The organism is Methylobacterium sp. 275MFSha3.1 (assembly GCF_900108435.1).
Lineage (GTDB): Bacteria > Pseudomonadota > Alphaproteobacteria > Rhizobiales > Beijerinckiaceae > Methylobacterium.
Map to the genome: position 1 here is coordinate 1 of NZ_FNWP01000029.1, position 56,973 is coordinate 56,973.

Annotated in this window: 51 protein-coding genes and 2 pseudogenes; 27 read left to right on the top strand and 26 right to left on the bottom strand. The window is 65.9% G+C overall.

Annotated elements, in window-relative coordinates:
- From BLW78_RS26210 to BLW78_RS26230, 4 genes are all read left to right on the top strand, one after another.
- A partial coding sequence (locus BLW78_RS26210) for an integrase core domain-containing protein (protein ID WP_139307750.1) occupies positions 1-292 on the top strand: 292 nt, incomplete at its 5' end.
- 828 nt (positions 293-1,120) lie between these two features.
- Positions 1,121-2,821: a methyl-accepting chemotaxis protein gene (locus BLW78_RS26220; protein WP_091683046.1), complete on the top strand. Its 1,701-nt coding sequence runs from the start codon at positions 1,121-1,123 to the stop codon at positions 2,819-2,821.
- A gap of 594 nt (positions 2,822-3,415) precedes the next feature.
- Complete coding sequence (locus BLW78_RS26225; RefSeq protein ID WP_170855254.1) at positions 3,416-4,486, top strand: GGDEF domain-containing protein; 1,071 nt, start codon at positions 3,416-3,418, stop codon at positions 4,484-4,486.
- A gap of 226 nt (positions 4,487-4,712) precedes the next feature.
- Complete coding sequence (locus BLW78_RS26230) at positions 4,713-4,976, top strand: hypothetical protein (RefSeq protein ID WP_020096469.1); 264 nt, start codon at positions 4,713-4,715, stop codon at positions 4,974-4,976.
- Between the two features lie 106 nt (positions 4,977-5,082).
- On the opposite strand, the gene BLW78_RS26235 is transcribed toward BLW78_RS26230, so the two are convergent.
- The 3 genes and pseudogenes from BLW78_RS26235 to BLW78_RS26245 form a co-directional block, all read right to left on the bottom strand.
- Positions 5,083-5,877, bottom strand: a complete 795-nt coding sequence (locus BLW78_RS26235; RefSeq protein WP_091683049.1) for an NAD(P)H-dependent oxidoreductase — start codon at positions 5,875-5,877, stop codon at positions 5,083-5,085.
- 28 nt (positions 5,878-5,905) lie between these two features.
- A pseudogene (locus BLW78_RS26240) lies at positions 5,906-6,589 on the bottom strand (NAD(P)-dependent alcohol dehydrogenase); the annotation flags it as partial.
- 26 nt (positions 6,590-6,615) lie between these two features.
- Positions 6,616-7,830, bottom strand: coding sequence for an MFS transporter (locus tag BLW78_RS26245; protein WP_091683052.1), 1,215 nt, complete (start codon positions 7,828-7,830; stop codon positions 6,616-6,618).
- 110 nt (positions 7,831-7,940) lie between these two features.
- Here BLW78_RS26245 and BLW78_RS26250 point away from each other — a divergent pair, with 110 nt between their 5' ends.
- Complete coding sequence (locus BLW78_RS26250; protein ID WP_091683054.1) at positions 7,941-8,843, top strand: LysR family transcriptional regulator; 903 nt, start codon at positions 7,941-7,943, stop codon at positions 8,841-8,843.
- A gap of 227 nt (positions 8,844-9,070) precedes the next feature.
- Here the strand turns inward: BLW78_RS26250 and BLW78_RS26255 are convergent, their stop codons facing one another.
- Positions 9,071-9,463 (bottom strand): winged helix-turn-helix transcriptional regulator, encoded by a 393-nt coding sequence (locus BLW78_RS26255; protein WP_091683056.1) that lies wholly within the window; start codon positions 9,461-9,463, stop codon positions 9,071-9,073.
- Between the two features lie 82 nt (positions 9,464-9,545).
- Here BLW78_RS26255 and BLW78_RS26260 point away from each other — a divergent pair, with 82 nt between their 5' ends.
- Both BLW78_RS26260 and BLW78_RS26265 read left to right on the top strand, forming a co-directional pair.
- Entirely contained in the window at positions 9,546-10,277 is a 732-nt protein-coding gene (locus tag BLW78_RS26260) for an SDR family NAD(P)-dependent oxidoreductase (protein WP_091683057.1), read from the top strand.
- Positions 10,278-10,699: 422 nt separating this feature from the next.
- Complete coding sequence (locus tag BLW78_RS26265) at positions 10,700-11,893, top strand: tetratricopeptide repeat protein (protein WP_081636586.1); 1,194 nt, start codon at positions 10,700-10,702, stop codon at positions 11,891-11,893.
- Positions 11,894-11,908: 15 nt separating this feature from the next.
- Here the strand turns inward: BLW78_RS26265 and BLW78_RS26270 are convergent, their stop codons facing one another.
- Positions 11,909-12,112, bottom strand: a complete 204-nt coding sequence (locus BLW78_RS26270) for a hypothetical protein (protein WP_020096268.1) — start codon at positions 12,110-12,112, stop codon at positions 11,909-11,911.
- Between the two features lie 74 nt (positions 12,113-12,186).
- A complete protein-coding gene (locus BLW78_RS26275; protein WP_244527061.1) occupies positions 12,187-13,158 on the bottom strand; it encodes a non-homologous end joining protein Ku in 972 nt (323 codons plus the stop codon).
- Positions 13,159-13,300: 142 nt separating this feature from the next.
- Between BLW78_RS26275 and ligD the strand changes: the two genes are divergently transcribed.
- Positions 13,301-15,811, top strand: coding sequence for a DNA ligase D (gene ligD / locus BLW78_RS26280; RefSeq protein WP_091683060.1), 2,511 nt, complete (start codon positions 13,301-13,303; stop codon positions 15,809-15,811).
- Positions 15,812-15,851: 40 nt separating this feature from the next.
- On the opposite strand, the gene BLW78_RS26285 is transcribed toward ligD, so the two are convergent.
- Positions 15,852-16,346: a GNAT family N-acetyltransferase gene (locus tag BLW78_RS26285; protein ID WP_091683062.1), complete on the bottom strand. Its 495-nt coding sequence runs from the start codon at positions 16,344-16,346 to the stop codon at positions 15,852-15,854.
- A gap of 133 nt (positions 16,347-16,479) precedes the next feature.
- Here BLW78_RS26285 and BLW78_RS31085 point away from each other — a divergent pair, with 133 nt between their 5' ends.
- The 4 genes from BLW78_RS31085 (at position 16,480) to BLW78_RS26295 (ending at position 18,716) form a co-directional block, all read left to right on the top strand.
- The gene (locus BLW78_RS31085; RefSeq protein ID WP_139307751.1) at positions 16,480-16,740 is read left to right on the top strand and encodes a hypothetical protein; all 261 of its coding nucleotides are present in this window, start codon (positions 16,480-16,482) and stop codon (positions 16,738-16,740) included.
- A 100-nt stretch (positions 16,741-16,840) separates the two neighbouring features.
- Positions 16,841-16,963 (top strand): hypothetical protein, encoded by a 123-nt coding sequence (locus BLW78_RS32095; RefSeq protein WP_280142486.1) that lies wholly within the window; start codon positions 16,841-16,843, stop codon positions 16,961-16,963.
- Positions 16,964-17,055: 92 nt separating this feature from the next.
- Positions 17,056-17,400, top strand: a complete 345-nt coding sequence (locus BLW78_RS26290) for a hypothetical protein (protein ID WP_244527062.1) — start codon at positions 17,056-17,058, stop codon at positions 17,398-17,400.
- A gap of 80 nt (positions 17,401-17,480) precedes the next feature.
- Positions 17,481-18,716 carry a winged helix-turn-helix domain-containing protein gene (locus BLW78_RS26295; RefSeq protein ID WP_020096261.1) on the top strand — a complete coding sequence of 412 codons (1,236 nt, stop codon included), beginning with the start codon at positions 17,481-17,483 and terminating at the stop codon, positions 18,714-18,716.
- A gap of 15 nt (positions 18,717-18,731) precedes the next feature.
- Here BLW78_RS26295 and BLW78_RS31865 read toward each other — a convergent pair whose 3' ends face one another.
- The 4 genes from BLW78_RS31865 to BLW78_RS26315 all read right to left on the bottom strand — a co-directional run bounded on the left by BLW78_RS31865 (position 18,732) and on the right by BLW78_RS26315 (position 22,966).
- Entirely contained in the window at positions 18,732-19,247 is a 516-nt protein-coding gene (locus tag BLW78_RS31865) for an STM3941 family protein (protein ID WP_020096260.1), read from the bottom strand.
- Positions 19,248-19,727: 480 nt separating this feature from the next.
- The gene (locus BLW78_RS26305) at positions 19,728-21,104 is read right to left on the bottom strand and encodes an MFS transporter (protein WP_091683064.1); all 1,377 of its coding nucleotides are present in this window, start codon (positions 21,102-21,104) and stop codon (positions 19,728-19,730) included.
- A gap of 201 nt (positions 21,105-21,305) precedes the next feature.
- On the bottom strand, positions 21,306-21,956 hold the full coding sequence (locus tag BLW78_RS26310) for a polysaccharide deacetylase family protein (protein WP_029359437.1): 651 nt from the start codon (positions 21,954-21,956) through the stop codon (positions 21,306-21,308).
- Between the two features lie 74 nt (positions 21,957-22,030).
- Complete coding sequence (locus tag BLW78_RS26315) at positions 22,031-22,966, bottom strand: LysR substrate-binding domain-containing protein (protein WP_244527063.1); 936 nt, start codon at positions 22,964-22,966, stop codon at positions 22,031-22,033.
- A 177-nt stretch (positions 22,967-23,143) separates the two neighbouring features.
- Here BLW78_RS26315 and BLW78_RS26320 point away from each other — a divergent pair, with 177 nt between their 5' ends.
- The 4 genes from BLW78_RS26320 (at position 23,144) to BLW78_RS26335 (ending at position 26,626) form a co-directional block, all read left to right on the top strand.
- Entirely contained in the window at positions 23,144-23,632 is a 489-nt protein-coding gene (locus BLW78_RS26320) for a carboxymuconolactone decarboxylase family protein (protein WP_020096256.1), read from the top strand.
- A gap of 80 nt (positions 23,633-23,712) precedes the next feature.
- Positions 23,713-25,107 carry an MFS transporter gene (locus tag BLW78_RS26325; RefSeq protein ID WP_244527064.1) on the top strand — a complete coding sequence of 465 codons (1,395 nt, stop codon included), beginning with the start codon at positions 23,713-23,715 and terminating at the stop codon, positions 25,105-25,107.
- Positions 25,104-25,760 carry an alpha/beta hydrolase gene (locus BLW78_RS26330; protein WP_056531139.1) on the top strand — a complete coding sequence of 219 codons (657 nt, stop codon included), beginning with the start codon at positions 25,104-25,106 and terminating at the stop codon, positions 25,758-25,760. Before BLW78_RS26325 ends, BLW78_RS26330 begins: the two co-directional genes overlap by 4 nt.
- A 14-nt stretch (positions 25,761-25,774) precedes the next feature.
- Positions 25,775-26,626: a fumarylacetoacetate hydrolase family protein gene (locus tag BLW78_RS26335; RefSeq protein ID WP_091683068.1), complete on the top strand. Its 852-nt coding sequence runs from the start codon at positions 25,775-25,777 to the stop codon at positions 26,624-26,626.
- Between the two features lie 595 nt (positions 26,627-27,221).
- Here the strand turns inward: BLW78_RS26335 and BLW78_RS26340 are convergent.
- The 9 genes from BLW78_RS26340 to BLW78_RS26380 form a co-directional block, all read right to left on the bottom strand.
- Entirely contained in the window at positions 27,222-28,022 is an 801-nt protein-coding gene (locus BLW78_RS26340) for an alpha/beta fold hydrolase (protein ID WP_091683070.1), read from the bottom strand.
- Between the two features lie 140 nt (positions 28,023-28,162).
- Positions 28,163-29,512: an MFS transporter gene (locus BLW78_RS26345; RefSeq protein ID WP_091683071.1), complete on the bottom strand. Its 1,350-nt coding sequence runs from the start codon at positions 29,510-29,512 to the stop codon at positions 28,163-28,165.
- Between the two features lie 173 nt (positions 29,513-29,685).
- A complete protein-coding gene (locus BLW78_RS26350) occupies positions 29,686-30,492 on the bottom strand; it encodes an enoyl-CoA hydratase/isomerase family protein (protein WP_020096249.1) in 807 nt (268 codons plus the stop codon).
- A 43-nt stretch (positions 30,493-30,535) separates the two neighbouring features.
- Positions 30,536-32,095 carry an AMP-binding protein gene (locus tag BLW78_RS26355; RefSeq protein WP_056531127.1) on the bottom strand — a complete coding sequence of 520 codons (1,560 nt, stop codon included), beginning with the start codon at positions 32,093-32,095 and terminating at the stop codon, positions 30,536-30,538.
- Positions 32,088-32,621 carry a (2Fe-2S)-binding protein gene (locus tag BLW78_RS26360; RefSeq protein ID WP_042669571.1) on the bottom strand — a complete coding sequence of 178 codons (534 nt, stop codon included), beginning with the start codon at positions 32,619-32,621 and terminating at the stop codon, positions 32,088-32,090. The genes BLW78_RS26355 and BLW78_RS26360 overlap by 8 nt, the downstream gene beginning before the upstream one ends.
- On the bottom strand, positions 32,609-33,472 hold the full coding sequence (locus BLW78_RS26365) for an FAD binding domain-containing protein (RefSeq protein WP_020096246.1): 864 nt from the start codon (positions 33,470-33,472) through the stop codon (positions 32,609-32,611). The genes BLW78_RS26360 and BLW78_RS26365 overlap by 13 nt, the downstream gene beginning before the upstream one ends.
- Positions 33,469-36,441, bottom strand: a complete 2,973-nt coding sequence (locus BLW78_RS26370; protein WP_091683073.1) for a xanthine dehydrogenase family protein molybdopterin-binding subunit — start codon at positions 36,439-36,441, stop codon at positions 33,469-33,471. Before BLW78_RS26370 ends, BLW78_RS26365 begins: the two co-directional genes overlap by 4 nt.
- A 137-nt stretch (positions 36,442-36,578) precedes the next feature.
- Entirely contained in the window at positions 36,579-37,436 is an 858-nt protein-coding gene (locus tag BLW78_RS26375; RefSeq protein ID WP_020096244.1) for a helix-turn-helix domain-containing protein, read from the bottom strand.
- A gap of 488 nt (positions 37,437-37,924) precedes the next feature.
- Complete coding sequence (locus BLW78_RS26380) at positions 37,925-39,886, bottom strand: response regulator (protein ID WP_091683076.1); 1,962 nt, start codon at positions 39,884-39,886, stop codon at positions 37,925-37,927.
- A 264-nt stretch (positions 39,887-40,150) separates the two neighbouring features.
- Between BLW78_RS26380 and BLW78_RS26385 the strand changes: the two genes are divergently transcribed.
- Positions 40,151-41,650: a DUF2252 domain-containing protein gene (locus BLW78_RS26385; protein ID WP_091683078.1), complete on the top strand. Its 1,500-nt coding sequence runs from the start codon at positions 40,151-40,153 to the stop codon at positions 41,648-41,650.
- A gap of 301 nt (positions 41,651-41,951) precedes the next feature.
- Here the strand turns inward: BLW78_RS26385 and BLW78_RS26390 are convergent, their stop codons facing one another.
- On the bottom strand, positions 41,952-42,815 hold the full coding sequence (locus BLW78_RS26390) for a transglutaminase family protein (protein WP_091683079.1): 864 nt from the start codon (positions 42,813-42,815) through the stop codon (positions 41,952-41,954).
- Between the two features lie 163 nt (positions 42,816-42,978).
- Between BLW78_RS26390 and BLW78_RS32190 the strand changes: the two genes are divergently transcribed.
- The 7 genes from BLW78_RS32190 (at position 42,979) to BLW78_RS26420 (ending at position 48,455) form a co-directional block, all read left to right on the top strand.
- The gene (locus BLW78_RS32190) at positions 42,979-43,119 is read left to right on the top strand and encodes a hypothetical protein (protein ID WP_348272469.1); all 141 of its coding nucleotides are present in this window, start codon (positions 42,979-42,981) and stop codon (positions 43,117-43,119) included.
- A gap of 3 nt (positions 43,120-43,122) precedes the next feature.
- Complete coding sequence (locus tag BLW78_RS26395; RefSeq protein ID WP_348272470.1) at positions 43,123-43,389, top strand: response regulator; 267 nt, start codon at positions 43,123-43,125, stop codon at positions 43,387-43,389.
- Between the two features lie 509 nt (positions 43,390-43,898).
- The gene (locus tag BLW78_RS26400; RefSeq protein ID WP_244527066.1) at positions 43,899-44,765 is read left to right on the top strand and encodes an STAS domain-containing protein; all 867 of its coding nucleotides are present in this window, start codon (positions 43,899-43,901) and stop codon (positions 44,763-44,765) included.
- A 4-nt stretch (positions 44,766-44,769) separates the two neighbouring features.
- Positions 44,770-45,171 carry an STAS domain-containing protein gene (locus tag BLW78_RS26405; protein WP_091683084.1) on the top strand — a complete coding sequence of 134 codons (402 nt, stop codon included), beginning with the start codon at positions 44,770-44,772 and terminating at the stop codon, positions 45,169-45,171.
- A complete protein-coding gene (locus BLW78_RS26410; RefSeq protein ID WP_091683085.1) occupies positions 45,152-45,556 on the top strand; it encodes an anti-sigma regulatory factor in 405 nt (134 codons plus the stop codon). Before BLW78_RS26405 ends, BLW78_RS26410 begins: the two co-directional genes overlap by 20 nt.
- Before the next feature lie 2 nt (positions 45,557-45,558).
- On the top strand, positions 45,559-46,554 hold the full coding sequence (locus BLW78_RS26415) for an ATP-binding protein (RefSeq protein ID WP_091683087.1): 996 nt from the start codon (positions 45,559-45,561) through the stop codon (positions 46,552-46,554).
- Entirely contained in the window at positions 46,551-48,455 is a 1,905-nt protein-coding gene (locus tag BLW78_RS26420; protein WP_091683089.1) for an ATP-binding protein, read from the top strand. The genes BLW78_RS26415 and BLW78_RS26420 overlap by 4 nt, the downstream gene beginning before the upstream one ends.
- A 230-nt stretch (positions 48,456-48,685) precedes the next feature.
- Here the strand turns inward: BLW78_RS26420 and BLW78_RS26425 are convergent, their stop codons facing one another.
- The 4 genes from BLW78_RS26425 to BLW78_RS31090 all read right to left on the bottom strand — a co-directional run bounded on the left by BLW78_RS26425 (position 48,686) and on the right by BLW78_RS31090 (position 52,940).
- Positions 48,686-49,318 (bottom strand): tyrosine-type recombinase/integrase, encoded by a 633-nt coding sequence (locus tag BLW78_RS26425; RefSeq protein WP_091683115.1) that lies wholly within the window; start codon positions 49,316-49,318, stop codon positions 48,686-48,688.
- 386 nt (positions 49,319-49,704) lie between these two features.
- Positions 49,705-52,281: a CheR family methyltransferase gene (locus BLW78_RS26430; RefSeq protein WP_091683090.1), complete on the bottom strand. Its 2,577-nt coding sequence runs from the start codon at positions 52,279-52,281 to the stop codon at positions 49,705-49,707.
- Between the two features lie 38 nt (positions 52,282-52,319).
- On the bottom strand, positions 52,320-52,574 hold the full coding sequence (locus BLW78_RS26435) for a hypothetical protein (protein WP_091683092.1): 255 nt from the start codon (positions 52,572-52,574) through the stop codon (positions 52,320-52,322).
- A gap of 33 nt (positions 52,575-52,607) precedes the next feature.
- Positions 52,608-52,940: a hypothetical protein gene (locus tag BLW78_RS31090; RefSeq protein WP_139215730.1), complete on the bottom strand. Its 333-nt coding sequence runs from the start codon at positions 52,938-52,940 to the stop codon at positions 52,608-52,610.
- 142 nt (positions 52,941-53,082) lie between these two features.
- Here BLW78_RS31090 and BLW78_RS26440 point away from each other — a divergent pair.
- The 3 genes and pseudogenes from BLW78_RS26440 (at position 53,083) to BLW78_RS26445 (ending at position 56,332) form a co-directional block, all read left to right on the top strand.
- Positions 53,083-54,159 (top strand): annotated as a pseudogene (locus BLW78_RS26440) (IS5 family transposase).
- 1,178 nt (positions 54,160-55,337) lie between these two features.
- Positions 55,338-55,514: a hypothetical protein gene (locus tag BLW78_RS31530; RefSeq protein ID WP_170855255.1), complete on the top strand. Its 177-nt coding sequence runs from the start codon at positions 55,338-55,340 to the stop codon at positions 55,512-55,514.
- 101 nt (positions 55,515-55,615) lie between these two features.
- On the top strand, positions 55,616-56,332 hold the full coding sequence (locus tag BLW78_RS26445; protein ID WP_244527068.1) for a thermonuclease family protein: 717 nt from the start codon (positions 55,616-55,618) through the stop codon (positions 56,330-56,332).
- 83 nt (positions 56,333-56,415) lie between these two features.
- Here BLW78_RS26445 and BLW78_RS26450 read toward each other — a convergent pair whose 3' ends face one another.
- Positions 56,416-56,646, bottom strand: a complete 231-nt coding sequence (locus tag BLW78_RS26450; RefSeq protein ID WP_091683094.1) for a DUF6894 family protein — start codon at positions 56,644-56,646, stop codon at positions 56,416-56,418.
- Positions 56,647-56,973 lie beyond the last annotated feature (327 nt).

A 56,973-nucleotide genomic window follows, 5' to 3' on the forward strand; every position in this document is an offset into this window, starting at 1 on the left:
CAGCCAGTACATGGCGGACGCCTTCCAGGCGGAGCTCGCGTTCCTGGGCATCGCGAGCTCGCCCGCCTTCGTGCGCGCCCCGGAGGGGAATGGCTGCGCCGAGCGCTTCATCCGCACCCTCAAGGAGAACCTGTTGTGGGTCGAGCACTTCGAGACGGTCGAGGATCTGCGACACGCGCTGCTGGCGTTCCGGGATCTCTACAATGAGACGTGGCTGATCGAGCGACACGGGTTCCGGCCACCGGCCGATATCCGCGCCGCGCAGCTTCCACCCGCGGCCATCGCCGCGTAGGCTTCAGGTCGGTGTCTCACAATCCGCAGGCGGTACATATCGACCCAACCCAGCCGCCCGTATTGCCGTCGTCGCTTCGCCAAAGCGGCCGTCCAGTGACTTTGGTTCAAGGCGGCTTAAAAGAGATTTCGCACCTTGGGTTGAGCGCGCCAGAATAGGGGGTACGCTGGGTTGATCACTGGCCACGACATCGGGCGCCAGCGGCAGAGAGGCCATCGTGCTCCCGCCTGACAAGCTATGGAACGCGTCTCATGTCTCAACCTCAGTCATCGCTATACGTCGTCACTGCCAAGACGCGCGAAGGTGTCATCCAGCAGACCCGCGTGAGGGCAGCGAGCGCAGTCGTCCTTGCCCGTTCTTGGATGGCCGCGGGCCACACTGACGTGCGGATCTCGGATCCGATTGGAAAGCCCATCCACCCCGAAGGATACCGCCGAGCCATCTTGGGCGGCAGCAGGCCCTACTGCTAGCCCAAGTCGTTCAACTACCTGGGCAAGCCGCCGTGGCAGCCATGTCAGGTTCGGCGCCAACGCCACTCATAAGCGGACCAGCGTAAATCCACCCCGACCGGACGGCCCGCTACCGACCCATGCCGGCCGTCCCAACAGCCGTCGGCGCGTCTCGAAAGCGGCCGTCCATAAACCTTGGCACGGGACTGCAGGCAACCCTTCCACATGGCTACCAAGCGCGAGACTTCGCTTTCTGGCAGCCTATAGCCAGCAACTATGCGTTAGTCAGTTGCGTGCAATCAATCTGTGCAAAGACGCGTCTGATGCGTCAAGGGCGTCAGCGGAAAGGCTCCGACTGGACCCAGCCTGGAGGCTCGCAATGCTCTTTCTCTCCAGCCGAGATACGTCCGCCAAGCTCGACGCGCTCGACCGCTCGCAAGCGGTCATCGAGTTCGCGCTCGATGGCACGATCCTGACAGCGAACCGCAACTTCCTGAGCACGGTCGGCTACTCGCTCGCCGAGATCCAGGGCGGGCACCACGGCATGTTTGTCGATCCGACGGAACGGGAGGGTGCAACTTACCGCGAGTTCTGGGCCGCCCTCGCCCGTGGCGAATTCAAGGCGGCCGAGTTCAAGCGCGTCGCAAAGGGCGGGCGCGAGATCTGGTTGCAGGCGACTTACAATCCGGTGCTCGATCGGGCTGGCAGAACCAGTAAGGTGATCAAATTCGCGAGCGACATCACGGACCAGAAGCGTCGGACCCTCGACCTCCAGGGCAAATTCGCTGCCCTCGACCGCTCGCGTGCGGTCATGGAGTTCGATCTCGACGGGATCATCCGCGATGCCAACCAGAACTTTCTCGACATCGTCGGTTACACGCTGAACGAGATCGTCGGCCAGCATCACAGTCTGTTCGTCGATCCGGCCGAGCGCCAGAGCGCCGCCTATCGCACCTTCTGGGAGGCGCTGGCGCAGGGTGAGTTTCAGCGGGCGGAGTTCAAGCGCTTCGCCAAGGGCGGACGCGAGGTCTGGCTGCAGGCGATCTACAACCCGATCCTCGACGCGGAGGGCAAGCCGTTCAAGGTGGTCGAGTTCGCGAACGACGTCACGGCCGAGAAGCTGCACATGGCCGACATCCTGGGCCAGGTCGCCGCGATCAACCGCTCGCAGGGCGTGATCCATTTCGACCTTAACGGGACCGTACTCGATGCCAACGAGAACTTCCTCGCCGCGATCGGATACCGTCTGGATGAGATCCAGGGTCGGCACCACCGCATGTTCGTCGCTCCGGGCTACGCCGAGACGCTTGAATACCGGCAATTCTGGGAGAGCCTGCGGGCGGGCGCGTACCGGTCCGACGTGTTCAAGCGCGTGGCTAAAGGCGGCCGGGAGGTCTGGATCCAGGCGAGCTACAACCCGATCCTCGACATGAACGGCCGGCCGTTCAAGGTCGTGAAGTACGCCACCGACATCACGGCCAAGATGGCCGCTCAGATCAGCGCCAGCGGAGCCGCGGGGCAGACCCTGTCGAGCGTGCAGAACGCGGCTGCCGCAGCTGAGGAGCTGAGTGCCTCGCTCGGTGAGATCTCGCAGAACCTCGTTCACTCGCGCGCGGAGGTGGATGCCATCCACGAGCGCGCCCAAGCAGCCGATCAGTCGACCGAGCAGCTGAATGCGGCGACCGCCTCGATGAACGGCGTTGTTCAGCTAATCCAGGGCGTCGGTGAGCAGATCAACCTGCTGGCTCTGAACGCCACGATCGAGGCGGCGCGCGCCGGGGAAGCGGGTCGCGGGTTCGCGGTGGTCGCCGGCGAGGTGAAGAGCTTGTCAACCCAGGTCACCCGGGCGACGAGCCGGATCGCCCAAGACATTCAGTCGATGCAAGGCATTGCAGGAGACGTGGTGTCATCGCTTGGCGGCATCGCTCGCTCGATCACCTCGGTGCGCGAAGCGGTCTCGGGCGTCACCTCGGCGGTCGAGCAACAGGCCGCGGCGACGCGCGAGATCTCGGCGGCCATGCAGGTCGCCTCGGAAGGCGTGTCGAACATCGACCAGAACCTGCACGCGCTGGTGGGCTAAAGCATAGACTCAGGAGGTCGGCTGTTGACGGGCTGCTGTCAGCAGCCTGAAAGCTGACGCTTCAAAGGCCAACATTGGGTCAGGAAGGGTGGGGCAGCTACGTCCGCTTCGACGCCTTTCTGCTCTTAAGCGGACTGGCTGCAATCCACCCTGAGCGGCCGACCCGCTACCGACCCATTCCGGCCGCAGCCACAGCCGTCCGCATTTCTCGAAAGCGGTCATAGACAGAACGCGGTTCAAGGTCGGCTCGGGATAGTCAGCGAGCCTCTGCGAGGCTGAACGCCGAGGCCAGCTCCGGTCAATGGAGGCGCAAAGCGGGCGGCGCGGCTCCGCCGGGCGCGTCATGCATGCTTTACTTAACGACCTTTCCGCCAAGACGTTCGTAGTAGCGTCGACAGGACTCGTTTTGCTTGATCTCTTAACCGGGGCTCAAGCCTTGCCATGCGCTGATTGGCCATGGCGTTCGCCCACAATGCCCCGCCTCCACCAGCTTGGCGCTTCGTTTCCTGGCTGACCACCTCGCCACTGCAGGTTCCTCCGGACGTACTCCGGGTCTTGCGGAGGCGCCTTGTCGTGGGGACTGCCCCCCTTTGCGTGGCTGCCGTCGTCGGTGCCGCGCTGGCTAGTCTCGCCGTCCTGCGTGTTCCCACGCTGATGATGCTCTCTTGGCTGTGCGCCGACCTGGCACTCACCTTCGTGCGCCTCATCAGCATGTTGGTGATGAGGCGCGCCCTTCGCGGCCCGGCTCAACCATCAGACGGCGGGTTCCCGCTTACGGACCTTTACGTACTCAGCTCCATGCTGTGGTGCGCCCAGATCGGCTGCGGGGTTGGCTTATGTATGGCCTCGGCCGATCCGGTGCTGGTGCCGTTCGCCTGCCTTGCGACAACGGGATTTGTGGGAGGTCTAGCAGCCCGCAATCCTGGTGCACCGCGGATGACCGTGGTCCAGATGATCAGCGTGGTTGTGCCTTTCACGATCGGCGCGGTACTGAGCGGCCAACCCTGGCTCCTGGCCCTCTGCGGGCTGGCGCCGCTCTACCTCGTGGCTGTCGCGGCCGTGAACCGGCGCTTGCACACCGACTATGTAGCGCTGCTGCGTGCCGAGCTGGCGCTGCGCCATCAAGCCTTTCACTGCGGGCTCACCGGGCTGCCCAACCGCACCTTCCTCAATCAAGCCCTGGGATCCGCACTCGAGGGTACGGAGGGTGAGGAAGAGCATGCGGTCACACTGCTCTACCTTGACCTGGACGGCTTCAAGAGCGTGAACGACACCTACGGCCACGCTGCTGGCGACCTCCTTTTGCAGCTGGTGGCGCGCCGGCTGAAGGACGTAGTCATGGCCACCGACATTGTTGCCCGTATTGGCGGCGACGAGTTTGCCGTACTGTTGTCAGGGCCCCGAGCTGCATCCGCTGAGGTGATAGCCAGCATGATCATCTCGGCTGTGGGGCTGCCCTATGACCTCAGCCAAGGCACGTTGGTCCGGATCGGGGTGAGCGTCGGGATTGCAGAACGGGATCTAGATGCCTCCGACAGCCAGGCGCTCCTCGCTAGCGCGGATCGCGCCCTGTATGCCGCCAAAAAGCAGGGCAAGGGTACCTTTTATCGCGCGCCCCCCGCCAGGAATGATGGCGACCGCATATCGAAGCACATCAGCGCATAAACTTGTTGAATGCTGAGCATAAACACGACCAACTGGACGGCTTGGTTGCTGCTGTGGCGGCATTTCCGGGCATAGCCTAATGCGGCTACTCCGCTTCGAAGGAATGGTGTCGAAAAGGCGGACGGTACCCTATCGACCCGTTGCAGTCGTCCAGAGAGCCGTCCGGATTTCCTGAAAGCGGTCCTAGAGGGTATCGCGAACCTGAGGGTGCGCCAGTCTTGGCTGGATGACCGCCCGTCGCGCCTACCCATCTGACATCAACGATGAAGAGCGGACGCTGATCGCGCCTTACCTGACGCTCCTGCCCACGGCGGCCGCTGAGCGCGAGCACAGCATGCGCGACGTGTTCAGCGGGCTTTGCTACTTGGCGCGCAACGCCATGGCGCGGGCGATTTCCGGCAATTGTTCAGAACGGGATGTCGCGGACCTCACTCGGTTGATGCGTCGTTTCGCCGATGCTGTGCAGACTGATCCTGCCGAGCAGGGCTGACGTTCTTTCCCGAAACATCGTCGTTTTCGGAAGGCAACGCCGGGCGAGTTTGCGCACCGCTCAGGCCCAGCGCATGGAAGGATGCCTTTAGGATCTGCAGGATGAATTACCCTGCTCGGCTCTGATCCACGTGCAAGGCGAAGCCGGACACGCCAGGGTCGCCCAGTTCTGGCCGCAACTCCAGGCTGGGAACCTGGTAGTCGCCACCGTTCTGCATCCTGTAGGGGATGGGCGCAGTGATTTCGATGGTCCGCATTCTTTCCTTCAACTGATCTGCCACCCGCTGAAAGCCGGCCTCGTCCATCCGGTCCACGCGGTAGGCCACGAAGGACGGCAGGACGGTGTAGCCGGGATAGTAAAGGATGCCGTGATTGATTGGGAACAGGATGTCCTCGATTGGACCGTTTACGCCGCGCGGGGCGTAGTGCGTCGCCCACCCGCCGACCGTGACGATCAGCATCGCGCGCTTGCCGGCCAGCGTGCCTTCGCCGAAGCGGTCGCCCCAATGCGTGTCGCTCCGTTCGCCGACGCCGTAGGCGAACCCGAACGCGTAGACCCGGTCCACCCACCCCTTGAGAATGGCCGGCATGTGGTACCACCACAACGGGAACTGCAGAATTAGCATATCGGCCCAGAGCAGCTTTTCCTGCTCGGCCTTCACGTCCTCCGTCAGCGCCCCGGCGGTGAACGCCCGACCTGACGCTTCGGCCACCCGGAGCCGCTCGCCTTCCACCATCTCGGGGAAGTCCGCGCGGTCAACGCTCGCCTTCCATCCCTCAGCGTAGAGGTCGCTGACGCGGACCTCATGCCCCTGCGCTTCCAACTCGGCCACGGCGACGTCGCGCAGCGCGCCGTTCAGGGAATGGCGTTCCGGGTGGGCGAATACGAGAAGAACCTTCATGGTTCAATGCTCCTGCTGGATGCGTTGATCAAAACTCGACGACGATCTTGCCGAAGTGGCCCCCAGTCTCCTGGAGCCGGAAGGCATCGGCGAGTTCGGCGAGCGGGAAGGAGCGGTCGATCACCGGATGTCCGCGGACGGCGTCGATGCCGCGGATCAGGTCAGTCTGATGACGTCGGCTGCCGACGATGAGACCCTGGAGGCGCTGCTGCCGGGCCATGAGCATGGCCGTCGGCACGGCGCCCGCCCGCCCGGTCAGCACGCCGATCAGCGAGATGTGGCCGCCCACGCGCGCGGCCTTGATCGATTGCGTCAGGGTGCCCGGGCCGCCGACCTCCACGACATGATCCACGCCGGTGCCGCCCGTCAGCTCCCGCACCCGTTCGCCCCATTCTCGGTTCTGACGGTAGTTGATGCCGTGGGCAGCGCCCATCGTGCGAAGCCGCTCCAGCTTCTCGTCGGAGGAGGAGGTCGCGATCACCGTGGCCCCCATGGCTCGCGCGATCTGCAACGCGAAGATCGACACGCCGCCCGTGCCGAGCACCAGCACGCTGTCCCCGACTTTGAGACCGCCGTTGACCACCAGGGCGCGCCAAGCGGTCACCCCGGCCGTGGTCAGGGTCGCCGCAGCGGCGTGGCTCCAGCCGACCGGCGCGCGCGTGAAGGACGTGGCTGGCGCCACCACGACCTCCCGAGCAAAGCCGTCGAGCCCTTGCTGCGGATGTGCCTGGATAGCCTTCATGCGGGTGCTCCTCGGCTGCGCGAGGGCAGCCATTGCAGGACGGTCGCGATCGCCGAGACGATCAGGACGGCGCCGAGATAAGCCTGGGTCGTGCCCAGGAAGCCGGTCAGCGGAACGGCGAAGCCGGCGGCGATGGGCGGGACGCTCAAGGACAGGTAGGTGACCAGAAAGATCGCCGCGAAGAGTTCGGCACGCTCGTGCACAGGGGTGAGCGGCACGAGCGATTGGATAAGGCCGCTGAACGATGCGCCTAGCCCGGCGCCGGCGACCGCACCGCCGACGAAGAACAGCGCCAACGCTCCAGTGCCGATCGACACGAGCAAGAGGCCAACCCCGGCCGTCACCGCCGCCATGCCCACGACGGCCATGCGCCCGGGCGGCAGCCCGCGCATCATCAGCGGCGACACGGCGCCAGCGCCACACAGCACGGCGACGGTGGCGCCGTTCAGCAATCCGCTACTGACGCCGAAGACAGTGCGCAACAGCGACGGCCCAAGCGCGCTGACGAAGCCGCCCAGCGCCCAGATCGACAGGAGCAACGGCAGCCCGCGCGTGAAGCCGTCGCGCGCCGAACGGGCAACATGCACGCTCGGCACCATGGAACGAAGCAGGCCGGGCACCGGGCTTGCCGTCTCGGGAATAAGCAGAACAATCGACGCACCCAGGCAGAACAGCCCCCCGAGCAAGCCGAACGCCCAGATCTCCGCCTTGTCCGTCACGCCGAGCAGCGCGCCGGTAACGAAGGCGCCCGTCGCCAGCCCCGCGAGCGGCGAGATGCTGGTAAACAGGCTGCCAAGGGCTCTGCGGGCCGGCGGCGCCGCCTCGATCACCGCGGCCGACAGGGCGCCGTTGACCACGCCCATGGATATGCCCTGGGCGATCCGGGCGGCCAGCAATCCGCCGATGCCGTCTGCCGTCAGAAAAAGCGCTATGGACACGACCTGGATGACCAGCGCCGCAACGATCACCGGCTTCCGTCCCAGGTGGTCGGAGAGCGACCCGGCCACGAGCAGCGTCACTAGCAGCACCAGGGAGTAAATGCTGAACGCGACCGTCAGCATGCCCGGTGAGAAACCCCAACGCTCCTGGAACACGACAAACAAGGGCGACGGCACGCTGCTCGACACGAAGAACAGGAACAGGATGGCCGCGAGCAGCGGGAACGCGATCGAGGAGGGGCGATGCGGTTGGAGGGCGAGGGCTTCCGGCAAACTGCTATCCGCGTCGTCGATGGAGGCTCCCGGAACTGAAGCCCGCTCGGCATATCGCGCGGCGCGTCGCAGTGTTGAAATCAAACCTTCTGCCTGTTGTTATCGAGCGCATGGATACCAAGAACCTCGATCTCGGCCTGCTCGTCACGCTCGAAGCCCTGCTGGCGGAAAGGAACGTCACGCGTGCCGCCCGGCGCCTGAATCTGAGCCAACCCGCCTTGTCCGCCCGGTTGGCGCGGCTTCGCGAGGCTTTCGGCGATCCCCTCCTCATTCCGGCACAGCGCGGAATGGTCCTGACCCAGCGCGCCGTCGAGCTTCGACAACCGTTGCATGAAGCACTGGAGGGTGTCCGCAGGGTCGTGGCAGATGGAGCACCGTTCGACCCGGCGACTATGCAGGCCACCCTGGTGATCGCCGCGACCGACTACCAGCAGTATGCGCTGCTCACCCGCTTCTCGGTCGCGCTCAGGACCGAGGCGCCCAGGGTCCGCATCGCCTGGCGTGCCCTGGACGTGCTGGCGCTCGCCACGCAGTTGGAGCGCGGCGAGGTCGACCTGGCCTTGGCATCTTCAGACCATGCACCGGCGGCCATGCGCCAGCGTCAGCTCTATTGTGAGGATTACACGGTGATCGCCCGGCAGGGACACCCGACCGTACAGGGATATGTCAGCATGGACGTGTTCTGTACTTTGGAGCACGTTGTGGTGTCTCCCCAAGGCGGCGGGTTCTCGGGACCTACCGATGCGGCACTAGAGGCCGTCGGCCGCCGCCGCACCGTAGCCCTGTCCACGTCGGGGTTCCTGATCGTGCCGGAGGTCGTGTCACGGTCCGACATGATTGCTTTGGTCCCACGGCGGATCGCCGATGGCTGGTCGGATCGGGTGCAGGTGCTAGATCCGCCGCTCACCATTCCTGGCTTTACCATCGCGAGTGTCTGGCATGACCGGACGACCAACCATCCGGCACAACGCTGGCTGCGTGAACGGCTGACGATGTTGGCCGCCGAGGGATAAGCACCGACCGCAATGCTGCAGGCGGCCATTCACCGACTTTCTCGAAACACCATCATTTTCGAGAAAGCGCCCCGGATCGCTAACGGCAGCTTTCGATATATCCCACGCTCAAAGCAGTCGGGCCGTTTCCCACCCTGAGCCGACATGTGCGTATGGGTACCAAGCGTGAGATTTGGACTACTAGATGTTCGGTCCCGGCATCCGGCGATCCGAAAGCGGACGCGTTTTCACCGCTTCATTTTGATGCTGTCATGTTCGCGGTTGGCCGCATCAATCGCCGCACCGTTGTTGAGTGCCCACGCGCAGAGCGCCTCAAAGGGCTCGCGTAGTGAATGGCCGAGCGGGGTGATCGCATACTCGACGCCGATGGGTGCGGTCGGCAGCACCGTCCGGGTCACCAAACCATTGCGCTCCAGCCGCTTCAGCGCGTCCGCCAGCGCCTTGTGCGTGATGCCGTCGAGCCGCCGTTTGATCGCGTTGAACCGTGAAGGCCGCGGACAAAGCACCGTGAGGATCAGGATCGTCCACTTGTCGGCGATCTTGTCCAGCACCGGGCGGACCTGCGCCATGTTGGCGAGCGCGCAAGCGGACGCGGCATCGAAGTCGGTATCGTCGGCCATATCTAGGCTACCTTAAGTGCGTTCTTGATAGCAGATACACGCTGTGTATCTGCTGCGCCATCGCAGATGAAGGGATGCCCCGATGGCTCGCATGCAAGACAAGGTTGCGCTGGTGATCGGCGGGGCGAAAGGCATCGGCCTTGCGATCGCCGAGCGGCTGGCGGTCGAAGGCGCGTCGGTCGTCTTCACCGGGCGGCGCGCCGACGAGGTCGACGCAGCCGCTGCGAGGATCGGGCGCGGTGCGCAGGGCCTCGTCGCGGACGCAGCCCAACAGGAGGATCTGCACCGCGTCGTGGCGACGGTGCGGGAGATGCATGGCCGGATCGACGCGCTGGTCCTCAACGCGGGCATCTCGGAACCCGCGACCCTGCGCGACGGGACGCCCGAGCATTTCGACCGGCATTTTGCGGTCAACGTCCGTGGGGCTGTCTTCGGGTTGCAAGCGGCTCTGGGCGCAATGGGGCGGGGTGGGGCCGTCGTGCTGATGGGGTCGATTGCCGACGTCATGGGCGTGACGCCCTACGGGACCTACGCCGCGACGAAGGCAGCGCTGCGCTCCTACGCGCGCACATGGACGGCGGAACTGGCCCCACACGGCATCCGCGTGAACGTGGTGGCCCCCGGTCCGACCGATACCGCCATGATGGCGAGCGTATCTGAGGACGGGCGGGCCGCACTCATCGCGCCGATCCCGCTCGGCCGCATGGCGCGTCCCGAGGAGGTGGCAGCGGCCACGCTGTTCCTACTGAGCGACGAGGCGAGCTTCGTCGCGGGGGCCGAACTGTGCGTCGACGGCGGGATGCAGCAGGTCTAGCGTCCCGATAGCAGTTTCAGGGTGTCCGCTTCCGCCGGTTTGCATCCCCGAAGCGGACCATCTTGAAGCCACCCATTTTGGACGTTCAGATGGGCGCGTCGTGGTGGCAGATGCTGGCCGAAAGCGGAACAATCGCTTCGGAAAAGGCCGACCAGAGATGCGGACGGCCTTCAATCGATCCGGATCGGAAAGGAACGGAGCGAAACGCGTCACTCATAAGCAGATGTCCCGGCCTTGACCGAGAGCCTCCGGTTCCATCCCGGCGGCTCGAGCGGCCAACCGGCATAAGCAAGCGTTAACCCTTAAGACAGATGTGGCGGACCATGCCTCAGGTCACTGTCGCGGTGTCTTGCCAGGCTGCGCCAAGGACCCTTCGCGCGCTTGCATAAGCCACCTGCAATCTCCAGCGTGGGCGCAATAGAATGGCCGAGATGTCCGTCGATGAAGCTCTCGATCGAGCCAACGCCGATATCCAAGCGGGACGGCACCAAGAAGCCAGAAATCTTCTGGAGGCGATACTCAAGGTAGAAGACAAAAACCCTCGAGCCTTGATCGGACTTTCGGTCGTCAGCTTCCAACAAGGCGACCTGCCGAACGCGGTCAACTACATCTCGGCAATAGTCCTAGAGAATCCATTCGACAGCGACCTCCTCGGCACGTGCTCGGCCCTTCTGCGGAGCTTTTCCGTCGAGGAATTCGCCGATCGTGTCGAAGCGATAAGTGATGACGCCAAGAAGGATGCGCGGACAATAACGGCGTGCCTCGACGGTTTTCTCAACATGGCGGATTTCGGATCCTCGGGCGAGGCGATCGTGCGCGTCCCATCCGAGATCGCTAGCGCGATCCACTTCATATCGCTCGACGCTCTGTCTGTAGGCTCCAACAGATCGAAATTCGGTCGGTACTCGCCTATCAACTGTGTCATTGCTCCTACCGCGGGAGACTATGAATTCCGCGAGAAGCACTTCATCTACGCGTCCTCACTGCTGGAGGACAAGCAGGAGATCCTCGAGGCGTTCGGCCTCCGGGATCTGGCACGGGTCAAAGCGGTTCACAAGGTCAAAGCCAAGCGCATGTCGGATGCCCTCGATGAAATCGGGGTCTCAGGTCTCGACTATTTCAAGAGCGATCTGGAGGGCATAGACGGCTTGGTCCTGCGCGACGCCCGGCAGCACATCGCCGGGGCCGCCGTCGTACAGGCCGAGCTCCGTTTCATGCCGGCCTACGAGGGGGAGCCGCACTTCGACGAGACCGTCGCCTACATGCGCGGACAAGATTTCGAGGTGCTGCATCTGACCAATGAGAATTGGCGGTACGCGACCCGGCACAGGGATCACATGGCCAGAGGTCGGACGGTGTTTGCGGATACCGTGTTCGTGAAAAATATCGACACGTATCTATCGCTTCAAGGACGCTCGACCGAGGCCGTGGTTCGATATTGCCTCGCCTGCGGCGTGTCCGGCAACGCAAACTATGCCGAATTCATACTCGAGAAGCACAAGGAACTCGTCCCTTGTGATCTCGTCGCCGCTCTCGTCAACTACCTGATACCGAAGGCCCGCTTCGGTCAGCCTCAGTTCGCCAAGACCCGGCTCGGTCATGTCGCCATGTCGTGACCGGAATTTCCAGCCTCACGCCCTGGAAGGCTGCGGCGGCGGGCCATCCAGGGCGATCAGATCGACGTTCCGCGCCTTGAGGACGCTGAATAGGCCTTCCAGTTCTCTATCGCAGGGATCGTCTACGATCGCGGCTTCCGGCGTGTCCTCCTCCAGCCACGCCTCCGCATCCTTGTTGGAGGAGAACCCGAGCGGGTCGTAGCCGAGTCTCTCGAGCATTCGGCACGCCCGTCGCCGCCGTGCGGCGCTACGGGAGAGGGCCAGGGCCGGAGGCCGGAGCGGACGAGCGGCCATCACGCGGCCTTCCGCGGCTTCGAGGACGTCGCCTTGCCCGCGCCGCGGTTCGAATTTAGCCGCGACCGCTTCGAACCCACCTTCTTCCGGGCAGCGGCCGGCTGAGCGGAGGATCCACCCTTCTCGGAGTCGATGCTGCGCCTGAGGGCCTCCATCAGGTTCACGACGTTGCTGGAGCTCGGTGCCGCCGCCTTCGATCGACCCTTGCCCTTCTCGGGCTTCTTCGCCTTGCCCTTGACCAGCGCGATCAGCGCTTCCTCGTAGCGGTCCTCGAACTTCGACGGATCGAACTTCCTCGTCGACCGGGCGATCAGCTCCTCAGCCAGGGACCGCATCTCGTCGGTCGGATTGCCGTCCGGCATGTCCTCGAAGTAGGCGGTGGGCGACCGGATCTCGTCCTGGTACCGCAGCAGGGTCGCCAGCAGGCCTTTGCCGTAGGGCTCGATCAGGACGATGCGCTCCCGCTTGTAGATGACGATCCGGCCCAGGCCCGCCATACCCTTCTTCCTCATCGCATCCCGGATGACGGCGAACGCCTCGCGCGAGACCTTGTCCTCGGCCGCGAGGTAGTAGGGCTTGTCGAGGTAGCGCTCGTCGACCTCCTCGCGCCTGCAGAACGCCTCGATGTTGATCGTGTGCGTGCTTTCCAGCGCGATCTCGCTGAGCTCCTCGTCCTCGACAGGGACGAGCTCGTCCTTGGCGACCTCGCAGCCCTTTACCTGATCGTCGCGGTCGACGCTCTCGCCGGTCACGGAGTCGACCAGCAGCTGCTTCACGCGGTTGCCGGTCTCGCGATTGATCGTGTGGCACTTCAGATCACTCGACGAGCTGATCGCCGGATACAGTCCGACTGAGCAGGAGACCAGCGAAAGACGCAGATGCCCCTTCCAATTGGCTCGAGATGCCACCGCAGCCTCCAGAACTCGCACAAGTATTCGTCGCCGGTGATGAGTCGATGCGATGCCGACCACGAACTCGGCGACTCAACGAGAGTCGCTCTCGACTCGTTCCTGCACAGTTTGCCCTGTGGATAACTTGCGAGATCTTGTCTGCCCCCGCATTCGAAGCGGCATCCCGGAACCGGCGATCGGCCGCGGCGGTTTGCCGGAAGTCATGTCCGAGCTCCTCAAGCCGTACCGCGAGAAGCGGGACTTCGAGGCCTCGCCCGAGCCTCGTGGGCGCCGTGGCCGGAAGGCCGCCAAGGCGCGCTTCGTCGTCCAGAAGCACGACGCCCGACGCCTGCACTACGATCTGCGGCTGGAGATGGACGGGGTGCTCAAGAGCTGGGCCGTCACCCGCGGGCCGAGCCTATCGCCGGCCGAGAAGCGGCTCTCCGTCCGCACCGAGGACCACCCCCTCGACTACCTGCGCTGGGAAGGGGCGATCCCGAAGGGCCAGTACGGCGGCGGAACCATGATCGTCTGGGACATCGGCTCCTGGGAACCGGTCGGCGATGCGGCCGCCGGTCTCGAGAAGGGCCACCTCGAGTTCGTTCTGCACGGAGAGCGGCTCGGCGGCCGTTGGCATCTCGTGCGCATGAAGGGTCGCGGCGGCGAGAAGAGGCAGCCGTGGCTGCTGATGAAGGCCGAGGACGAGCATGCCCGCCGCGAGGGCGACATCCTCGTCGAGCACGATGCGTCGGTCCTGTCGGGCCGGACCAACCGCGATCTCGCCGCCGGCGGCGAGATCAGACCCGACCACGCGGCACGTGCGAAAGTCGCCTTGACGCGCGTGACGAAGACCGCCTCGGCCCGGTCCCCGCGCGCCCGCAAGGCCGTGCTGCCGCCCTTCGTCGAGCCGGCCTTGGCGGTCCTCGTCGACGCGGCGCCGACCGGAGAGGGCTGGCTGTACGAGATTAAGCACGACGGCTACCGCATGCAGGCGCGCATCGACGGAAGTGCCGTGAAGCTGTCGACGCGATCCGGCCTCGACTGGACGGCGAAGTTCGAGCCGATCGCGAAGGCCCTGCAGAAGCTGAAGCTGCCCTCCGCCCTGATCGACGGCGAGATCGTCGTCGATAACGCGAGCGGCATCTCGAGCTTCGCGGCGCTTCAGCAGGCCCTCGCCGACGGCGACACGGGCGCGGCGCTCTTCTACGCCTTCGACTTGCTCTACATCGACGGCAAGGACATCCGCGCCCTCCCCCTGACCGAGCGCAAGGCTCTGCTGCTGCAGAGCCTGGACGATGCGGGGTCCGCCGACCGGATCCGGTTCAGTGAGCATTTCATCGACGACGGTGCGGCCATGGCCCGCCATGCCTGCCGCCTCGGGCTCGAAGGCATCGTCGCCAAGCGGGCCGACGCGGCCTACCGCTCCGGACGAAGCGATCTCTGGCGCAAGGTGAAATGCACCGGCTCCCAGGAGTTCGTCGTCGCGGGCTTCATGCCCTCAGGCACGGCCCCGAAATCCGTCGGCTCGTTGATCCTGGGAACACACCAGGATGGCACCCTCGTCCACGTGGGACGGGTGGGTACGGGGTTCGGCGACGCGGTCGCGCGCGAGCTCTGGGTGAAACTGGAGTCCCTGCGGATCCCAGCGCCGCCGTTCGACGCCGAACTGCCGCCCCTGGCGCGCCGCAATGCACGATGGGTGGAGCCTCGTCTCGTCTGCGAGGTGACGTTCCGCGGATGGACCGCCGACGGTCAACTGCGGCATGCGTCGTTCAAGACCATCCGGACCGGCGTGGCGCCCGACGAGGTCGTCCGGAAGGCGGCGCCGGCGCGCTCACGGGCGCCGAAGCGGAGAACCGCGGAGTCGACCGTGACGCTCACGCATCCAGATCGCGTGCTTTGGCCGGACGTCGGCCTGACGAAGGAGGGCTTGGCCGGGTACTATGCCGAGATCGCCGACCGCATCCTGCCGCACGTGATCGACCGGCCTCTGTCGCTCGTCCGGTGCCCGGCTGGCCTCGGCTCGTGCTTCTACCAGAAGCACGGCTGGTCCGGGATCGACGAACGCCTTCTCCGCGTCCTCGAAGGCGGGACCGGGAAGGCGGTCGTGATCGGCGACCCGGATGGCCTGCGCGCCCTGGTCCAGGCGAGCGTCCTCGAGATCCATCCCTGGGGCGCGACGGCCGCGGACCCGGATCGGCCGGACCGCTTGGTCTTCGATCTGGATCCCGGGGACGGCGTGGGCTGGACCGACCTCGTCGCCGGCGCGCTCGAGGTCCGCGAGCGTCTGCGGATCTCGGGGTTCGGCGCCTTCGTCAAGACGACCGGAGGTAAGGGACTGCATGTCGTCGTCCCGGTCGAACCGAAGGGTGGGTGGGATGAGGCGAAGGCGTTCTCGAAGGGGCTCGCCTCCGAGATGGCCAAGAACGCGCCCGACCGCTACGTCGCGACCGTGTCAAAGAAGTCCAGGGACGGCCGCATCTATATCGACTATCTGCGCAACCAGCGTGGTGCGACCGCGGTTGCGACCTTCTCGACCCGCGCCCGCGCGGGAGCGCCGGTCTCGGTGCCGGTCGGCTGGGACGAACTCCCGTCCCTCGGTTCCGGATCGCGCTTCGACGTCGCCACCCTGCCCGGTCGCTTGGCGGCGCTCGGCAAGGATCCCTGGGCCGGCTTCGAGCGTGCCGCGCGGCCTCTGGAGGCAGCCGGCAAGCGCGGGCGTCGACGAACCTGACTGGCCTGTCTGTATGGACTTGCCGTCGGCTCGTGCGCGGTCAGCGCGGGCCGGGCAGGCGAAGAGCGAGATAGCGGACGGTCTTGGCCCCGCCGTGAATGGTGGCTGCGCCGACCTCCTCGAAACCGAGCCGGGCGTGGAAGGCGTCCGAGCCCGGGTTGGGGGGCATCGAGTTGACTTCGCACACGATCAGGTCGTGACCGGCCTCGCGGGCCTTCCGGAAGAGATCCTCGTAGAGCCGCCGCGCATGGCCGAGGCCGCTGGCAATGCCGGCGACCACGACCCGGTCGACGTACACGAAGCGCGGGTAGCGTCTGCGGAACCATAGATAGTTCGGGCTCGCATAGGTCGGATGCCGCTCATCGAGGGCGATCAGGAAAGCGTCGTTGCGGCCAATCCGGCGTGCGTGGAAGCTCCCCGCCACGAGCTCGGAGAGACCTTCCTCGTCGAGCAGGGAGAGCTCGGCCGCGTGCGCGTTGTTGAGGGCCAGGATCGGACTGGTGTCGGTCGATGAGATCTGCAGCAGCGATGTCATGCACTCTCGCGTGTCGTCGGCCGAGTGTTGTACGCCATCCCGACTGCAATCTGGATCGAGGCAGCCGTTGTGGCCCCAGCGCGGATCGCAAGCTGGGTGGCCGGGACTCGGGAGTTGCATCTCTCGCTCTGGCATGCATTATACCAGTGACCTGACGCGTGGGTCGTCCTCAACGCACCTCGCGCCCTCGTCAGAAACGTCGGGGGCGTTTTTTCTTGGCAGCGGTACGGCCGGCAGCTTCGGATGGAAGCTCGACGAGGTCTGCGGCGGCGGTCCTTCGGCCAGGAAGGCGCGATGGACGCTCTCGGTCGCCGGCGGCACGATGATCGCGTCGATCGCACGCGGCTTCAAGGCCGGCGAGCCGTTCACCCTGAAGCGCTGCGCCACGAGGTAGCCGGGAAGCCTAGCCTGAGGCCCGGCCGGCTATCGCTTCCCGCCGTTCGGGTCCATCCATGGGCGGGCACGCCCCTCCCCCTGGGTGCGAAGGAGCTGCGATGAGCCCGCACGACTACACGTGGCTCCTGTTTGCGACGCCCGCGGCCGTCGCCCTGCTCGGCGCCTTCGTCTATGTCGCGACTGGTCTTCAGGACCGGATCGACGGCCGCGGCGACCGGTAGAACGGGCCGCTGGCCCTGCCCACGAATGGTGCGCCTGTGCCGGGCGCATGGGGCGGCATCCCCGGGCGGAACCCGAGGTTCCGGATCCTGTTGTGGGATCGGCGAGCGCAGATGCCGTTTGGCCCATCGGACGCCCGCCCTTCGGAAGGATCCAGATCGGGCACCTCGGCACCATGAAAGCAATCGTCTGTCTGTCCGCCGTCGTCGTCGCATCGACGCCCTTCGTCGGCACGCCCGCCAGGGCCGACGATGCCGAGGCGGCGCGCCTGTGCCGAGGAGACGCATTCAAGCTCTGCCTGAGCGAGATCCCGGACCGTGACCGGATCACGGCCTGCATGGTCCGGAACAGGGCGCGCCTGAGTCCGGGCTGCCAGACGGTGTTCAACAAGCCGTCCCGGCCAGCCACCGTCGAGGCCGCCAGCCACACGATCCGCTGAGCAGATGACGGTGGAGGGTATCCTCCGAAGGTCAGCACCTGCGGCCGTAGGATCGTGACGCCCGCCTCCCCGCCCATCCCATGGCTGGATCGAAGCTGGAACTGTCGATTACCGAAGCGCGCCGCATCGCGCTGACGGCCCAGGGCCTCGGCATGCGCCCGCTGTCGGACGGGATCGCCGTCTCGCGGATGCGTCGGCAGATAGGCCGCCTGGGCCTGCTCCAGATCGACAGCGTGAACGTCCTCGTCCGCGCCCACTACATGCCGCTGTTCTCGCGCCTGGGGCCCTACGACCGCGGCGCCCTCGACGCCCTGGCTGTCGCAGGCTCGAAGCGCTTCTTCGAGTACTGGGGTCACGAGGCGTCCCTCCTGCCGATCGATCTCCAGCCTCTGCTGCGCTGGCGCATGGACCGCGCCCGCCAGGGCCACGGCGTATGGAACCAGCTCAAGGCGTTCGCGGGCGAGCGGCGCGCGGAGGCGGACGCCATGCTCGCCCGGATCGGGCAGGAGGGCCCGCTGGCTGCCTCCGACGTCTCGGGCCCGAAGGCGTCCAAGGGCATGTGGGTCTGGAGCGATGCCAAGCACGCGCTCGAATGGCTCTTTTGGGCGGGACTCGTGGCGTCGACGCATCGGAGGGGCAGCTTCGAGCGCGTGTACGACCTGCCCGAACGGGTGCTGCCCCGCTCCGTCCTCGCCCGACCGACCCCGGCTCCGGTGGACGCCCGGCGCGAACTCGTCGCGCGATCCGCGGAGGCGCTCGGCGTGGCGACCGCGAACGACCTGCGCGACTACTACCGCCTTTCGCCGACCGAGGCGCGCCTGCCCATCGAGCAGCTCGTCGAGGAGGGCGTGCTCATTCCCGTGACCGTCCGCGGATGGCAGCAGCAGGCGTACCTGCACAGGGATGCCCGGCCCGGCCGCCGTCACCGCGGCGCGGCCCTCCTGTCGCCGTTCGACCCGCTCGTCTGGCACCGGCCACGGACGGAGCGCCTCTTCGGATTCCGGTACCGCCTCGAGATCTACACGCCCGCCCACAAGCGCGAGCACGGCTACTACGTGCTGCCGTTCCTCATGGACGGCGCGCTGGTAGCCAGGGTCGACCTGAAGGCGGATCGACGGGCCGGGGCGCTGATCGTCCTGCGCGCGCATCAAGAGCCGGGTGCGCCGGCGGCTACGATGGAGCGGATACTCGCGGAGTTGCGATTGATGGCCTCGTGGCTCGGCCTGTCCGACGTCGTGATTTCGTCGACAGCCGGGCTGGAGAGCCGCGATCACCGGGTCAGTTCCCGGATGAGCGACCGGGCGGCGATGGAATAGCCGGCGGACCCCAGGCTACGCGTTGCGCCGGGCCGCGGACACCGCCTCGGCCAATGCCGGGAAGCCGCCGCGCAGATCGGCCGCCGTCATCCAGTACCCGGACCGCCCGAAGACCCGATTCAGTTTGGCCCTGCGGCGCGCCCCCTTCGTCCAGGACAGATGCGCGTCGGCCGTCGGGTCGATCTCCAGCACCAGCATGCGCTGCCGCTGGATTTGCATCGGGGTCACGCTGCGGATCGTCTCCCAGGGGATCCAGTCGGTCGACAGCCTGCGATCGTAGATCCCACGCGGCCCGACGGACACCACCGGTTTCGACTGGAACAGCTTGGGGAAGATCAGCACCGTGCAGAGGCCGAAGAACGCGACGCCGGCATAGGCCTCGAACTCGGCGAAGCTTCCGGGCGTTACGGCCGTGCGCCCGATTGTCGGGTGCGCATAGATCAGCCAGCCGGCGAAGGCCGCGAAACCGACGGAGGCCAGGAAGAGGCCGATGGTCCGCCACGGCGAGCGATGGATCTCGACGACATCCACGTAGGCGAACTCCGCAATGCGATGGGCTGACCTGCGCCAGGTCGCTCCTCGGGAGAGCGACTATCGCGCGCCCGAAGGCGATACCGTAGCCGATGTTGGGCGACTTCCTGCATGACGCGGTCCCAGAACGCCTCGGCGCGGACGCGTTCGAGTTGATTCTCCACCTTGTTCAGGCAGGCCCGAATGAAGACGCATCCGCCGCGACGGCCTCAGCGCGGATCAGCGGGGCGGCCTTCCTGGCCTGGATCTTCTCGACAATCGAGAGCAGGTGCGCGCGATCCACCGTCTTACGCGTGGCGCTGCCGGAGCGTCCGCTTCGGAGAACACGGCGGTGTACCCCGAATGGCCGGGTTGAGCGCGAAGCGAAACGGTCGGTCCTACGCGCCCCGACGATCCGGCGAGACGTAGTCTGGCCGTAAGCGGCCGATCCGCTTCAGAGCATGCCCGCTGTGGAATTGGACACTAGCGACAGGAGCGATGTCACGACCGCGTGCCGAAGTCGCAGCCCGTGTTTATTGGCTTTGATGACAGAGGTCTTTCAACCAAACGCGGGTTGCGGAGGGAGAGAATAGCCATTCCGCCGGTGGCAAGGACGAAAGCGACGAGACCCGTCGAGACGGCGAGACCGCCCGTCAGGCTCGTGAAAAATCCGAACGCGATTGGCGCCGCCAGGCTTCCGACCTGCCCCATGCTGCTGATGAAGGCGAGACTTCCCACGGCTTCGGCTTCGGTCAGGAAGCGCACCGGTATGGTCCAGAACAGGGCGGTCGCCGACAGATAGCCGATGGCGAGCAGGGCCAGGCAGGCGATGGCCGCCGCAACGTTCTGCGCGACGAGGGAGATGGCGAGGGCGGCCGTCGCGGCCAGGAAGGCGGATAGGGCGAAATGCCACCGCCGCTCGAGCCGCCGGTCCGAACTACGGCACAGCAGGAGCATGCCGACGGCACCCACGGAATAGGGGATCGCCGACAAGAGCCCGACGCTGAACACGTCGGCTACGCCCGATCGCTGGATAATCGTCGGCGCCCAGAAGTTCAGAACGGTCCCCGCCCAGGTGATGGAGAAATATCCGAAGGTCGCGATCCACAGCTTCGGATTTCGCAGGGCCGACAGGAAGGCCCTCGCGGGCGCGGGTCCCTGTTCGAAGGTCCCGGATGAGAGATCGGCCGCCACGATCGCCTTCTCCCGTGGCGTCAGCCAGGCGGCATCCGCGGGTCGGTCACTCAGCACAAAGAACGCGCCGACTCCGACGAGTACCGGCAGCGCCCCCTCTACGAGAAACAGCCATTGCCAGCCCTTGAAGCCGGCCGCGCCAGCGAGGTGCTGGATGATCCAACCGGAGGCTGGTCCGCCTACGATGCCCGACACCGCAATGGCGAGGACGAACAGCGACATCACCCGCCCGCGCAGGCGATGGGGGAACCAGAAGGTGAGGTAGAGGACGATGCCCGGGAAGAAGCCAGCTTCGGCCGCACCGAGTAGGATCCTAGCCAGGTAGAAGGTCGCCGGGCTCGTCACAAACGCCATCGAGCAGGACACGAGGCCCCACAGACACATGATACGTGTCAGCGTCTTCCGCGCGCCAATGCGGCCAAGGAGAAGATTGCTCGGCACCTCGAAGAGGATGTACCCGACGTAGAAGATGCCGACGCCGAAGCCGTAACTCGCGTCCGACAGGCCGATGTCACTCTGGAACGTCAACTTGGCGAAGCTGACGTTTACACGGTCGATGTAGTTCAGGACATAGCATAGGAAAATCATCGGGATCAGCCGGAGGCTGATCTTCCGATAGATCCTGGCTCGTTCGTTCTCAGACGCTTGCTCGATAGCAACGCGCGTCTTGGACGCATCGGCCATTCCAAATCCCCCATCGCGAGCTTGGCTTCCGCGGCGCGATCCTGTTCGAATAATTCGCGCCGTCCCGACCGAGCCAAGTCTCGCTACGAAGCATAGCAGGCCATTTTGCAGTGTTGCGATGATATATTTTCGTCGTTTCAATCGATGCCATCGATCGATGATGCCGGCAGATCTGTCGCACGCCCTGCGAGGGTGTGCCGATCAATCGGCCATGAAGTCCGGAGACATCGACACAGTCCGTCCCGCTTCGGTCAAAATCACCGACCTCGGAATCGCCTGCTCGAAGGTCGCTCCAAGATCTGTCAGACGTTGAAGCAGCTCAGGCAACCGGACAAGGCATCCAGCCTCGATGTCATGAATGACCATGACACTCCAGTCCTGCTCCCGCACCTGGGCCATCGCGGTCTCGACCCAGCCGTCCGCGTCCTTCCAGTCACCGGGGACGCTGTTCCAGGTGATCGTCGTGTAGCGTTCGGCGAGGAGGTGATCGAGCGCCGCCCGACTCAACAGATGCCGGCCGATCAGTCCGTCGTTCCCGTAGGGGCGGAAGAGCTTCTCCGGTCGCGTCAGCGAACCGATCCTTTGCTGCGTCTCCTCGATCTCTCGGAGCGCATAGTCCCGGTCCGTCCGGTCCCCGAGTGCCACCGAATGCGTAAAGGTGTGATTTCCGATCCAATGCCCCGCTGTATGAGCAGCCCGCATGAGATCGGCTGCAGCGGGGTCGTCGAGCCTCTGCCCGATCACGAAGAAGGTGGTCTTGATTCCGGCCCGGTCTAGGATCCCCAGGATCTGATCCGTCACATGTGGTGTGGGGCCGTTGTCGAAGGTGAGGGTGACCTGCTTGGCTGCCATATCTGACTCCAATTCGGGCTCGTTCGCCGTAGCGGTCGTGGACACACTGGCGAGCTCCCGCGACGACATCCCCGCTACAACCGACGCGTCGAATGAGAAGCCTTATCGCAGGCTCGTCGGAGCGTGTGCAGGAAGGATGCGACGTGCGGAGGCAGGACCTCGTTCCGGCGCAATAGCACGCCAGGGCTCCGCATGGGCGTGGGAGTTTCCAGAGGAACCGACAAAAGCGTCCCATCCTCTGGGACGGCCTGTCTCGACAGGATCGCGACGATGTTCATACGCCGAACGAGGCCGAGGATGGGACCGATCGTGTTCATCTCTGCGACGAGGTGCGGGACGGCGCCGCATTGCCGGAAGCAGTCATCCAGCAGCCTGCGGGTGGTGAATTCCGGTGAGAGCAACACGACCGGCTGATGGTGGAGTTCCGCCATGCGGACCCATTTCCGGGCTGCCCACCGGTGTTCAGGCGAAAGCACGAGATCCAGAGGCTCGTCATAGAGGGGTTCGAAGGCGAGATCCTGCTGGTGGTCCGGCCTGTAGGAGATACCGAGATCGAGGGCACCGGCCAGGAGCCGCTCCTCGATCACGCTAGCGGCGAGTTCCTCCACGACGACGCGCATCGAAGGATTGCGGGTGAGGAACTCGGTCAGGCAGGCGGGGACGAGATTGACGTTAAAGGTGTGCGTCGCGGCGATCCTAAGCCAACCGGTCAGGACCTGATCCTGGGGGGACAGCGCCCGAAGGCCCTCGTCCAGTTCGCCGAGGGCCCGTAGGACACGGGGCAGCAGGTTCTGCCCGGCTTCAGTGAGGAACACGCGCTTGCCGACGCGGTCGAACAGGCGTTGCCCGACCTGATCCTCCAGTTGCCGGATCTGGTGAGACAGGGTCGATTGGGTGATGTGCGTCTGCCGCGCGGCCCGGGTGAAGCTCAGGTGCTCAGCCAGAGCCACGAAGTAACGCAGGTGACGGAGTTCCATCGGTCTGCCCGTTCGATCGACGGCATCGATCAATTGAATGCATCGATATCATTATATCGATGCAACCCGGCGCGCTATACGATGCTGACGCTGGGCTGACGGCTTCTACCTTCACGGTCCGCCACTCCGCGCAAACGCCCTGATTGGGAGCTCGAAGTGCCGAGGATTGGGAACGCGAGCCGGGCCAGCGTCGGACCAGATCACCAGGGATTGTTCGACCGCCTGGAAGCGCTGCGGGGAAAGCCGGTCGAGAACGTCTTTCTCGCCGTCGCCAACGCGCCTGCGCTGTGTGACGGGGTTCTCGCGATGGCGATGTCGCTGCGCCAGAGCACTCTGCTCGACCGGCAACTTCGCGAACTAGCCGTCCTGACGGTCGGGCTTGAGACGCGGGCTGACTACGAGGTCGCGCATCATTGGAACTCGGCGGTGAAGGCCGGGCTGTCCCAAGCCAAGCTGGAGCAGCTTGCGCAGTTCGAGACGGATGACCGGTTCACCGCTTCCGAACGCGCCGTCATGCGCTTCGCTCGCGACGTGACGCGGACCGGCCGTGTCGATGACGGCCTCTGGGCCGAATTGTGCGGGTTCCTGGACGAGCAGGAGCGACTAGAACTGGTCCTGACGACGGCTTGGTACAACTGCGTCGTTCGCATCCTCCTCCCCCTCAATATCGAACTTGAGGACTGGTTCTCACGTCTCTGAGGGCGAGCGCGAGAGAACTTGCGCCCGGCGTGCCTTCGAACCGGACGGAAGTTCCGGAACAGAATAGGGAGATCATGAAAATGGACGTGACGCCCGGAGGTGATCCGCCCGTGCTTGGCCGACCGCCGGCTAAGTCATTCGCGACGGATGATGTAGATAGCGCCGCACTCTATCGAAAATTGCAGTGGCGGCTGCTGCCGTTCCTCTTCGCATGCTACGTGGCTGCCTATCTCGACCGAGTGAATATCGGCTACGCGCAGTTGCACATGCGCGCGGAGCTGGGCTTCAACGACGCGGTTTACGGCCTCGCCGCCGGACTATTTTTCGTCAGTTACTTTCTGTGCGAAGTCCCGAGCAACTTCGTCCTTCAGCGCGTCGGCGCCCGGCGAACGCTGGCGCGCATCCTAATCCTGTGGGGGCTCGCCTCCTCGGCAACGATGTTCATCACCGGGCCCCATTCGTTCTACGCGCTGAGGCTGATCCTGGGAGCGTTCGAGGCGGGCCTCGCCCCCGGGGTGATGTACTATCTGACGCTCTGGTATCCGAACCGCCGCCGGGCGGAAATGACTGCAATTTTTCTGAGCGGCAGCATGCTCGCCGGTGTGATCGGTGCACCTGTCTCAGGCTTCATCCTCGAAGGCATGCAGGGCGTCCTCGGCCTCAGGGGCTGGCAGTGGATGTTCCTTCTGGAGGGCATGCCGGCCGTGCTTCTCGGGCTCGTCGCGCTCCGGATCCTCGTCGACAAGCCTCAAGATGCTCCCTGGCTGACATCATCCGAGAAGATGCTCCTTTTGGCAGAGATCGACCGGGACGCGAACTTGGCTGCCGGCGGCCATGCATTCGGTGCGGCGTTCCGCGACCCACGAATCTACGTCCTCGCGCTGGCGTACTTCACCCTCGTCTGCGGGCTCTATGCGATTACCTTCTGGATGCCCGTGATGATGCAGGCCGCCGGTGTCCAGGGAGCCGCCGCAATTGGCCTATGGTCCGTAATCCCCTATGCGATCGGCGGCATCGGCATGGTGTGGCTGTCCCGACGCTCGGACCGACGGCAAGAGCGGCGGTGGCACTACGCCGTCTGTGTCGGTGTCGGTGCCTGCGCGCTGATTGGGGCGTCCCTCGCCGGCGCGAACCTTCCAGTCGTCCTGGCACTGCTCTCCGTCGCGACCGCGACGCTCTTCGGCGCGATGCCGATCTTCTACGGCATCCCGATGGCCTATCTCCCCGAGCGTTCGGCCGCGGGCGGCTTGGCGCTGATCAACTGCCTTGGCCTCACGGGTGGCTTCGTGAGCCCCTTCCTGCTGGGCTGGATCCGGAACGCGACGGGGAGCCTGACGCCCGGCCTGTGGTTCATGACGGGCTTGATGCTGACGGGCATCGTGGTGCTACTCCTGGCGACACGCCGCCCGTTCACGCGAGTCACGCCCCACCCCGCCAACTCCGGGCTCAGTTTCGGGTCGGAGGCAGGCCGGTGAGCCTCGATAGCTTGGCCCACCGCTGGTATGCGTCGGAAGGGAGCCGATCGCCGCTCCTCCTGCTGCACGGCACCGGAGGTGACGAAGACGAGCTTGTGCCCTTTGCCCAGGCAGCGGCCCCCGGCGCGCCGATGCTGGCCGTCCGCGGAGCCGTATCGGAAGGTGGCAAGCTGCGCCACTTCGCTCGCCATCCGGACGGTCGTTTCGATTCATCCGAGGTCGTCCGCCGAGCCGATGAGCTGGCGGCCTTCGTCGCGGCCGCCCGCGACCGTTACGGTTTCGGGCCCCCGCTTGCCCTCGGCTTCTCGAACGGAGCCAACATCGCGGCCGCACTCATGCTTCTGCATCCTGCTCTTCTGACGGGCGCGATCCTGTTGCGCGCCGTTCCACCGCTGACTGGTACCGCGGCCGCTGCCCTTGTCGGGCAGCGCGCCGTCGTTGTCTCGGGCGAGACGGATACGATCGCGCCGCCGGCACTCGGGGCCGATCTGGCACTTTGCCTGACCGAGCTGGGCGCCGAAGCGACCCACCATGTCCTACCCTGCGGCCACGACCTGACACCGGCCGATGTGCCCCTCGCCCGCGACTGGCTCAGCTCTCTTGCCGAAGGGGCACCCGCTGGACCGGCTTCCTCCCACTTGATTCGCCCTTGATCCGGAGATGATCGATGAAGCTCTGTCGTTACGGTGAGGTTGGGTCCGAGCGGCCTGCTCTGGTCGATGCTGCAGGCGTCCTCCGCGACCTCTCGTCGGTGTGCCGTGATCTTGGTCCGTCCGAACTCGCGCCCGACGGTCTCGCCAGGATCGCACAGACGGATCCGACGCGGCTGCCCCGGGTAGAAGGAAGCCCCCGCCTCGGCGTTCCCTTCACAGGCCTCTCGAAGTTCATCTGCATCGGGCTCAACTACTCGGACCACGCGGCCGAGGCCGGCATGGCCATCCCGAGCGAGCCAATCATCTTCCTCAAGGCTCCGAGCGCCGTCTGCGGGCCGAACGACGACACGATCCAGCCCCGCGACTCAACCAAGCTCGACTGGGAAGTGGAACTCGGCGTCGTGATCGGATCGACGGCGCAGTACGTCACCGAGGAGCACGCCCTCGATCATGTTGCCGGATACTGCGTCGTGAACGACGTCTCGGAGCGGGCCTTCCAGCTTCAGTCCAGCCAATGGGACAAGGGCAAGGGATGCGATACGTTCGGTCCAATTGGACCCTGGCTCGTGACAAAGGACGAGATCCACGATCCGCAGCAGCTCGACATGTGGCTCGACGTGAATGGAACCCGCCGTCAGACGGGCAATTCGCGCACGATGATCTTCGGCGTTCGCGAGATCATCGCGTACTGCAGTCGGTACATGACGCTCCTGCCGGGCGACATCATCGCGACGGGCACGCCGCCGGGCGTCGGCATGGGGATCAAGCCCAAGCCCGTCTGGTTGCAGCCGGGCGACACGGTCTCGCTAGGGATAGAGGGCCTCGGGCAGCAAAGCCAGCGCATCCGGCGGACCGATCACGGCTAGGGCGCCTGTCGGCCGGCTCAGGGTCGGGAGGGCGACCCGCCATCCAATCCGGGCTGAGCCGGCGGCCTGCTCGGATCATGCATTTCGCAGGATCGCGATCTTAGGCCCGTAGGTCCGCTTCAATGTGCGGCAGGTGCAGAACTTTGCAACGGCATTGCACGTGCTGACCACGAACGCAGTGAAATGCGGAGCACTACGGGCTGTGTTGGCCAATTCGCCGTGACGCGGGAGGTAGTGGCCGAAGATGGCGTGGCATAGCGGCATGATCTAGGCCTCACACCTGAACGAACAAATGGCGCTCACCTCAAGCAGGCCAATGCCTGGCTTCCCTCGTGAGTATGCATGTGGCCGACGTTCGCTTTCATGCCTTGCTGGCCGAAATTCGATAGACAGAAAACCACTCATCGAAGACGTTTACAGAAGTGCTTCGTGATGGAAAATGCTGGCCGGAAGCGGAAAGGCGATTTGCGGAAGTGCGGGACATATAGCAGACGTGGCGTTTCGGCCTCTCGCAGAATCGCGAACTGAAGATGTGCTTCTGTTGTCGGAGACAGCTCCGTCATTCATCATAGCGCCGTCAGGATTGTGTAGATCCTTAGCCTGGTTTGTCTTTCAAGACATACTCGACGAAAGCCGAGATGAGAGCGACCGTGTCCGCGAAAGCTTCGCGATGTGGTTCATGACCGACACCCGGCATCTCACGGACTGTGAGCAGGCTGGGTGGACATGATCTGCGGGCTGCAGCGATCTGGGCTTGCGTCCCGTAGGCGTCCTCGGTTCCCTGTATAAGTGTCACGGGGACGGTCAGGCGTGTCAGCGCAGCCTCGATCGTCCATCCGCGCCGGGCCGGATCCAGCCATGCGTCGTTCCAGCCACGGAAGGCCCCTTCGACATCGGTGTGCCAGCGGCCGAGGCGGGTCCTCAAGAGCCCCCGCTCGTAGGCGGCTCGGGTTCGCCGGATCGCGGACAGCGTGACCTCCTCCACGAAGAAATGCGGCGCCATCAGCACACCGCCCCGCAGGCGGGCATCGCCTTCCGCCAAGGCGAGAGCGGCGATCGAGGCGCCGTCGGAGTGGCCGATCAACACGCCGCTCCTGAAATCTGCGGCGTCGAGTAACCGCGGGAGGACTATGCGGGCCTCGTGCTCGAGATAGTCGGCCGGGCGAGGCAAGGGCACCGGGCTCGACGCGCCATATCCCTGGCGGGAGACGGCCAGGACACCGCACTCTGTCGTTTGGGCGAGGGTCTCGGGCAGGGCGCCCCATTGCATCGCCGAACCGAGGCCTTCGTGGAGCAACACAAGCGTGGGGGCCACCTCCGGCTGTCGACCGACGAAATGATATTCCAGTCGACCATCGCCGAGATCGAAGAAGCCGGAGGATTGCAGACGAGCCATTTCATCGCTCCCACCGGGATTCGACCAGCACGTATCGTCCTTCCCTCGGAATAGGGAAGGACGGACTGGTCAGGGGCGTGCAGGCGGAGGACCAGCAGAACGCTCGCCCTGGGAGGTGGCTCCGCCTGCATGGGGGGCCGTCACGCCCGGTCGAGGTTGCCCTGCGTCTCCGGAGTGATAACGGCGCCAACGAGATAGACTAGCGTGACGCATGTCATCACGACCGTCAGCACCATCGGGATCTGCGTCGGCCCATCGGCGATGAGGGAGACGAACGTCGGCAGCATGCCGCCCAGCGCGAAGCCGATATTCCAGGTCAGGCCCGTCCCCGTGGCCCGTACCGCCGTCGGGAATTTTTCATTGAGGAAGATCAACAGCGGCGCGTAGCTGGCGTTGGCGATGAGCGAGAGAAGGAAGGCACAGGCCGCGACCCCCATGAGGCTCGTCGTGTTCGCCATGGTCAGGAAGAGAACGGGAAAGGCGAACAGGCGGATGACTCCCATCAGCAAGAACGACCGCTTGCGCCCGATATGCTGGCTCAGTTCGCCCATGCCGCAGGCGCCGATCGCCGCCGCCACGTTGGCGCCGATCAGGATCATCGAGGCGGTGGCGTTCGGTACGCCGTTCACGAGCTTGAGGAGGGTCGGCAGGTAGCCGGACGTGAGGTAGTAGGCCGCGCCGCCGCCGAAGGAGATGAGCGTCGCGACCGCGAAGCTTCCCCGGTTGGACGGCGAGAACAGCGAGCGGATCGGCGAGGCCTTCGCCGGAGCACCCTCCCGGAGCGCGGCCTTGCGGGCCTGCAGTTCCTTGAAGATCGGGGATTCCTCGAGGTTGCGGAAGAGGATCAGGCCGATCACCGAGGTCAGTAGGCCCGAGAAGAACATCACCCGCCAGCCCCAGTCGGCGAAGGCCTCGCCCGGCGCCATGAGCGAGACGAGATAGAAGACCAGGGAGGCCAGGAGGCCGCCGATGGCCGAGCCCCCGCTGCCGACCGCCCCGGACATCAGCCCCCGCCACCGCTCCGGCACAGATTCCGTACCGATCGTGTGGGATGCCGCAACGACACCGCCGACGAAGACGCCCTGGACGAGGCGGAAGAATAGGAAGATCCCGGTGGCGAGCCATCCGATCTGGCCGACCGTCGGCAGGAGGCCGAAGACCGCCGTCGACAGGCCGACGCCGATCACCGCCACCATGAGGGCGCGGCGGCGGCCGAAGCGGTCCGCATAGGAGCCGAACAGGGCGGAGCCGAGGGGCCGGATCAGCAGCGTGACCGCGAAGGAGGCATAGGCTCCGGCCAGCGACAGCATCGGCTTGTCCGCCGGGAAGAACAAGGTGCCGACGACCGGCGCCACGTAGAGCAGAATGAACAGGTCGAAGAGATCGAGCCCCCAGCCGAACAGCGAGGCCATGGCGGCCGTCGCCGTCTGCCGGCCGGTGGGCCTGGCGAGGGCGGGGGGATCGGATGCGAAGGTGGCGGCGGTCTGCATGGGGTTCCTCCGGGGGATGCGGTCGTTGCCGCGGTGGGGCCGGTTCGGGCTCTGGGTCTGGATGGGAGCCATTCGGGCGCGCGCCGTCGTTTCCCGCCTGGGCGGGATCGAAGCGATGTGGTGAAGGTCACGGGATGGGGGGAGCCGCTATGCAGCCCCCCGGCGCGGCCGGGCTATGAGCCGGTGAAGCGCGGCGCGCGCTTGGCGTGGAACGCTTCGACGCCCTCGCGGAAGTCATCGGCCTGCCGCAGGCGGCTGTAGCAATGCCCTTCGAGCTCGATGGCGATGGAGAGGCTCGCATCCTCGGTGTCGTTGAGGAGCTTCTTGGCGGTGCGCTGGGCGATGGGGGAGAAGGCGCGCAATTCGTCGACCAGCGCGTCGGTGGCCTTCTCCAGGTCCGCGTCGGCCACGCATTCGGTGGCGATGCCCCAGTCGAGGGCCTGCCGTCCGGGGATGCGCTTGGAGCGCATCACGATGTCCTTGGTCCGGGTGATGCCAACGATCTTCTGGAGACGGGCCGAGCCGCCGGAGCCGGGAATCTGCCCGAGCTTCTGCTCGGGCAGGGCGTAACGGCAGGTCTCGGAGACGATGCGGAAGTCGCAGGCCAGCGAGATCTCGAAGCCGACGCCGAACGTATAGCCCCGGTTGGCGGCGATGACGGGCTTCGAGCAGCGGGCCGGCGCCGCCATGTTCCAGGCGAGCTTCGAGACGTGCTCGGGCGAGGCGTCGAGGAAGCCCTTGATGTAGCCCCCCGACGAGAAGTGTTCGCCCTCCGCCCGCAGGACGATGACCCGCACGCGGGGATCCTCGTCCAGCGCCTCGAATACCTTACGGATCTCGTCGCGCTGGGGCATCGCAATGACGTTCATGGGCGGCCGCGCCAGGATCACGTCGGCGCGCTCGCGCTCCGAGTCGATCTCGACGCGGAACCCGTCGAGGTTCGTCAGGCGCGGGTCGATGGTGTGGGTGTCGCTCGTCATGGGTTTGGTCTCTCGCTTGTGATTCGGAGTGGGGGCGGGACCGTCAGGCAGCCTCGTGACCTTCGGCATGGGGCTCGGCCCCGCCTTCCAGGACGTACTCGCCGGCCACGAGTTGGCGGCGCAGCAGCTTGCCGACCGGCGATTTCGGGATCTCGTCCACGAAGACGTAGCGGCGCGGCAGCTTGTGACTCGGCAGGCCGCCGGCCCGGCAATGGGCGTCGAGCGCCGCCGCGTCGGTGCTGCCGCTCCGCTTGATGAAGGCCGCGACGATCCGGCCCCAGCGCTCGTCGGGCAGGCCGACGACGGCGACTTCGGACACCGCCGGATGCAGGGACAGGCGGCTCTCGATCTCGACGGGCGAGACGTTCTCGCCTCCGGTGATGATCATGTCGTCCACCCGCCCGGTGACGTAGAGGTCGCCGTCGGCGTCGGCGAAGCCGGTGTCGCCGGTGAAGTACCAGCCGTCGCGGAAGGCCTTGGCGTCGGCCTCGGGGCGATGCCAGTAGCCCTCGAAGGCTTCGTCGCCCTTGGCGATGACGGCGATCTCGCCCTCCTCGCCCGGCGCGGCGGTCCGGCTAGGATCGCCCCCCAGGGACACGACACGTACCATGGTGTTGAGGCCCGCCCGCCCGGCCGAGCCGGGCTTAACCGCCGCCTCGTGGTTGATCGTGAAGGTGTAGACCTCCGACGAGCCGTAATGATTGACGAAGAGGTCCGGCCGGAACGCCTCGGTCAGGCGGGCGAGCAGGCCGTCCGTCATCGGTGCCCCGGCGAAGCCGAGCTTGCGCACGGAGGTCGTGTTGGTCGCCTGGAAATCCCGGTGGTGCACGAGGTCGTGGTAGAGGGTCGGCACGAGGTAGAGGTTGGTGATCCGCTCGGCCGCGATCAGCCGCAGCGCCCCCGCCACATCGAACCGGGGAAGGCAGACGAAGGTCCCGCCGATCAGCGACATGGCGAGGAGCGAGCGCACCCCCATCGTGTGGTAGAGTGGCATCACGCCGAGCGTGCGCTCGCCGCGCCCGTAGAGGTTTTGCGCTACATGGGCCACGGCCGCCGCGCGCTCCGCCCGGTGTCGCCGTGGGACCCCTTTGGGCTTGGCGGTGGTGCCGGAGGTGTAGAGCATCAGCGAGATCGCCTCCGCGTCGGCCCGGGGCGTCGCCGACGGCCCCTCGGTGGCGGCGAGGTCGGCGAAGGCCGTCTCGCCGGGGCCGGGTGGCGTGCCGACGGCGATGCGCGGGATCAGCTGCGATGCCGCGCTCTCACGCAGGCTCGCGGCCGAGACCGGTTCGTAGGCGATGGCGCGGGCTTCCGCGTTCTCGATCGCGAAATCGATCTCCTCGGCCTTGGCCCGCCAGTTGATTGGCGTGATCACGACTCCCGAGAATTGGCAGGCCCAGTGCAGGGTCGCCGCCTCGTGCCGGTTCTGAAGGACCGTGACGAGGTGGTCGCCGGGCTTCAGCCCGAGCCGGTCGAGCCCGGCCACGGTCGCGGAAATGACCCCGAACCACTCCGCGTAGGTCAGCCGGGTCTCCCCGTCGACGAGGGCCAGGGCCCAGGGATCGCGGGAGACGCTCGCGAGGAAGCTGGTGCCGAGATCAAGCATGGGCGGCCTCCGGGGATGACGGGGCCGGGATGTCGCCCCTGAGTTCCGCAGCCGCCTCCAGGGCGGCCTCGATGATCGGCGCGTAGCCGGTACAGCGGCAGAGATGGCCCCCGATCACTTCCGTGATCTCTCGTCGTGACGGGTTCGGCCGGAGCGCGAGATAGGCGTCGAGTGACATCAGGATGCCGGCGGTGCAGAAGCCGCATTGCAGGGCGTGCCGCCGCCGGAAGGCCACCTGCAGCACCCCGAGGCGGCCAGGCTCCGGGGCCAGACCCTCGACGGTCCGCACGGCACAGCCCTCGACCCCCACCGCGAGGGTCAGGCAGGCCCGGGCGGGCACCCCGTCGATGGACACCGTACAGGCGCCGCAGACGCCGTGCTCGCAGCCGACATGCGTGCCCGTGGCCCCAAGCCCGTGGCGCAGGGCGTCGGTCAGCAGGGTGCGGGTCTCGACTTCGACCGCGGTCTCGCGCCCGTTGAGGGTGAAGGCGACCGTGTGACGGTCCTGCGCGTCTAGCTGTGGCATGGCACGGCCTCCTGATGGGTGTCGCCGCGGGCGACCTTGGCGGCTTGTTCCAGCACCCGGCGGCCGAGGCTGCGCACGAGGTCGCGGCGGTAGCGGGCGGTGGCGTGGAGGTCGTCCCCCGCGCCGAGGTCCCAGGCGAAGGCGTTGAGGGCATCGTCGAGCGCCGAGCCGTCGAGGTGGGGGAAGTCGCGGGCTGTGGGCCGGTCGGCGACGCCGCCGACAGCGAGCCGCATCCGGGTGCCGTCCACCACGGCGGCGCAGGCGACGATCGCGTAGTCGCCGTGTCGCCGCCCGATCTCAGCGAAGGCCGTGCCGGTGCCCTCCCGCCGCAGCGGATAGGCGATGGCCTCGATCATCTCGTCGTCGGCCCGGTCAGTGACCATCATGCCAGCGAAGAAGGTCTCCGCCGCGACGCGCCGGACCTTTCGCCGGTTGCGCAGATGTACCTCGCCCTGGAGCGCCACGAGGCAGAGGGGAATCTCTGCGCTCGGGTCGGCATGGGCGACGGAGCCACACAGTGTCCCCCGTGCCCGGGTCTGGATGTGCCCGACCCACGGCAGGGCGGCGGCCAGCAGCGGCAAGTCCCGGGCGAGCCCCGGCCGGTCGAGCAGGATCGCCTGCCGCACGCCCGCCGGGATAACGAGGGCCCCCTTGTCGAGGCGAGGCTCCTTGAGAGCGGGGATGCGCATCACGTCGACGAGCACGGCGGGCTTCGTCAGCCGCATGTTGAGCATCGGCATCAGGGACTGGCCGCCCGCGATGATCCGGGCCTCGGGGCCGTGCTGGCGCAGGGCTTCGAGGGCGTCGTCCACGGACGTGGCGCGCAGATAGGCGAAGGGCGCGGGTTTCATGCGGACACCCCCAGACGCGCGAGGAGCCATCGCAGGGCGGCCGGGAGGCGGAGCCCGCGCTTGCCGGACCCGCCGGCTCGCCGGGCGAGGGCCGTGAAGAACCCGCCGATGATCACCCGCGCGGCCCCGTCGAGGAGGCGTCCGCCCACCGCCGCGACCTTGCCGCCCACCGCCGCCTCGTAGACGTAGGCGATCCGCGTGCCCCCCGAGCCGTCGGGCTCCAGGGTCAAACGGCCGGTGCCGCCGCCGCTGCCGAGGCCGCCCGTCACCGTGCCGGTGAGCGTCACCGCCCGGGGCTCATCGAGATCGGAGAGGATCACCTCGGCCTTGTAGCGACCCTTCACTGGACCGACGCCGAGGGTGACGTCGGCCTGGAACCTTGTGTCGGAGAGCTTCCGCACCCCATGCGAACCGGGAATGATGGAGGCGAGCACGTTCGGGTCGAGGAGCATCGCCCAGACCGTCTCCGGCGGGGCAGTGACGGTGGCCGCGCCGTCGCCGCGCAGGGTCCGGTCGCCCGCCTTCGCGGCGGCCTTCGCGGCTCGACCGGCCGGCGGCGCCGGCTCGTCGCCCCCTGCCGCGAGGGCGGCGAGCTTGGCAGGCGTCAGGGGCAGGTCGATGGCCTCGAGGTCGAGGGCGTCGGCCACCGCGTTGGCGAGGCAGACCGGCGTCGACATGCAGTTTCCCTCACCGACCCCCTTCGCGCCGAGCGGCGTGAAGGGAGACGGGCTCTCGACGTGCAGGATGCGCAGGTCCGGCACCTCGGTCGCGGTGGGCAGGAGGTAATCGGCGAAGGTGCCGGACAGGAAGGCGCCGTCGTCGCCGTAGGCGAGTTCCTCGTAGACTGCCGCGCCGAGCGCCTGCGCGAAGCCGCCGCGCACCTGGCCCTCGACCATGCCCGGGTGCAGTACGCGCCCGCAATCGTGCATCGAGACGTAGCGGTCGATGGCGATTTTCCCCGTGACCCGGTCGATCTCCAGGCCGCAGATGTCGAAGATGAAGCCGTGGCAGAGGGAGGAATTGATATGGTCCTCCGCGTCCGGAGCGGTCAGCTCCGGGGGCGTCCAGAACACCGTCTCGCGGATCACCGCGCCGAGATCCTCGGGCACGAGGCCCGGCGACCAGTGGCTCGTGGCGGCCACCCGCGCGAAGGGCAGGCCTGCATCCGGGTTCAATCGCGAGGCGATGCGCCCACCCGCGAAGAGCAGGTCCTCGGGACGTAGGTTCAGCTGAGCCGCCGCGATCCGCGCGAGCCTGTCGCGCAGGCGGGTGGCGGCGAGGTGCGCGACCCCCGCCACGGCGGCGGCGAAGCGGCTCGCATAGTTGCCGGAGGCAATGGACCATGCGTCCTTGGCGGTGTCGAGGTCGGCCGTGACCCGGACCTGCTCCATCGGGAGGCCGAGGACGTCGGCCACCACCTGGGCCAGCACTGTCCGGTGCCCTTGGCCCTGCGGCACCGAAGCGACCTGCACCGTCACCGAGCCGACCGGATCGAGGGTGATGGTGGCGGTCGATTGCGCGCCGTTCTTCGGCCCGGCCTTGGTGCGCTCCTCCGCCGTCAGGACGGTGGTGATGTAGCCCATGTTGGAGACGCTGGGCTCGACCGCCGCCGTCAGGCCGATCCCATAGAGGCGGCCCTCGGCGCGGGCGGCGTCCCGTCGCCGCTTCAACTCGACGAGCCCGCCATCCCGGGCGGCTTCGTCGAGGGCGCGCTGGTAATTGCCGGAATCGTAGAGAGCGCCTGTCGCGGTGCGGTAGGGAAAAGCGTTGGCCGGGATTAGGTTTGCCCGGATCACCGCGAAGGGATCGAGGCCCAGCGTCACGGCGATGCGCTGCATCAGCCGTTCGAGCGGATAGTAGACCTGCGGCCCGCCAAAGCCGCGCACGAGGCCGGTCGGGGTCTTGTTGGTGAGCACCACCCGGTTGCGTACGGCGACGTTGCGGATGGCGTAGGCGCCGGTGAGGTTGCCGTGCATCCGGTAGAGCGTGGCGGGTTCGGGCGCCCGCAGGTAGGCGCCGCAATCCTCGACCTGATCCCAATCGAGAGCGGTGACGCGCCCGTCCGCCTCGAAGGCGGCCCGGAGGGTCGTGACCCGGTTCGTGGCGGAGACGGAGGCCGAGAGGTGCTCCAGCCGGTCCTCGATCCACTTCACCGGCCGTCCCACGAGGCGGGCCGTGGCAGCGATCAGGACCGCGTAGGGGGCGACGCCCTGTTTCACCCCAAAGCTGCCGCCGGAATCCGGGGGCGTGCGCAGGCGCAGGCGGTTGCCCGGCACCTTGAGCGCCCGGGCAACGACCGCGTGAATGCTGAACGGCCCCTGGAAGTTCGCGAGCACGTCGTAGGAGTCGTCGGTGGGGTCGTAGGAAGCGACGACGCCGTAGGTCTCCATCGGCGAGCCGGTGTTGCGCGGGTAGCGCACGGTCACGGACAGGCTGTGCGGGCTATCTGCGAAGGCGACCTCGGGGTCACCGTAGCGGAAACGCCGGTCGCTCACGAGATTCGCGCCGACACCCTCGTGCAGGATCTCGCTGTCGGGGGCGAGGGCCGCCAGCGGGTCGACCACCGCCGGGCGGACCCGGTACTGAACCTCGATCAGGTCGCAGCCGTCCTCCGCGAGGTAGCGGTCGCGGGCGACGACGATAGCCACCGGCTCGCCGACATAGCGCACCCGGTCCACCGCGATGGCGCGGGCATCGACGGCCGCCCGCAGGGCCGGGACGAGACCGGTGGTGACGGCATCAAGGTCGCGGCCCGTGATCACGGCGATGACGCCGGGCAGCGCCTTGGCCGCCTGGACGTCGATGGCGAGGATGTCCGCATGGGCGTGGGGCGAGCGCAGGATCGACGCGTGCAGCGTGCCGGGCCGCGTGCCGAGATCGTCGATGTAGCGGCCGAGCCCGGAGAGCAGGGCGGCGTCCTCAACGCGCTCTACGGACCGTCCGACATAGCTCGTTGACACGATGCCCAAGCCGCTTCCTCCACCGGACCTCTCGATGGGGTCCTTGTCGCGGGCAGAGTGACGGATCCGGGCGGGCGCCACGATGCCGAGGCATCTCGCGACTTACCCAAACGTCTCATTTTCGACGTCGCGGAGGGCCTTTGGCTTCACACGGCGGGTTGGCCGCTTCGCCGGACAATGCTGCGGAATACGCTTGGGGGCACGCTGACATGATCCCGGAAGAAGCGCGAGAAATGGGCAGGCGCGGCGAAGCCGAGGCGCGTGCCGATCGCCGCCAAGGATTCCTCGCTGCCCACGATCGACTCGACGGCTTGCTCGATGCGGATCGCGTTGAGGAAGACGTGGGGCGGAGCTCCGGTGGATTGCTCGAACAGGCGATAGAATTGCGCTCGGGAAAGGCCCGCCTCACGGGCCAGGGCCTCGATCCCCAACGTGGCACCGGGCTCGGCGCGCACTCGCGCGATAGTCCGCCGGATGCGCCAATCGCTGGCGTTGCGCCTGGCGGCGGCGCGGAGCGACTCGGCCTCCTCACGCCACGCGGTGAACCGCTCGATTACCGCGATCATCAGGCCCGACAGCAACTGATCCTGAATGTGCGAGGAGTGCGGCGCGTAGACCATCTCCGCAGCGAGGTCGTGCGCGAAGCGGCGGATCGTCGGAGTCACGCCGCCCAAGGGCTTTCCAAAGAAGCCAGGCGCTCCGCTCGCCGCCCAATTGCGCCGGAAGGCCCCCAGCCAGTCCGGCTCGATATAGAGGGCCAGGATCATCGCCTTGGCGCGGCGCGGATCATGGAGATAAGCGTGCGTTTCCCAGGCATTGACGAGCACGGCCTGTTCGTCGGTCAGCGCAACGACACGGTCCCCGACGAGGAACTCGGTGTCGTCCCCTTCGACCTTCAGAAGTACGTGGCAGTGCGGATGCGCGTGCCGAACAAGGCTCCGGTCCATGTCGAGGAGCGCCACGCGACCAAAGGTGCCATGAGCAATCTCGAGAGCCTCAGACATGCCTGCAAGTAGCATGATTCCGGCGGCACAACCAGTTTCTGGCCGGCCGGCTGATCGCATAAAATACGCCGTGTCATCGCTCCGACGATCTTACGGGATAGCTGATTTCCGTTCCGAGCCTACCCATCAGTGCTATGGCACCATCGACTTTCAGGACATGCAATGTTCTCCGGCGCCAGTATCGATCGCTTCATTGCGGCAAACGACAGTTCCAGTTGATGCCGACACTGTCTGCTTGCCGCGAGGCAGGCAGCGCGCTCCAGCGGCGGGTATGGGCGCCAAGCCGAATGTCTGGTTTTACCCGCGATTGCGATCCAGCGTGTCGTAGTCTGGCCGAGAGCCGTCATTCCGCTTTGGAGCAAACGAGTCAGAAAAGCGGACACAGGGCCTACGACCCGGCCCAGTCATTCGGGCTTCTGAACTGATGACCTCAGATTAGACTACGGGTTAGGCTCGATGCCGATGCTGCTGCGCCACCTTCACCCTTTTCAGGCGGTCAGACCTCTCAGCCTTTCTGCCAGACTCGCCGACGCGAGGTCGCCACGATTGAGGATCTGGCTCGCGCCGCGAAGCTTGCTCCGGTCGTCCGCCGAGAATTCCCGACCCGTCAATACGATCACCGAGATGTCCGAGCAGCCGGGCACGGCTCGCACGCCCTCTAGGAAGCCGAAGCCGTCCATGATGGGCATGTTTAAGTCCACGATGACCACGTCCGGCTTGGTGGCTGCCACGTGCTGCAGGCCTTCTTCCCCGTTCGAGGCTTCCACGACCGACCATCCGTCCTCCTCGAGGGTGGAGCGCATCGCCATGCGGGTCACGGCCTCGTCTTCGACCAAGAGCACGGTGCCGCGCCGGTCCGTCCCCGACAGCCTGAACTGATTCACAATCTTGCCAAACCGGGACCAGTCGACCGGCTTCAGCATGTAGTCCGAGGCGCCGAGCGATTCCGCGAGATTGCGTTGGTCGACGGACGTCACCATCACTACGGGCGTCGACGCAAGTATCGCGTCCGCTTTGATCTGGCTCAGCACCGACCACCCGTCCACACCCGGCATCATCACGTCCAGCACGATGGCGCGCGGTCGCAGCTTCCGGGCTAGGTCAAGGCCGCTCCTGCCGTTCGTGGCTGTCTGGACCCGGAAGCCCTCGCGATGAAGGAACCGCGTCGTGAGCGCGAGCTGGTCCGGATCGTCTTCGATGACCAGGATGACATCACCATCCAGCTCGTCGTCAACAATGATGTCCGGATCGTTCGAGGCTCGCTCATCGACGGGTGGAACAAAGGTTGCCGGCACGGTGAACGTGAATGTACTTCCCTGGTTAGGCGTGCTGGAGACCGTAACCGTCCCTTCCAGCATGTCGGCGAAGGAACGCGTGAGCGAGAGGCCGAGCCCGGTCCCCCCGAAGTTGCGCGTCGTGGAGGCGTCGGCCTGCTCGAAACGCTGGAACAGGCGCGAGACCTGCTCGGCCGTCATACCGATCCCAGCATCGGTGACAGAGAGCGAGAGCCGGTCGATGCCCGAGAGATCCGTCATGCGCGAGGCGGCGAGCGTGATGATCCCATTTTCCGTGAACTTGGCGGCATTGCTCAAGAAGTTGAAGAGCACCTGGCGTGTCTTCGTCAGGTCGGAATGCATCTGGCCCAGGCCGACCGCGAGTTGCAGTTCGAGCGTGTTGCCCCTCTTGCCGACCAGCATCGCGACCGAACTCGCGACGTCGCGCAGCATGTCCTCCACCGCAAAATCCTCGGTGTAGACCTCCATCTTGCCGCTCTCGACTTTGGAGAGGTCCAGCACGTCGTTGATCAGGCCGAGCAGGTGACGGGCGTTGCGCTCGACCTTGCCGATGTCGACCACGAGGTCCGACGCTGCGCAGCCGTCGGAGATCTCCTCACCCATCATCTCGCTATAGCCGATGATTGCGGAGAGCGGGGTGCGGAGTTCATGGCTCATGTTGGCCAGAAAATCGCTCTTCGCTGTGTTGGCCTGCTCGGCCGCTTCCTTAGCGGCCTCCGCCGTCGCATTGGCGCGGGTCAACGCCGCCTCCCTTTCGACGAGGATGTGGTTTGCAGCGTGGAGCCGCCCCAGCGTAGCTTCGTTCTGCGCGACGGACCGGCGCAGGGTGTGGCAGATGCACACGATGGTCGCGCCGACCAATGCGTACTGACACAGCAAGGCATCGTCGACGCCGTTGAGCATCCCGTCCTGCGTGTAGAACCACGCGGCGATCAGGGTGGACAACGACAAGGCCAGCGTTCCTGGACCCCAGCCAAAAGCGAGGCTCGCGAGCAAGAGAACCGGGATGTACAACAGGAACGGCGCGACGTAGGCCGGAGCGAGGAACCGAACGAACGTCATGGCGCCGACAAACAGCAGCGTGACGCTGTAGTCGGTGACCGGCGCGTGACGCCGGCGGGCGACCGTCCCGATCAGGTTGTGCAAGCTGCTCATGAGACGTGAGTGTCACGTGCCGGATGCTTTGCAAAGCGAGCGCGTCCTGCACCCGCCTCGGGGCACGCCGAAGGTCGTCGCAGAACGCGGGCCGCGGTCATCATGCTCGGGCAGCCAGAATGAACGAGCCGGGCGTGCGATAGATGTCTGGTTCGGCGCGGCAACTCGCCGTCCGCGGGGGTGCGCGATTAAGTCCACGTTGAGCGGCGGGGTTTATTCCGCGGCCGGACCGTTGCCTGGGTGTGGAGCGGTCGGACGAGGTCGATGGAACGGTCAGCGCAGCCTACGGATACCCCATCGGCGGTGACCGATGAGCACGATGCGGTCATCGAGGCTGCCGAGGAGGTAGTCCTCGATCCCCTTGCAGACTTCCCGCATATCAACCTGCGCGCGGGTGTGGAGCCGTGGGAGAAGCGCCGGGCGGCCGGCAAGGTTCTGCGCCTGGAACTGCCCCACGCTGCCCATGCCAACCTCAATATCGCCCGCGATCGTCCCGACCCGGTGACCCTCATCGAAGCGGCGCACGCGGGACGGCAATCACACCTGATCCCGCTGCGGGTCGCCCGCATGGCCTCCTCGCCGTTCGCCTTTCTGCGCGGCGCCGCGCAAGTCATGGCCTGGGATCTGGCACAGGGACCGCGCGGCGCCATCGATGTAGTTATGAACGGCGACGCGCATATCTCGAACTTCGGGCTTTTTGGATCGCCCCAGGGCGATGTGGTGCTCGACCTCAACGACTTCGACGAGGTGACGGTCGGGCCGTGGGAGTGGGACCTGAAGCGGCTTTGCGCGAGCATTGAGGTCGCCGCGCGGGATGCAGACGTCGCCGCATCGGAACGGCGGCAGGCGGTACTGAGCGCGGTGGCGGGTTACCAGCACACGATGGACGATCTCGCCCCGCGCGGCTCGCTCGACGTGTGGCGGCGCGCGGCACGCGCCGAGGACCTCGCCTTCGCCGGCATCGAGATCGACGCGCGCTCACAGGCTGTGGTTCACAGGGCTGTCGAGAAGGCGCGGCGGAAGAACAACACGAGCTTGCTCGACCAGGTTGGCGAGCGTCGCACGGACGGTGGCTGGCGCTTTCGCGAGGAGCCGCCGATCCTCGTCCGCGTCGATGAGGCCACGCGCGAGCTTGTGACCTCCGGTCTGGAGCGCTACGCCGAGACGCTGCCGCGCGAGCGGCGGTTCATGCTCAGCCGCTACCATGTGGTCGACGTGGCCCACCGCGTCGTCGGTGTCGGGAGCGTCGGGACCCGGGCCTACGTCGCGCTGCTGTGCGGCAACTCCGATCGAGACGTCCTCTTCCTCCAAGTGAAGGAAGCCGTGCGGCCGGCGCACGCGCCCTATCTGCGCGGCATGCCCAGGCCCTATGCCGATCACGAAGGCGAGCGCGTGATCTACGGTCAGCGCCTCCTGCAGGCCGTGGGCGATCCGCTGCTGGGATGGACGAAGATCGAAGGGCGTCCGTTCTACGTGCGGCAGATGAAGAACATGAAGGGCGAGATCCCGGTCGCGCGCATGACAGGCCGATCACTCCTGTACTTCTCGCACGGGTACGGAGCGCTGCTCGCCAAGGCCCACGCACGAACCGGGGATGCGGCAGCGATCGCAGGTTACTGCGGTCATGACGGCCGTGCCGATCTGCGCGAAGCCCTGGCCGACTGGGCTATGGCCTACGGAGAACGGAACGCTGAGGATTATCGGACCTTTCGGGACGCCATCGCGGCGGGCAGGCTTCGCGCGGCCGACGATCCGCATCTCTGACCTTACGGGTGCGGTCGCGATCGCCCGGACACAGCGGGCTTCTCTCGGTGTGTGGGACCCTGGTCGAGCCTGCACCGACGGCGTCGTTCGCCCGCGCGTGTAGCCCCGAACTTGGCGCCGCACGAGCCGAGCCGTCGCCGGACCGGGGCGCTGTGACGGGTCGAACCGTCTCCCCTACGCATGGCCGCCTCGTCCGGCGTGCCGGCCTCTGGATCGCCGGAGCGTTGCGACGTCGATCCCCATGCCGGACCCGGCACAGCCGGACCGCTGCCTGAGGCGGCAGATTCTGGCTGCATCAAGCCTACCCGCCGACGCTGACCTCCACAGACATGTCCAGAAAGGCGTCCGCCGGCCCGGCGAAGCTTCCGACCAGCGGCATGGCCTGTCGAATGTCGCGTGCGACCGCGACCGGGATCAGGCTCGCGCCGCCGACGCTGCGGTTCGTCGGATCGAAGGTGATCCACCCGGCACCCGGCAGGAAGGCCTCCGCCCAGGCATGCGTGGCTCCCGCATCGGCGGAGCCGAGCAGCGTTCGCGACGGGTCGTGGAGGTAGCCGGACACGACCCGGGCTCCGAAGCCGAGGCTGCGCACCGCCTCGACGAAGAGCGTCGCCAGGTCCCGGCACGACCCCATCCCCAGAGACAGGGTCTGGCTCGGCGACTGCGTGCCCTCGTCTTCCCGACCTTGGTAGGCGATGGTGCCACCGACCCCGGCGTTCAGATCCTTGAGGAGCGACAGGGTGTCGGTTGGGCAGGACGCCACGAACCCCTGCGCCCAGGCCCGCAGGCTCGGCTCCCCCTCCGGATATTGCGGGATCGTCAGGGCGCCGAGGTCCGTCCACTCGTCATCGGTGTACTGGAACGGGAACGCGATGGCGGAGGCGGCGATGGCGAAGACGGGATAAGCCTCGGCCGAGAGTTCGACCCGAGATACGCTCTCCACGACGAGGCGATCAGTCGAGGGCCCGAACGTGGCCGTCGCCACGGCGTTGCCGGCGACGTCGTAGGCCCAGGTCACGGTGGCGTCAGGCGACAGGGTGATGTTGCTCGACAGCAGGCGCAGGTCGCGGCTCTCCCGCGGGCGCATCATCAGCCGGTGCGGTCCGAGATTGACGGGCTGGCGATAGCGGTACATCGTCTGGTGGCGGATACGCAGGTCGATCAAAAATCTGTCCCTTCGGTCCGGCCCGGCTGTGCACGGCATGCAGGCTGCCGCGACGCAGCCTAGCATGGATCCAGCCACGTACCGGCCCTGAAAATTGGACGATCTGCCCAGATCACGGTTCCATCGGGAGGCAACCTTCCGCTCCCGAGCGAGCTTTAGCTGTGTGACACATGATTCCAAGGGCGATGCGCCCCACGCCCTCGTCGTCGACGACGACGCCCTGATCCTGATGGAGGCGACCAGTATCCTTGAGGATGCGGGGTTCCAGGTGCTGGAAGCGATGAACGTCGTCCAGGCTCTGTGAATATTGGATCAGCATCATGACGCGGTTCAACTACTCTTCACTGACGTGCACATGCCGGGGAATGCCGACGGCTTCGACTTGGCAAGGCAGACAAATGAGCGCTGGCCGCACATCGCGGTCGTGGTCGCCTCGGGCCGGGCCGCGCCTGAGCCCGGCGACCTGCCGGAGGGCGCGACGTTCATCGGCAAACCGTTCAGCGCCGAGGTCGTCCGGCATCATGTCCGCAAAACACTGCCGGACGAGAGGCACCCGAAACAGTTGAGGACGTAGTCTTTCGAACCTGGCGTTTCGTACCTGATGCGAGAGTCTTTCGCGACCGGAAGTAGCTCTTGGAGACGCCCGTCCTCGGGTTATCTGATCGCCTGAAGTTGGCGTCAGCCGCTGGTAAATTCCGGAGGAAGTCGGACGGGAAAGCAGAGGCGCTGCACCACAAGCAACCGCTTCGATTTGGATAGTCCCTGTCGATCCAGGAAGACGCCTTCTCATATGCTGGCGCTGTCTTGTCGTCGCCGCTGCCGCCGCATTGATAAAAACTTTGATAATCAGTCAGGACACACTTTTGTGTAAATTATCTTGGTCTGGGGGCCGCGCCCAGGGGACGTGAGGCGTCCGCGGCGGCAATGCAGCGATCCCTGTTACCGAAATTAACGAGACAAGAAGTAGAGCCGAAGGCGGGAAATAATTTGCCGCGGTCAGCTCCTTTGTAGCGATGCCGCCTATCGAGAGGCTCAATACCGGGATAGAGACTGCATCATAACGATGGGAAAAACCTGATGCGAATGGACGGCGTCGAGGTCCTGATAAGGACGCTCACGGAAGACGAGGCCGCCATCCTCGAAGCCTGGAACATATCTCTCCGGAAAGGGACCTCCCTGCAGAGCGGTCGGATCCGAGAGGCCGAGCTCCAGACCCAGGCCAAGGCCGTGTTCGGCCTGCTTCGGGACGGACTTTCGTCCGGTGGGGTCGACGCGGACGCGGAAAGCTATACCCCGCTGCGCGAAAACCTCGCCGATATCTCCCGCTCGCGGGCGATCCAGGGGTTCACGCCGACCGACACCGCCAACTTCGTCTTCTCGCTCAAAGAGCCGATTTTCGAGGCGCTGCGGCGCAAGTCGGCCGCGGACGCCTCGGCCTTGGCCGCCGGCGTATGGGCGGCGGGGAAGGTACTCGACCGGCTCGGGCTGCTCACGATGGAGGTGTTCCTAGCCAGCCGCGAAGAGGTCATCGGGCGCCAGGGGCAGGAGATCGCCGAGCTCTCCACGCCCGTGGTTCGCCTCTGGGACGGTATCCTGGCGCTGCCGCTCATCGGCACCCTCGACAGTGCCCGCACCGGTGTCGTGATGGAGAACCTGCTCCAGGCCATCGTCGACGAAGAGGCCGAGATCGCCATCATCGACATCACCGGCGTGCCGACCGTCGACACCCTGGTGGCGCAGCACCTGCTCAAGACCGTGGCGGCCGCCCGCCTGATGGGCGCCGACTGCATCGTCTCCGGCATCCGGCCGCAGATCGCGCAGACCATGGTCCATCTCGGCGTGGAGCTGAACGTTATCTCGAAGGCGACGTTGGCCGACGCCTTCGCGCTCGCCCTCAGGCGGACTGGCCGCAAGGTTGTGCGCCAGCAGTCGGCTGAGGAGCGCCGCTGAGGCCATGGACCGCATCCCGATCCTCAAGCTCGGCGGCACGCTGATCGTCACCATCCAGGTCGACATGCACGACCGCCTCGCGCTGGCCCTGGAGGAGGATCTGACGGCGATGATCGCGCGCACCGGCGCGCGCGGCGTGCTCATCGAGATCTCGGCGCTGGAGATCGTCGATTCCTTCATCGGGCGCATGTTGGTGAGCATCGCGGCTGTCTCGCGCGTCCTCGACGCGGAAACGGTCCTGGCCGGTATGCGGCCGGCGGTCGCCATCACTTTGGTCGAGCTTGGCTTGGAGCTTACCGGCATCAGGACAGCCCTCAACGTCGAGCGCGGCATGGCCTTGTTGAAGGCGCGCTTGCCCGAGGACGGCGCGGGGCATTGGAGCGACCGTGACGGTCTCGAAGACTGAGACCATCCCCGTCCGGTCCGGTGACGACGTCGTCCGCGTGAGGCAACGCGTGCGTGCCCTCGCCATCGACATCGGCCTCGGGCTCGTCGATCAGACGAAGATCATCACCGCCGCGAGCGAGCTCGCGCGCAACACCCTCGATTACGGGGGTGGCGGTGAGGTCCGCGCGGAGAGCGTCCAGGCCGGGACGCGCAAGGGCCTGCGCCTGACCTTCGAGGACCAGGGCCCCGGCATCGCCGACATCGAGCAGGCGATGACTGACCACTACACCTCCGGCAAGGGCCTCGGCCTCGGCCTGGGCGGGGCCAAGCGCCTCTCGAACGAATTTCAGATCGAATCGAGCCCCGGCGTCGGAACTCGCGTCATGATCACCCGGTGGAAATGAACATGGACCGGGTCACCGTCACGGAAGCGAGCCAAGTGGCCGAGGCCCGACGACGCGCAGTGGCCGTCGCTCAGTCCATCGGCTTCGACGAGACCGCGGCTGGCCGCATCGCGCTCGTGGTGACCGAACTCGCCACCAACGTGGTCAAGTACGGCGTGCCGGGCGAGGTCTTGGTCGGCACCTACGAGGACGGGACAGGCTCGGGCGTCGAGATCCTCGTGCTCGACAAGGGCGAAGGGTTCTCGAATCTCGGTCTGGCCCTGACGGACGGACACTCCACTGGCGGCAGCGCGGGCGAGGGCCTTGGCGCGGTGCGCCGCATCTCCGACGCTTTCGACATCGTGTCCCGCCCCGAGCTGGGCACGGCGGTGTTGGCGCGCCTTTCAATCGACAGGAAGGCCGTTTCGGACGCCGTGCCGGGCTATGGGGCGGTGGCGGTCCCCCTGAAGGGTGAGACCGCCAACGGCGACGCCTACGCCGTGCGCGAGCGCGCCGACGGCTGGACCGCCGTGGTGTCGGACGGCCTCGGCCACGGGCCGGAGGCCGCCAAGGCTTCCGAAGAAGCGCTGAAGCTGTTCCGGAGACATCAGGACAAGCCGCCCGCCGCGATTCTGTCCGCCATCCATGCAGGCCTGTCGCACACGCGAGGGGGTGCGATCTCCGTCGCGCGGTATGAGCGGAACCGGGGCACTCTCGCGTTTGCCGGCATCGGCAACGTGCTGGGTGCGGTCGTCTCCGGCACCGTGACCAAGCGGACGGTCAGCCTCGCCGGGACGGCAGGGCACGCGGCTCGGCGCATCCAGGAGTTCGAGTACCCCATGCGGCCGGACGACCTGTTCGTGCTGTGCTCAGACGGGATCGCCACGGCTTGGTCGCTGGACGCCCATCCCGGCATCGCCGCCGCCCATCCGACGCTCGTGGCCGGGGTGATCTATCGCGACTTCGCCAGGGCCTGGGACGATGCCACCGTGCTCGTCGTGCGGGATGGGACGCGATGAGGTGGCCGCTCCTCACCAGTGCTATCCAGCACGAGGACGATATCGCGACGGTGCGCCAGCGCGTGCGCCGGCTGGCCGAGCGCCTGGGCTTCGAGATCCAGGACCAGACCCGCATCGCCACGGCAGTGTCCGAGATCGCGCGCAACGCCTACGGCTACGCCGGTGGCGGTCGCATCGAGTACGGCCTCGATCAGCTCGATCGGGACAGAGGCGAGCAGTTCCTGGTCATCAGGGTGAGCGACAAGGGACCGGGCATCGCCGATCTCGACGCCATCCTCGAAGGGCGCTTCCGCTCGACGACGGGCCTCGGCATCGGCATCACCGGTTCACGGCGGCTGATGGACCGCTTCGAGGTCGACACGGTGGCCGGCAACGGCACTGTCGTGACGTTCGGGAAGCGGCTTCCATCCGGGACCGGACGTTTTACGGGACCGAGGCTCGCGACCCTAGCCGAGTATGTCGCCCGGGCCAGGACTGAGGAACCGCTGGTCGCCTTGCGCGAGCAGAACCGGGAGCTTCTGCGCAGCCTCGCCGCGCTGGCCGAACGTGAGGAGGAAACCAAACGCCTGAACCAGGAACTCTCCGAGACGAACCGGGGCGTGGTCGCGCTCCACGCGGAGTTGGAGTCACAAGCCGTGCTCCTGCGCGAGGCGGGCGTTCTCCTGGAAAGCCAAGTGGCTGCCCGCACAGCCGAACTTGCTGAGGCAAACGCTCGGCTCCTGGCCGAGGCGGTCGAGCGCGAGCGGATGGAGCAGGACCTGCGGCAATCCCAGAAGCTCGAAGCGGTCGGGCAATTGACTGGCGGCGTCGCGCACGACTTCAACAACCTGCTGACCATCATCCGCTCGTCCGTCGACTTCCTCCGCCGCCCGGATTTGCCGGAAGACCGGCGCAAGCGGTACATGGACGCCGTCTCCGACACCGTCGACCGCGCCGCCAAGCTGACCGGACAGCTCCTGGCCTTCGCACGTCGCCAGTCCCTGAAGCCTGAGGTGTTCGAGGTCGGTGAACGCCTGCGCGGCGTGGCCGAGATGCTCGACACCATCACCGGCACGCGCATCCAAGTCAGGGTCGAGATGTCGGACAGACCCGCCCTGGTACGCGCCGACCTCAACCAGTTCGAGACGGCCCTGGTGAACATCGCCGTCAACGCCCGCGACGCCATGGACGGCAGCGGCACGCTGACGATGCGGGTGGCGGCCGGGCGGGCCATGCCGATGATCCGGGGGCATGCCGGCTCACGGGGGCCGTTCGTGGCGGTCTCGCTCGCCGACACCGGCTCGGGCATCCCCCCGGAGGTACTCGGGCGCATATTCGAACCGTTCTTTACGACCAAGGACGTCGGGCGCGGCACGGGTCTCGGACTCTCCCAAGTGTTCGGGTTTACCAAGCAGTCCGGCGGCGACGTGGATGTGACAAGCGAGAGCGGCCAGGGGACGGTCTTCACCCTCTACTTGCCCGAAGTCTCGTCCGAGACAGCCGAAGCCCCTGTCTCCGACCCCGACGCCGCTCTGTCGCCGGTCGGTCTCGGTCAGCGCATCCTGCTCGTGGAAGATAACCTGGAGGTCGGAGGCTTCTGCACCCAGATCTTGGAGGATCTCGGATACGCACCCGAGTGGGTCGTCAACGCGGAAGAGGCGCTCGAGCGTCTCGGGACGGACGGTGCAGGCTTTCAGGCCGTCTTCTCCGACGTCGTCATGCCAGGTATGGGCGGGATTGAGCTCGCCAGAGCGTTGCGCATGCGCATTCCGACCCTGCCGGTGATCCTGGCCTCGGGCTACAGCCATGTCCTGGCCCAGGAGGACAGCCACGGCTTCGAGTTAATCCACAAGCCCTATTCGGCCGCGCAGGTTGGCCGGGTTTTGCGTCGGATCATCGGCGCCTCGCCTCACAACTGCTGATGCTCATCCACCGGTGACGCGCTATCCGCAGTCGGCCATGGCCAACTTCCCACTCATGGTCTCGACCAGATTGCGCACGTTCACGTGGCTTCCGAACCCGCGACGTCTCGACTGCTGAAGAAGCGTCTGCTTCCGCGATGCGCTGGGGTGAGGCTGTACGGCGGGAATGGGCGCATTGCTGCTGGGCTGGTCTCGAAGCCCCTCGACGCAGAAGCCGAGGGGCCGAACGCTCAAATCTCAGTTCCCTCGGCTAGGGTCAAAGCATCTTCGACGTCGACGCCGAGGTACCTGACCGTGCTCTCGATCTTGGTATGGCCGAGCAGGATCTGGACGGCACGCAGGTTGCCGGTCCGCTTGTAGATTAACGACGCCTTCGTGCGTCGGAGGGAATGGGTGCCATAGTCCTCGCTGCGCAGCCCGATGCCTGTGACCCACTCATCGACCAGGCGCGCATACTGCCGGGTGCTGATATGCGTGACGCCGTCGAGCCGGCTCGGGAAGGCATAGTCGTCGAGCGTTCCACCCCTGGCCTCCAGCCATGCGAGGATGCTGGTACGGGCGGGTTCGAGCAGTTCGAACTGCACTGGTCGGCCGGTCTTGCGCTGGATGACGATGGCGCGGCTCCGGACGCGACCACCGCTGACGAGGTCGCCGATCTTGAGCTTTACGATGTCGCAGCCACGAAGTTTGCTGTCGATGGCGAGGTCGAACAGCGCCCGGTCGCGTGTCCGCCGTTCGCGGTCGAGCCAGAACCGGATGGCCCAGACTTGTTGAGGTTTGAGGGCTCGCTTGGCGCCGAGCTTGCGGCCAGCGTTCCAAGCCGGCCGCCCTTTCGTAGCCGGATCGTGTGCTGAATGTCCCATCATCTGTCTCCTCGCCGGCCCATGCCGACGCGGGAAGGAGACACCCGAACCGAGGCTCTGAAGATGGGGGCATATGCGGACGTTCCGTTGGCGACCCAACCCAGCCACTTAGAGCGCGGGGAGCCCTTCCCATAAGCGGTCATAACCTCGGCCGACTGACAGCTTCGGCTCGGGGTAGCAATCGGAGCTTAGTCTGCCGCCAGATAGCTGACGTTCTACCTTCGACCTTGATCGGCGACAGGATTCGCTCTCTCCTGTACCCCAAAGGCGGGTAAGCCCTGCAATGCCGTAGCAACCTACGACGCGCTGGCGCAGTCTACTGTGTCTGCGTCACGCCAGTGCGTGTGGGCCACCGAGGTCGCAGGCGCGGCGTGCAAACCGGTCGGTCATTCCTGCTCGATCAGGTCCGTGAAGTTGGCGACGATCCCGGGCATGCGGCTGCCCTTGCGGGTCGCGGCCATCAGCCGGACCCGGTAGCGGGCGCCGTCAGCCCCCTCGATCGTCCGCTCGGAGGGCCGGTTCGCCGCCAACACCGTCGGGATCTCGTCCAACATCCAAGCTAGAGGAATCGGCGCAGAGAAGTTGCGCAGGGAGCGCCCTACATCACTCGGTTGTAGGCCGAAAATCTGCGCCGCCGCGTTGGTGAACATGCGGATGTGGAGATCCGGAGTCAGAAGCACGCTCGCGACGTTCATGCCCTCAAACAACGTGGCCTGATCTTCGATTAACTGATCTATGGCCTCAATCTTGCATGTCAGTTCGGAATTAACCGTCTGAAGTTCCTCGTTCAGAGACTGTGTCTCCTCCTTCGACGCCTCCAGCTCCTCGTTGGCGGCCTGCATCTCCTCGTTGACCGAGTACAGCTCCTCGTTCGACGATTTGAGTTCCTCGAGGGAGGTCTCGTATTCCTCGATCACAGCCTGGAGCCGTTCCCGCGTCACACTCAATTCACGCTCAAGGCCCTGCAGCGCTGTGTCCCGCTCGTTCGCCTCCAGCGCCTGCTGGCGCTCCTTCTCGATGGGGGCAGCGGCCTCGTTGAAAACGACCAAGAAAAGCGGCTCGATCGCGCCGGGCGTGTTCAGCGGCTTGACCACCAGGGAGATCGACTGGAGACGGCCGTCCGGCAGTTCGACGCCGATGCCGCCACGCGAGACCAGGGTGTTGCCCTCGATCGCCTCGCGCAGGGCTGTCCGGAGATCCAGGCGCAAGCCTTTGCGCGCCATCGCGGCTAGTTCCCGGGTTGGCTGGCCAGGCACGACTTCCAGGTGATCGCCGATCCGCGACGAGTAGTGCACGGCCTCGCCCGTCCGCGTCACAACCGCGTGCGGCGGTGTGAACTCGGACAGCATCTGCGTCTCGACTGCGTGCCGCAGAGCAGCATGCGTAGTCACGTGGCGCCGGTGCGGCTGGCCGGTATTCGTGAAGGTCGGCGTATCCGGCCCTGACATCGGCGGCAGCCGCGCCGGCGGGATCGCGTCGCGAGCCTGGAAGATGCGGTTCCGCTTGTCGATCGTTTCAAACAGATCCTCGAACCGCGTGACATTCTCGGCCATCCCGATGAACAGGTAGCCGCGCGGCCGCAGGGCATAGTGCAGCACCGGCATCAGCTGCTGCTGGGCCTCGACGCCGAGGTAGATCATCAGGTTGCGGCAGGAGATGAGATCGAGGCGCGAGAACGGCGGGTCGCGCAGCACGCTGTGCGGGGCGAACGTGCACAGGTCACGCACGGACTTCGCGACCACCGCGCTGTCGCCCTCGACAACGAAGTACTGCGCGATCCGCTCGGGAGAGACAGCATCAAGGTAAGCCCTCGGGTAGCGGCCGGTCCGGGCTACCGCGAGCGAACGCTCGTCGATGTCCGTGGCGAAGATCTGCACCCGCGGTGGATCCGCCATGGTGAGCATGTTCTCGCGCAGGAGGATGGCCAGGGAGTAGACCTCTTCGCCGGTCGAGCAGGCCGGTACCCAGATCCGCACGACATCGGTCGCCGCGCGTGCGTCGAGCAGCTTCGGGATGACCTGGGTGGCCAGGGACTCGAAGGCGGCGGTGTCGCGGAAGAAGTTCGTCACGCCGATCAGGAGGTCCCGGAACAGCACCCCGACCTCGGCCGGGTCGGCACGCAGCAGCTTGAGGTAGCCGTTCGGCCCGGCCGCGCCGACGATGCCGATGCGGCGCTGAAGGCGGCGCACGAAGGTGCTGGGCTTGTAGCCCGAGAAGTCGTGGCCGACCTGGCGGCGGAGGATGGCGAAGATCTCGGTGAGCAGCTCGGCGTCGAGCCCCCGCGCGTCCGCGTCGCCCTGGGTGGCCAGCGCGTCCGGCGCGGCGGCGAGGTGCGCGGCGGCGTGCGCGGCGATCCGCTCGCCCATCCGGTCGGCCATCTCGCCGAAATCGACGAAGCCGGTCCGGAGTGAACTGAGCGGCATGTCCGCGGTCTCGGGGCCGTAACCATCCGCGGTCTGAGCCAGGGTCAGGCCACCGTGCTCCTTGATCGCCTTGACGCCGATGGCACCGTCGCCGTCGCCGCCGGACAGGATCACGCCGACCGCACGCTCGCCCTGGTCTAGGGCCAGGGCGGTCAGGAAAAGGTCGATCGGCTTGGTCTCGCGGCCCGCTGGCTCCAGCGGCGTCAAAGTCAGCCGGCCGCCCGCGATGCCCATGACGAAACCGGCAGGCATGACGTAGACGTGGCCCGGCCGGACCGGCACACCGTCGGTGGCGGCTTCGACCTCGAGCGACGTGAACTGGGCCAGCACGTTCGGGAGCTGGCTTTTATGTCCCCGGCTGAGATGCGTCACGACCACGAAGGCGGCCCTGAGCGTCTCGGGCACCCCTCGGAAGAAGCTCCGCATCGCCTCGATGCCGCCTGCGGACGCGCCGATGCCGACAACTGGAAAGTGGTCCTGGTCCATCACCCCGTTCTGAGCCCCCGGATCGATGCCACCCCGTTCGTCGGGTTTCAGCATCCTGCGTTCTCACCCGTTGTCGAGGCCAACCGCGCGGATCAGTCGTCCCGCGTGGCCTCCTGCACGACGTAGGCTAGGCAGCGGGCCCGCGCTTCGGGACTCTTCAGCCGCGCGAACAGGCGCAGCAACGTCACAACGTGAGCCGGATCACCCATTGCCATCACCGCATTTGCGACGTTGGGGGCCTCATCCGGTTTGTCTGCGAGGAAAGCCGCGACGGGAACGCCCAGGGCCTGCGCAATGCGGTCCAGTGCGTCAGTGTCACAGCCGGCCTGCGGATCGTCGCCGTTCATCTGGCACCTCCACTGGCGCTTGCGGGCCGTCGATCAATGCGTTGCGAGCCCGACCGCCTTTGGTCCAAACGCTCTCGCGATGCGACAACCGACATGATGGAGCACCTGACCGAGGAGGTTGCGGGTCAGTACGTCGGGCTCATCTTTCGCGGCCTCGTAGGCGTCGATGAGGCACTCCACGAGATACTGCGAGGGCGCAACGTCGTCGCTGAGCGTCGCTGAGCCAGCCATGGAGTTCGACTGAACCCGTGAGCGCCGGACGAGCTCACGCGATGCATCCAGCGTCCGCCTTGTTTCCTCGGCCGCCGCACGCAATTCGCGGGCAACCTCAAGGCTCCGATCTGCTAGATGGAGGCGGTCATTCATAGGCGTTCCAAACTTCGCAGCACGCCGAAGCGTCGATCAACTTTGGGCTTGACGGGCGATCATGCTCTCAATTTCTAGATGCGGCAAACTTGTGTAAACCGCGGCTCGGTCATCCGACACCTTCCCCGCTCAGCATGAGCGTATCAGAGGTGTCCGCGATGCCGAGGGAGGATCACTCTCGGCCAAGGGCGACGCGCTGGAGCGGTTGACCCGCATCGTCGATTTCGAGCTATTCCGGGACGACCTCGCCTGTGCCGTGCCCCGCTCAGACGGGTCGAAGGGCGGTCGCCCACCGTTCGATCTGGTCTTCATGTTCAAGGTGCTGATCCTCCAGGCCAGCCACTCGCTGTCGGACGAGCGCACGGAGTTCCTGATCAAGGACCGGCTGTCGTTCATGCGCTTCCTCGGGCTCGGGTTGTCCGACTCGGTGCCCGACGCCAACACGATCTGGACGTTCCGCGAGGCGCTCACCCGGGCCGAGATTGCGGGGAAGCCGGCCATCGCAGTGCTGTTTTCAGCCTACGACACGGCCCTGCGGCACGCCGGTTTCCTAGCGATGGGTGGGCTGATCGTCGACGCGACCGTGGTGGCCGCACCCAAGCAGCGCAACACGGAAGCCGAGAGGGCGGATCTGAAGGCCGGCCGTGTGCCCGACGCCTGGAAGGCCAAGCCGGCCAGGCTCGCCCAGAAGGACCGCGACGCGCTGGACGATCAAATGGTCGAAGGCCAAGCCGGCTGAATATGGGTCGAAGCGGATCGACCTCGCGGTGCCGACCTTCGGCTACAAGAACCACGTCGGCATCGATCGCCGCCATGGGCTGATCCGAACCTGGACCGCTACCGACGCGGCCCGCCACGACGGGGCGCAGCTGCCCAGTCTCCTCTCGAAGGCCAATACCGCCAGCGACGTCTGGGCCGATACGGCCTACCGCTCGAAGGCCAACGAGGCACACTTGGCGGGCAACGGCTTTCGCTCCCGCATCCATCGCAAGAAGCCGCCGGGCAAGCCGATGGCGAGGAACATCGCCCGGGCCAACGGCGAAAAGTCGAAGGTCCGCGTCGCCATCGAGCACGTCTTCGCTCGGCAGAAGGGGCCGATGGGCTCGTGGTGCGCACGGTTGGCTTGGCGAGAGCCCGGATGAAGATCGGACTGGCCAATCTGATCTACAACATGAATCGGGCGGTCTGGCTCAACGGATCCCGGACGAAGACCGCCTGAGGGCCGGGATCGAGGGCTTTTTGCCCCGACCGGGACCAGCGTGAGGATAGCATCGGATCGCCAAAGCGCTCGGCATTTCGCTGATCCCACCAAGAGACCGCCCTCATCGAGGTAATTGGAGGTGCCCATCTTTAGGGCGCCCGATAGCGCGCGTGAGCCCTCTTAGAAATTGCCTTCAGTGGCGGCGATTGGCGCAGATCCATGACTCCCTCCGTCAGCCGGAGCCTGTGTGAAATATTTAATCCGTTCTGACCCTTCAAAAATCCCTTGCTCGCGCCGGCAGTTGGCCGTCAGCGGGACAGCGACAGAGCATTCGATCTACAGCGCCTCGCGATAAAACTCGTCGACGCGTTCAAGGTCTTTTTTGATGAGCGCCGAACTGCTTCTCGAACCAGTTGCGAGATCAGTTAGCATCACATCATGGTAGCCCTTGCGGATATACTCGCGAGCTTCTTCGTACGCTGACTGGGTCGTGTTATGTTTTGTGATTACTGCGCCTGTTCTGTTTGTATATGAGACCGTGAAACGTATCAAAGCCATTCTCCTGATGAAGATAAGACAAGAAGCCCACCGCGGCGTTAGGCCGGGTGGGCTGTGATGGGTCGGTACTTAGGTAATAGGAAGACACGCGAGCGGGCGATCGGTTCCGAAGGCCACAATCCGACTTCGCCATTTAGGCCCGTATTTCTGCACGATGTCGCGAAATAGGACACCGCTAGTATTGGTGCGATGCGTTCGCTGGCAGCTATCCTGCCGGGCCGCGCTCTGCTGAGGTGCGGGCACGTTGATGCTTTCAGACCCAATAGAGCAGTCAGCGGCCCATCGTCAATCTGAGGCTGGCTATGGCTTTACAAAAAATCTCATGAGTCTCGGTAGTCGCAATATGATCGCCTAGATACCATATTTATAATGTCAGGCAATAAAAGGTGTTTTGCAATGCCCCGCATGTCGCTCAATGCTCGCGGACAATTGGTGGCGCCGAGTTCTAAGAAGGGATCATCGCAAGTAAATGACAATAATATCTGTGACGAAATAGAGTTAAGACGAGCGAATTTTGGAGAGCGAACCATGAGTTTCAGATAATCGAAGTTGACGCGAGATATGAACCTCAAGGAAAGCAATTTTGTTGGGAAGGTAAGCTCACCCGCAAATCTCCGCGCGTCAAAAGGAGGAACGTCATGCTGAGTCCGGTTGACGCCTTAAAAGAGCTGCGCGACCAGATGGTGATGAACCGCCGAAAAATCGTGGATCAGCAGGAAAGCATCAAAAATGTGCAGGCCGAAATCGAAGCTATAGATCGGGCCATTGCGGACGAGGAGTCTATCAGCAGGAAGGCCGGCTCCAAAGCTACATAACCATTGCGGGGGTGCGGCCGGATGCGCAAGCTGCTCCACCTCCGCCATCTGCCGCCTATGGCTCTGCACGACCTCGCGGAAGAGGTTGCCGGAAGCTGCGAATGAGCTATCCCAAAGCGATGCGCCACGCTCTCGCCGTCCTCGTTTTACTCTCCGGTCCGGTTCTGGCGGCGGAGCCGATCGTAGGCCGTGCTTCCGTCACGGACGGTGACACGGTGGTGATCCGCAGCACTCGGGTCCGCCTGCACGGCATCGACGCGCCGGAGAGTGCTCAGCTTTGTCAGGACGCTGCCGGCAAGTCCTACCGGTGCGGGCAAGTGGCGGCGCTCGCCCTGGCTCGCCAGATCGGCGAGGCGATTATCTCCTGTGAGCCGCGCGATACTGATCGGTATGGCCGAACCGTTGCGATATGCCGGAAAGGCGACGAAGACCTGAACGCCTGGATGGCGAGCCAGGGCTACGCCACGGCCTACCAGCGTTACTCCCGCGACTACGTCGGGGTCGAGACCACCGCGAGGGCGCTGAAGCGCGGCCTTTGGGCCGGCACCTTCGATCCACCGTCGGACTGGAGGCGCGCCAAGCGCGCCGGCGGCGTGGAGACCCGGCCGGAGATGGAGAAACTCCCGGCCGCTGCTCCGGCGCCCGTACAGACCGCCTGTGCGATCAAGGGCAACATCTCGCGCAAGGGCGACAAGATCTACCACCTGCCCGGGACGAGGGATTACGACCGGACCGTGATCACCACGGGCTCCGGCGAGCGCATGTTCTGCAGCGAGGACGAGGCGAAGGCGGCCGGATGGCGAGGTGCGCGCGGCTAACCGCGTATTGTCCGCTCGGCCCCGCCCCGATCTGCTCACTGGGCGGGGAGCGTCCGATCTCACCAGCCTTGAACCGGGGTGGCCTACTGATCTGTGATGTCGATGGTAGCCCGCGCCCGCATCACGAGCTTGCCGTCTTCGTCGTAGGCTCGGGCGCTGCACTCTTTCGACCCGTCGATCGCGCATTCGTCGTGGAGGATCGCCGTCAGTGTCCTCCCCAGCAGGGCGCGTAATGCCCCGCGGCCGGATAGCTCGACGCCCTCGTCGTCCTCGACTTCGTGGCCGTTGGTGGTGCTGATGAAGTAGCGTGACACTCACGCCTCCGTGGTCTGATCCCCCACGCGGCAAACCTGGAGTATCGAGAACGGTTCGACGTGCGGAGACGATACGCACAGCCGCCTGGGTTCACGATGACCGACGGTAGGCCGCAGCCAATGCCACGGAAAGCTCCGTCCGCAGGCCACCATCGCCTATGAACCTTCGTGGCCGACGTAGCTTTCGGTGAAGGCTTTGGTCAGAGCCGCGAGCATGCCCTGTACCTCGAGGACCTGGATCCGTTGGCCTCGTGCGGCCGCCCACAGGTCTTCTCGCTGATCAGGATCGTTCGTACACGCCGCACACCGGACTACTTCGTCGGCCAG

What these genes read in the sequence shown, in the direction of transcription:
- BLW78_RS26365 (WP_020096246.1), bottom strand. Translation starts at nt 33,472, where the DNA reads ATGAAACCCGCGCCCTTCGCCTATCTGCGCGCCACGTCCGTGGACGAC.
- BLW78_RS26230 (WP_020096469.1), top strand. Translation starts at nt 4,713, where the DNA reads ATGACCGCCCGTCGCGCCTACCCATCTGACATCAACGATGAAGAGCGG.
- BLW78_RS26305 (WP_091683064.1), bottom strand. Translation starts at nt 21,104, where the DNA reads ATGGCCGATGCGTCCAAGACGCGCGTTGCTATCGAGCAAGCGTCTGAG.
- BLW78_RS31090 (WP_139215730.1), bottom strand. Translation starts at nt 52,940, where the DNA reads ATGAATGACCGCCTCCATCTAGCAGATCGGAGCCTTGAGGTTGCCCGC.
- BLW78_RS26350 (WP_020096249.1), bottom strand. Translation starts at nt 30,492, where the DNA reads ATGACGAGCGACACCCACACCATCGACCCGCGCCTGACGAACCTCGAC.
- BLW78_RS26340 (WP_091683070.1), bottom strand. Translation starts at nt 28,022, where the DNA reads ATGGCTCGTCTGCAATCCTCCGGCTTCTTCGATCTCGGCGATGGTCGA.
- BLW78_RS26270 (WP_020096268.1), bottom strand. Translation starts at nt 12,112, where the DNA reads ATGCTCGAGAGACTCGGCTACGACCCGCTCGGGTTCTCCTCCAACAAG.
- BLW78_RS26435 (WP_091683092.1), bottom strand. Translation starts at nt 52,574, where the DNA reads ATGAACGGCGACGATCCGCAGGCCGGCTGTGACACTGACGCACTGGAC.
- BLW78_RS26255 (WP_091683056.1), bottom strand. Translation starts at nt 9,463, where the DNA reads ATGGCCGACGATACCGACTTCGATGCCGCGTCCGCTTGCGCGCTCGCC.
- BLW78_RS26355 (WP_056531127.1), bottom strand. Translation starts at nt 32,095, where the DNA reads ATGCTTGATCTCGGCACCAGCTTCCTCGCGAGCGTCTCCCGCGATCCC.
- BLW78_RS26335 (WP_091683068.1), top strand. Translation starts at nt 25,775, where the DNA reads ATGAAGCTCTGTCGTTACGGTGAGGTTGGGTCCGAGCGGCCTGCTCTG.
- BLW78_RS26375 (WP_020096244.1), bottom strand. Translation starts at nt 37,436, where the DNA reads ATGTCTGAGGCTCTCGAGATTGCTCATGGCACCTTTGGTCGCGTGGCG.
- BLW78_RS26295 (WP_020096261.1), top strand. Translation starts at nt 17,481, where the DNA reads ATGGCTGGATCGAAGCTGGAACTGTCGATTACCGAAGCGCGCCGCATC.
- BLW78_RS31085 (WP_139307751.1), top strand. Translation starts at nt 16,480, where the DNA reads ATGCATTATACCAGTGACCTGACGCGTGGGTCGTCCTCAACGCACCTC.
- BLW78_RS26285 (WP_091683062.1), bottom strand. Translation starts at nt 16,346, where the DNA reads ATGACATCGCTGCTGCAGATCTCATCGACCGACACCAGTCCGATCCTG.
- BLW78_RS26430 (WP_091683090.1), bottom strand. Translation starts at nt 52,281, where the DNA reads ATGCTGAAACCCGACGAACGGGGTGGCATCGATCCGGGGGCTCAGAAC.
- BLW78_RS32095 (WP_280142486.1), top strand. Translation starts at nt 16,841, where the DNA reads ATGAGCCCGCACGACTACACGTGGCTCCTGTTTGCGACGCCCGCGGCC.
- BLW78_RS26415 (WP_091683087.1), top strand. Translation starts at nt 45,559, where the DNA reads ATGGACCGGGTCACCGTCACGGAAGCGAGCCAAGTGGCCGAGGCCCGA.
- BLW78_RS26310 (WP_029359437.1), bottom strand. Translation starts at nt 21,956, where the DNA reads ATGGCAGCCAAGCAGGTCACCCTCACCTTCGACAACGGCCCCACACCA.
- BLW78_RS31530 (WP_170855255.1), top strand. Translation starts at nt 55,338, where the DNA reads ATGCTGAGTCCGGTTGACGCCTTAAAAGAGCTGCGCGACCAGATGGTG.
- BLW78_RS26380 (WP_091683076.1), bottom strand. Translation starts at nt 39,886, where the DNA reads ATGAGCAGCTTGCACAACCTGATCGGGACGGTCGCCCGCCGGCGTCAC.
- BLW78_RS26325 (WP_244527064.1), top strand. Translation starts at nt 23,713, where the DNA reads ATGGACGTGACGCCCGGAGGTGATCCGCCCGTGCTTGGCCGACCGCCG.
- BLW78_RS26425 (WP_091683115.1), bottom strand. Translation starts at nt 49,318, where the DNA reads ATGGGACATTCAGCACACGATCCGGCTACGAAAGGGCGGCCGGCTTGG.
- BLW78_RS26250 (WP_091683054.1), top strand. Translation starts at nt 7,941, where the DNA reads ATGGATACCAAGAACCTCGATCTCGGCCTGCTCGTCACGCTCGAAGCC.
- BLW78_RS26235 (WP_091683049.1), bottom strand. Translation starts at nt 5,877, where the DNA reads ATGAAGGTTCTTCTCGTATTCGCCCACCCGGAACGCCATTCCCTGAAC.
- BLW78_RS26265 (WP_081636586.1), top strand. Translation starts at nt 10,700, where the DNA reads ATGGCCGAGATGTCCGTCGATGAAGCTCTCGATCGAGCCAACGCCGAT.
- ligD (WP_091683060.1), top strand. Translation starts at nt 13,301, where the DNA reads ATGTCCGAGCTCCTCAAGCCGTACCGCGAGAAGCGGGACTTCGAGGCC.
- BLW78_RS26345 (WP_091683071.1), bottom strand. Translation starts at nt 29,512, where the DNA reads ATGCAGACCGCCGCCACCTTCGCATCCGATCCCCCCGCCCTCGCCAGG.
- BLW78_RS26360 (WP_042669571.1), bottom strand. Translation starts at nt 32,621, where the DNA reads ATGCCACAGCTAGACGCGCAGGACCGTCACACGGTCGCCTTCACCCTC.
- BLW78_RS26405 (WP_091683084.1), top strand. Translation starts at nt 44,770, where the DNA reads ATGGACCGCATCCCGATCCTCAAGCTCGGCGGCACGCTGATCGTCACC.
- BLW78_RS26400 (WP_244527066.1), top strand. Translation starts at nt 43,899, where the DNA reads ATGGACGGCGTCGAGGTCCTGATAAGGACGCTCACGGAAGACGAGGCC.
- BLW78_RS26445 (WP_244527068.1), top strand. Translation starts at nt 55,616, where the DNA reads ATGAGCTATCCCAAAGCGATGCGCCACGCTCTCGCCGTCCTCGTTTTA.
- BLW78_RS26220 (WP_091683046.1), top strand. Translation starts at nt 1,121, where the DNA reads ATGCTCTTTCTCTCCAGCCGAGATACGTCCGCCAAGCTCGACGCGCTC.
- BLW78_RS26260 (WP_091683057.1), top strand. Translation starts at nt 9,546, where the DNA reads ATGGCTCGCATGCAAGACAAGGTTGCGCTGGTGATCGGCGGGGCGAAA.
- BLW78_RS26420 (WP_091683089.1), top strand. Translation starts at nt 46,551, where the DNA reads ATGAGGTGGCCGCTCCTCACCAGTGCTATCCAGCACGAGGACGATATC.
- BLW78_RS26385 (WP_091683078.1), top strand. Translation starts at nt 40,151, where the DNA reads ATGGAACGGTCAGCGCAGCCTACGGATACCCCATCGGCGGTGACCGAT.